Source organism: Collinsella sp. AF36-3AT (assembly GCF_003475205.1).
Lineage (GTDB): Bacteria > Actinomycetota > Coriobacteriia > Coriobacteriales > Coriobacteriaceae > Collinsella > Collinsella aerofaciens_AF.
Genome location: NZ_QROZ01000001.1, coordinates 115208 through 172878, shown reverse-complemented (window position 1 = coordinate 172878; position 57671 = coordinate 115208). Strand labels below are relative to the sequence as shown.

Here is a 57671-nt window from a genome sequence, read left to right as displayed (position 1 = left end):
CCCATGAATCTGCCACGCGCGAAGGAGCTGCTGCGCGAGGTCTTTGACGAGACCTTGGCCGAGCATGCGGGCAAGCGCGGTACCGAGGGCCCGCTCGTGCCGCTCTCCCCGGTGGAGGAGCGCCAGGTGGCCGAGATTTTGCCGCAGCTGGAGGGCGTTCTTGCCTACGAGTCCGAGGCGCTCGCGCCCTTCGCGCCGCGCTACCTGGAGTTTGCGTTCAACGAGCTCCAGGTCGAGTATGCCGGCTGGCCGCTCGGCGGGCGCATCGACCGCGTGGATGTGGATGCCGAGAATCGCGCCGTGGTAATCGACTACAAGCATCGCACGGGCGTTGAGGAGTTTAAACTCGCCGACCCCACGGCGCGCGACGAGGAATCGGGCGAGGCCGCCATCGACGACCCGCGGTGGCTGCCGCCCCATACCCAGACGCTTATCTATGCGCAGGCCATGCGCCTGGCGCTGGATCTGGATGCCCGTGCGGCGCTCTATTTTTCGACCAAGGGCGGCAAACCGGCGCTGCGCGGCGCCGCGAGTGCCGAGCTGCTCGAGGAGGAGCGTGGTGACGGCCGCATCCCGGGGCTTAAGAAGGGCTTTCCCGGCGAGGGTGGCAGCATGGACTTCGACGCCCTGCTCGATCGCGTGGAGGCCGGCATCGCCGAGCGCCTGCACGAACTCGAGGCAGGCGACGTTGCCGCCGTCGACCCGACGTCGGCTCAGGCCGCGCATGCGCGCTGCTCGTATAACCACGAAGGAACGTTTGTAAGGAGGGACGTGTAGACCATGGATCTTTCGACTTTGATGCCGCAACAGCTGCAGATCGTCAAAACGCTCGACCGTCCGCTGTTTGTCTCGGCGGGTGCCGGTTCGGGCAAGACCTTTACCCTCACGCGCCGCATCGTCTACGCGCTCTCGCCCGAATCCGGTCCGTTTGTCGAGCATCTGGACCAGGTGCTCGCCATTACCTTTACCAAAGATGCCGCGGCCGAGATTCGCGACCGCGTGCGTCGCGCGCTTATCGAAGAGGGTATGGACGAGGAGGCCCTGACCGTCGACGACGCTTGGATCTCGACCATTCACGGTATGTGTTCGCGCATCCTGCGCGCGCATGCGTTGGAGCTGGGCATCGATCCCGAGTTCACGGTGCTTACCGATACCGATGAGCTTATGGATCAGGCTGTCGAGCATGTGCTGGGGCGCGCGACGGCGCCCGATGCCGCGCCTGAGCTCGCCGCCTCGCTTAAGGCCCTCTACGCTTGGTATCCCATGGCGGGCGAGGGCGGGCCGTTTGGCGCCGGTACCACCATCAAAGGTCTGGTGCGCGACCTGCTGGAGCTATCGAGCCAGCTGCCGGGCGGCATGGACGATGTGTGCGTGGCGCGCGGCCAGGCCGACACCTCTGCGCTTGCCGACGCCTATCGCGCGGCGTTGGGTGCGAGCAAGGCCGCGACCGAGAAAGCGCAGGTGGCACTCGATGCCATCGACGCGTTTGAGGCGAGCGGCAAAACCATGGAGGATGCAGCGCGACTCATGATGTCGTGCAGCATGCCTCGGGCGAGCAAGGCGTTTCCTAAGGAGCAGGTGGAGCTGCTCAAGGCCGAGGCTGCCGATGCGTTTATCAATATCGTGCTGGCCTGCGGTGGTCCCGCGCTCGATGCGCTGGTGGGCCTGGCCCGTTCCGTGGAGGCTGAGTATCGCGCGCTGAAGGCCGGCCAGTCCGCGCTCGATAACAACGACCTACTGCGTATGGCGTACGAGGCGCTGCGCGACTACCCGGCTATTCGAGCGGCCTATGAGGGTCGCTTTAAGATGGTCATGATCGATGAGTTCCAGGATACCGACCAGATGCAGGTCGATTTGATCCGTTACCTGACGGGCGCGGGGGAGCGCGCACTGTGCACCGTAGGCGATGCGCAGCAGTCGATCTATCGCTTTCGTGGGGCAGAGGTCGAGGTGTTCCGTCGCCAGGAGCGCAAGGTGGGTTCGACGACGGCGCCCGAGACGGTCGCCACGTCCGATGCCCCCGCCGGCGAGCTCGTCAAGCTTGTACGCAACTTCCGCAGCCACGACGAGGTGCTGCGCTATGTGGCGCGCGTCTTTGACGGCGATGACGGCGGCCTGATGCAGGGCTTTTTGGATCTTGAGGCGAGCGACGGCCGCAAGGACACGCTGGTAGCGGACGCCTCGCGTCGTCAGGCGCTCTTTGTTGCCGGCGGCAGTACGCAGGAGCGCACACAGGCCAAGGCCCGCGCGATCGCCGAGCGCTTCCGTGCACTTGCCAATGCCGGTCAGCCCCAGGGCGGCATGGTGCTGCTGCTGGGCCGCATGACAAACGCCGACGTTTATGCCCAGGCTTTCCGCGATCAGGGGCTCGACTGCGTGATCGCGGGTGGATCTGTCTTTGCCCAAGCAGCCGAGGTGCAGACGGTGCGCGCCCTAGTCTGCGCGCTCGCCAACCCGGCCGATACGGCGCAGGGCCTTATGCCGCTGCTCGCCTCGCCGATGTTTGCGCTCGGCGCCCAGGAGTTCCTGGCGCTGGCGACCAAGCTCGATAGCGAGACGGGGGAGACCTCGCGCCGGAATATCGACGCGGGCATCATGAGCGATTTCGACGTGCCGGGTTTGCAAGACTTGCCGCTCGTGACGCGCGCCCGCGAGGTGCTGCGGTATGCGCTTCGTCGCGTGGGCCGCGATTCGTTCGCTGCCATCGCGCGCGACGTGGTCAACGCCTCCGGTTGGTTTGTGCGTCTGGCACAGCGTGGACCCGAGGGCAAGGCCATCGCCGCCAACGTGCTCAAGGCGCTCGACGCCGTGGCCGAGACGGAGGCCGAGTTCGGTAACTCGCCGCGCTCCATTGCGCTGGCCTTTGACCGCTTCCTGGCGGGCAAGGAGGCGCCGGGCGCGCTCAACGAGGAGGGTGACGGCGCGGTACGCATCATGACGGTGCACGCCTCCAAGGGCCTGGAATATCCGGTCGTGGCGGTCGCCGAGTGCTTTGGCGTGCGCAAGTCCTCGGGTGCGGCACAGATGGGTCGCGTCGAGGGCGGAGCGCAGGTCGTGGCACTGCCGGCACGCTTCGATGGCGTTAAGCTCGCCGACGGAACCTTTGTGAAGGGCGACGACGTTAAAAAGCAGTTTGAGCATGCGTTTAAGGGCAAGGGCACGTCGCTGTGGCTGCCGCCGGAGCTCATGGAGGACGTCTGTGCGACGGGTTCTCCCGCCGAGGCATTTGCTCGCCTGCGCAACGATGACCTGCAGCTTTCGCTCGAGGAGCGGGCCCGCTTGCTCTATGTTGCCATGACGCGTGCGCGCGAGCTGGTGATCTTGGCGATGGATGCCGGCGTGAGCCGTGGCAAGCTGTGCGCGCCGACCTTCGACGTCGAGACCGATCTGACCTATGACGTGCTGCGCCGTATTTTGCCGACCGACAGTCTGGACATGCCGCAGCTCGATAGCGACCGTTTGGTGTTCGACAACTCCAAGCCGGGCGACTACGAGCTTATCTCGCTGGCGGACTTTACGTTTGGCGAGCAGGCGTTTGAGGCCAACGCTTCACTGGATGCCGAGGGTAGGCTCGTTCGCGGTGATGCGGAGGCGGAGGGTGCCGATGCTGCCGCCGATCGCCCGGTCGCGCCCGGCCCCGCCGACCCCGAGCCCGATTCGTTTGAGCTCGTGTATCCCCAGACGGTGGGCGTGCGCATGGGCACCTGCTCGTATCCGGCGCGCGATTCGTACAGCTATTCGTCGATTGCCGCGGCGCTGCATGCCGAGGCCGAGGACCGTGTCGCCGAGGCGCGCGTGCCCATGGACGAGGCTGGCGATGATGCGGAGTCGGATGGTTCCGAGATGACGGATGCAGAAGTGGCCGCCGTTGAGCCCGCCGGCAATCCCATGGCGCTGGGCTCGGCGTTCCACGCTGCCTGCCAGTGGCTCATCGAGATGGGTGCCGATGCGCTGCCCGCTGAGCGTGCCGATGCGCTGGCGCGCCTGTGGTGCCTGACGCCGGGGCAGCGCGAACGCTTCGACGTTGCCCTGGACCGTTGGCTCAAGTCGGCTGTTCGTGCCGAGCTGCTTGCCTGGCCGTGTGTCCGTGCCGAGGTGCCGTTCTTTTCGCTGGGCTGTGAGGACAAGGACATTGCCCGCTACGGTGCATATGCCGAGGGCGCCATCGATGCTTTGGCGACGAACCCGGCGGATTCGTCATGCGCGCTGGTCATCGACTACAAGACGGGCGGCACGCCGGACGAGACGCCGGAACAGCTGCAGGAGAAGCACGCCCTGCAGGCGCGCGTCTACGCTGATGTTTTGCACAAGGCGGGCTTTGAGGCCGTGACCGTCAAGTTCGTCCGCGTGGAGCAAGTCGACCTCGCCAACCCGTGCGAGCCTCAGGTGGTCACCTACAGCCTCTAGCCCTCAATAACTTGCGGTGGAATACGGACTGTTTTGGCCAAAAAAGCCGCCAAACAGTCCGCATTTCACCGCAACGCATGGGAGAGCCTGGGGCGGTACAATGGCTCGAACGGTTCAAACGAATAAGGAGCCATCATGCAGCTCGCCAAAACGCTTAAGGTGACGCCGGAGGAGCTTTTTGACGCTCTGGCGGGGTCCATCATGCAGGATATCGAGAACGCCACGGGCAAGCGTCCCAGCCGCAACAAGCTCAACGGCTATAAGTACGAGAAGCGCGCCCAGTCCGCAAAAGGCAAGGCCAAGGGCATGGCGATCAAGGTTAAAATCAAGCACTTTGACTACCCGTGTCTCTATGGGGTCCGTTTTCAGTATGCGGCGGGCATCAATACTATGCGCTATGAGGCTGCACCTGCTGGCGATGGTGCCTGCGAGCTCACCTATACCGAGGATTTTCAGGGTGTGGGTGGCAACACGTCTGGCACGCGCGGCAAGCTCGGCCTCTTCTTCTATGAGCGCAAGCTCAAGAGCCACGCCAACCAGACGATTGATCAAATCGTCAAATACATCGAGGGTGAGCGCCGCGTAAAGGCTAATCCCGCCTTCGCCGTTGATACTGCCGAAAACGCTTCGGATGTATTCCATTGATACCCTGTGCAAAAGCTTTACCGCTCTTCACATCAACTGTGAACACTTCAGGCTTCGAGTCAGTAGCGAGCGGCCCGACAAAAGTAGTTGATGGAAGTGCCAAATGAATAAGAATGCCGCTACGCAACTGCACATCTATTCCGCCTTTTTCGTTCTCGCGGGATTTGTTTTAAATCGGGGAGTGTTTCTACTTTTCCTTGCGGAGAAAGGAATGTCTGTCACGGAAATCGCGCTTTATCAAGCCCTGTTTAACATTGCAACGGTCGTCCTCGAGCTGCCAACAGGGCTGATAGGCGATTTCTTTGGAAAGAAGTTTTCGATTCAAGTGGGCGTGCTGCTGCTTTTCTTCCATACGGCTGGCATGCTGTTGCTCTCAGGTCCCTTTCTTGTCTTGCTTTCCCTTGTTGAGGCACTCGCCTACTCCCTTCAATCGGGATCCGAACAAGCACTTTTATATGAAATTGCCCGGAATGCCGGTCAAGGAGAGCGTTTCCTCACCATCAACGCTCGGCTGCTTGCCGCGCAATCAATCGCTACGGGAATGGCGATTGTGCTCGGATCTTTCATTGCCCAAGTATCTTGGAGCGCCCTCTACGTATGTGTCTCCGTTTTCTATCTCCTGCAGCTTTTCCTTCTGTATCCCATTGAGAGGACGGAAGCGACCCGTTCTGAAAGCTCTGAAAAGGGAAGGTTTGACGCGGCCAAGATGTTCAGACGCGAAACCTGGCGTGTTGGAGAATCCGCTTTTGCGGTATTGCTTCTTCTAATCGGCACAAGCATGCTCGATGGATTCTATGGGAGTTATTACAACTTGAATCAGTTGGTATTCGACGCATTTGATGCTCCCGTCTCCATAATAGGAATCTTTTTCGGTGCATCCTATGCAGTAAATGCGACGGCCTACATTGCAGCAGATTTCTTCTCATTGCGTTTCGGGAAAAGAAATACCATGCTCGGCTCGATGCTAATCGAGGCTGGCCTTTTCATGATTCTTCCGTGGTTCGCTTCAAATCCGCTGTGTTTGTTTGGCCTTAGCATGGTGCTTTGTTTTCTCCCAGAAGTGGTGTACATCACTTCGGAAAACTTAATCCAAGACGCGATAGCGGACGATCTCCGCGCGACGATCCTTTCCGTCGCGTCTCTGGTAAGGGCTCTCTTTTCTGCAGTGTTTTTCTCCATATTTGGACATGTGTTGGGGTTATATCCCATTCAGATAGCGCTCGGTATTATTGGTGCAATCGCGATAGCAATTACCGCCGTTGTTTCATTAAAAATGGTTGGAATACAGGTCTCCAAGAATTGATATATCGATTGACGAGCTATCCGAAGCGTCGAGCCTTCTTGATGGACATGACTATTCGTCACAAATCATTCCGCGCATCGCCGGGGTTCCTGTAATACTCGATATATATGGATGCCCTCATTCCCCTTTTTGAAGGTCCCAAATTGACTACCCGTGTTGGTTTGGCTAGGTTCGGGTGCTATCCGCGCCGTGCGGTAAAATCGTTCAGTCAGAACACGAACCCGCATCGGAGCTCATCACATGGCATTCGTCCATCTGCACAATCACACTGTTTTCTCCATGCTCGACGGCGCAACCCGTATCCAGGATATGGTCAACCGTGCCGTTGAGCTTGGCATGCCCGCCGTGGCCATTACCGACCACGGCTATATGTATGGCGTGCCCGACCTAGCGCTGGCCTGTGACGCCGTCAACCACAACACGCCTGAGTACAAAACCTGGAGTCACGACAAGGCGTTTTTGGAAAAGGATCGCCGCGACGAGCTGGTGGAGCCCGATCCCGAGGCAAACCCGCGCGAGCATGCCCAGTATGTGAAGGACATGGCCATGTGGGACGAGAAGGGCAACATCGACGAGCTCAAGCCGCCTCTGGTCATCAAACCCATCTTTGGCTGCGAGGTCTACTTTACGCCGGACGAGACGCTCGCCCGCGACCATAAGCCCGAGCTTTACCATATGATCCTTTTGGCTAAGGACCAGGAGGGCTACGTCAACCTGATGCAGACGGTCTCCGAGGCCGCCGTGCAGGGCTTTTACTACAAGCCGCGCGTGACGCTCGACAATCTGCGCCGCCACGCCAAGGGCATGATCTGCACGAGCGCCTGCATCGCGGGCATCATTCCCAAATACATCGACCGCGGTGACATGGAGGGCGCCATCAAGTGGGCCGAGACCTTCCGTGATACCTTCGAACCTGGCGACTTTTATATCGAGATCCAGGAACACGGCATCACCACCGACAACGGCCTGACCGATGAGCAGATGGACCGCACGCTCATCGACATCGCCAAGCAGGTAGGCGTCAAGGTCATCGCCACCAACGACTTCCACTACCTGCGCCGCGAGGACGCTCCCGTGCAGGACGTCATCATGTGCATTGGCATGAACGCCAAGGTCGACGATCCCAACCGCATGCGCATGACCGGCTCGGAGTTTTACATGAAGACCGAGGAGGAAATGCGGGCGATGTTTCCGTATTGCCCCGAGGCCTGCGACAACACGCTCGAGATCGCCGACAAGTGCTACGTGGAGCTGGACTGGGACTCCATCATCCTGCCGCGCTTCCCGTTGCTCGATCCCGGCGAGACGCACGAGAGCCAGTTCCGCCGCGAGTGCGAGAAGGGCCTGCGCCAACACTATGGCGACGACTGGGCCACGCGCGAGATCGGTGGCGTCAACATCAAAGAGCGCTTTGAGTACGAATACAAGGTCATCTGCGACAAGGGCTTTGCCGCCTACTTTTTGATCGTCGCTGAGTACGTGCAATGGGCCAAGGACAACGGCATTGGCGTCGGCCCCGGCCGTGGCTCGGCTGCCGGCGCTATCGTCGCCTACGCCATGAACATCACCGCGTTCGATCCGCTCGAGAACGGCCTGATGTTCGAGAGGTTCCTGTCCCCGCAGCGTACCGAGATGCCCGATATCGATATGGACTTCGACGATGAGCGGCGCCTCGAGGTCGTGGAGCACGTTCGCCAGCTCTACGGCCCCGAGAAGGTCACCCACGTCATCACCTACTCGACCATTAAGGCCAAGCAGGCCATCAACGACGCCGCTCGCGTCCTGGACTACCCGGTCTACATGGGCCAGCGTCTGTCCAAGATGGTCTCGAGCGACCCCAAGGTCAAGCTCAAGCAGGTGCTCGAAAAGCAACCCGGCAAAGAGGACCTGTTTAACCCCGATTTTGCCGAGGCATATAAAAAGGACGACGACGCCCGCCGCATCATCGACACGGCGCTCTCAATCGAGGGCCTCACCCGTGGCGAGGGCGTGCACGCGTGCGCCGTTCTGATCTGCCGCGACCCCGTCAACGAGCACGTGCCCACCAAGCTCGACACCAAGGGCGGCGTCGAGATTACCCAGTACGAGGGCCATACCGTTGCCGACATGGGCCTGCTCAAGATGGACTTCTTGGGCCTGCGCACGCTGACTGTTATCTCCAAGGCCAAGGCAAACATCAAAAAGAACTTCGGCATCGACATCAAAGAGGAAGAGATTCCTTTTGACGACCCCGAGATCTTTAAGCTCATGGGTTCCGGCCACACCGCCGGCGTCTTCCAGGTCGAGTCCGCAGGCATGACGGCCACGATCAAGAACATGAAGCCCACCGAGTACAAGCACGTCGTAGCATTGATCGCCCTGTACCGCCCGGGCCCGCTGGGCGCCGGCATGGTTTCGTCCTACATCAACCGTATGAACGGCAAGGAGCCGGCGGTCTCCTACGACGACCGCCTGGACGACATCCTGGGCGAAACCTACGGCACCATGGTCTACCAGGAGCAGGTTATGCTCATCTCCGTCGAGATGTGCGGCTTCTCCAAGGGCGAATCGGACTCGCGTATCCGTAAGCCCGTGGCTAAGAAGAAAATCAAGCTGCTCACGTCGACGGTGCTCCACTGGGAGGATGGCTCCGACGAGACCACCTACGACCACTGGATGAACGGCGCCATCAAGAACAACTATACGCGCGAGGTCGCCCAGAAGATTTGGGACGATGTTCTCGAGTTCGCGTCCTACGCCTTCAACAAGTCGCACTCCGCCGGCTACGCCATCCTGGTTATGCAGACGGCGTGGCTCAAGGCGCACTATCCGCACGAGTACATGGCGGCCGTTCTGACGTCCTATACGGGCAAGACCGACAAGATCGTGCACTACGTCTCGGCATGCCGTCACGACGGCATCCCCGTGCTGTCGCCAGATGTCAACGAGTCCGGTACCGAGTTCACGGCTACCAAGGAGGGCGTGCGCTTTGGTCTGGCCGGCATCCGCGGCGTGGGCACCGGCGTGGCGCAGGCGATTATCGCCGAGCGCGAGGCGGGCGGCCCGTTTAAGACGCTGCACGACTTTGTCGAGCGCGTGGACTCGAGCCAGGCCAACCGCCGCGTGATCGAATCGCTCATCAAGGCAGGCGCCTTCGACTCCACGGCGTATCCGCGTCGCCAGATGATGCACTTTGTGGACAAGAACAACCCCGAGAACATCATCGATGCCGCGGTAAAGCGCCAGAAGGATCGCGCGAGCGGCCAGACGTCGTTCTTCGATATGTTTGGCGACGTTGAGGGCTCGGGCTTTGAGGTGAGCGTGCCCGATCCGGATGGCCAGGAATGGGACCGCCACCTCAAGTTGAGTCAGGAGAAGGAGGTTCTGGGCATCTATGTCTCGGACCACCCGCTGCGCCCGTTTGAGTATGCACTAGCCAAGGCGCGTGACTTCTCGTTCTCGCAGATCGACACCGGCTACGAAGTTCAGAATCCTACGGGCGGCACCATCAACCAGGAAATTCCCGAGGGCAAGGCGCTGTGGTGGGCCGGCATGGTCTCGAGCGTGTCCAAGCGCGTGACCAAAAACGGTGACCCCATGGGCATCGTGCAGCTCGAGGACATGGAAGGCGAGGCCACCGTCGTCGTGTTCCCCAAGACCTACAAGGAGGCCGAGGGGTACCTGTACGGCGAGGTCGATCCCGAGACCGGCGCGCAGCTGTCCGATGCCTTTGTGCGCATTAAGGGCAAGCTCGAGCGCTCGGACCGCGGCGACCAGATCATCGCGCAGGAGATCGTGCCGCTCGAGCTTAACGAGGAGAACAACAAGCCCAAGGTGTTTGAGGTCATGGTGCCCAACAGCCGCTTTAGCCAGGGCAATATGGCGCGTCTTGCCACGGTGCTTACCGCCAACCCGGGCGGCGACCGCGTGGAGATCTTTATCGAGCAGGTGGACGGGCGCGTGCTGCGTGCCGAGGTACCTGCCAAGGTCAACGCGCGTTCGATTCCGCTGCTGGCCGAGGCCAAGGCCATTGTGGGTAACCAGGGCCGCGTGACGGTGATCTAAGCTACCCCGGGTGAGATTGGAGGAAGTGATGGCGCAGGGGACGTTTGTGCAGGCGCTTCGCAAAGAGGCGGCGTTGAGCGGCACCTTTATGAAGGGGCGTTCGCTCATGCTCAACGGCGCCGTGCTGTCGATCGAGGACAGCGGCTCGCGCTTCTCCAAAAACGTGACGGTCGAGGGCTCGGTGCGCGGTTCGCGTGGCGACCTGTACAAGACGCACGTGGCGCTCGACATGGACGAGCACGAGGTGATCGACTACGACTGCGATTGCCCCGCCGCCTATCGTTACCCCGGTATGTGCAAGCACGCTATTGCCACGGCTCTGGCGTATTTGGATGCCAGCGGCGCCGAGCCCGTCGAAGGTTTGCGCACGCCGGTTCGCACGTTTATGGCGCAGTCGAAACAGCCCGCGCGCACCGCACCCAAAGCGCCGGCCGTCAACCCCAACTTTCCCTTTCCGGCGCCCGTCCCCACGAGCCCGAGCCTTGTGGCGGCGCTCTCCGATCTTTCGGACGCGCGCATGGATGAGCTGGCGAGCATGCGCCGCAAGCTTGCCGGTGCCGTTGATCCCGACGCCCCCAAAGCGGCATTGGAGCCCTCGTTGGTGCCGTACTACAATCCGCTGTTCGCTGACCGCTTTAGCTGGGCACTCGAGTTCCGCATTCGCTGTGGATCGGTCTCCTACGTGGTCAAGGACATCGACGGCATGGCCGATGCCTACGTGCGCGGCGGCACGTTCTCCTATGGCAAGAAGCTCACGTTTGTCCATTCACCTGAGGCCTTTGACGAAACATCGGCAAAGCTGCTCAACCTTGTTGTGACGACAGTTGCCTATCTCGATGACATCACAAGCTCGCGTTCGGCGTCGTACGACTTTGCCCGCAGCGGTTTTGTTGCCGAGCGTCAGTTGCCGCTGTCCGAGCATAGCATCGTATATGTGCTGGACCTGCTGCGCGGCCAGACCATCTCCTTTGAGCCCGCCTGGTCGCGGGGGATGACGACGCATCGCACCTACGACGTGGCGGTTGAGCTGTCTCCGCAAAGGGAGGACGAGGCATCCGCTAAGCGCCCACCGCTGCTTGCCGCCAAAATCGCGCCGGCGGCTGGTGGTAGCTATGACCTGCGCCTGCCCGCCGATATGTACTGCTTTGCGTCGGGCGATGCCGCCTACTTGGTTGACACGCGCCGCGCGCGCCGTACCGACGCTGCATTTGCTCAGCATGCCGCACCTTTTTTGTCGCGCTTGCTGCCGTGCCGCACGCCCGCCCATATTGCCGCCGAGCAGGTGGGTGAGTTCTGCCGTATGGCGCTGCCCATTTTGCGCGACTACACCGACCTCACCGCGCCCGCCGCGCTCGATACCGTGGCACCCGAGCCGAGCTTTGCTATGGCGATCGGTGTCGACGATGGGCTCGTGACCTGCAAAATTACGGTTACCTACGGCGATTGGTCGGCGGATCTCTTTAGCCTGGGCGCTCCGGGCAGCCCCTTCGAAGAGCAGCGCCCCGGTGTGCCGCCCCGCGACGAGGTGGCGGAGTTTCGCGTTATGGATACGGCGGCCCTGTACTTCGATTTCTACGAGGGCGGTCTGGCGTTTGAGGAGCGCGATGACGCCCGCTTGTTCTGCCTGCTGACCGAGGGCCTGTCCGCCCTGTCCGAACTGGGTGAGGTCATGCTCAGCGACCGTCTGCGCCAGATCTCGGTCCGCCCCGCGCCCAAGCTCTCGGTTCGTGCGACCGCTAAGAGCAATCTGCTCGATGTCGAGCTGGGCGCGAGCGGGCTTTCGGCCGCGGACCTTGCCGTCTATCTCGATTCGTACAAGCGCCATCAAACGTTCGCGCGCCTTACGTCCGGCGACATCATTCGCCTGGACGAGGGGGCGCGCGCCGCGTTTGGCCTTGCCGAGGACCTGGGTGTCGATGCCGTCGACCTGCTCGACGGCGTGTCGCTTCCCGCGTCGAGCACCCTGTTCGTCGACAGCATGCTCGCACGCACGCCGGCGCTCGAGGCCGATCGCGACGCTGCGTTCCGCCGTACCGTCGAGCGCCTGGACACGCTCGGCAAGATGGACTTTACGGTGCCGGCATCGCTCAAGGCAACGATGCGCGGCTACCAGGTCGACGGATACCAGTGGCTCGGCTCGCTCGAACACCTGGGCCTTGGCGGCATCTTGGCCGACGACATGGGCCTGGGCAAAACGCTCCAGATGATTGCGCATATTCTGGCGCGCGTGGAGGCGGGGGACACCAAGCCCACGCTCGTGGTATGCCCGGCCTCACTCGTGTACAACTGGACTGCCGAGCTGGAGCGCTTTGCCCCGTCGCTCGATGTGTGCGCCATTGTGGGTGCCAAGGCTCAACGCCGCATGCAAATTTCCGGCGTGGCCGAGCATAGCGTGGTCGTGACGTCGTATGACCTTATGCGGCGCGATATCGACGAGTACGTCGAGCAGGATTTTGCCCGCGTGGTGCTCGATGAGGCACAGTACATTAAAAATCCGCTCACGCAGGTGGCGCGCGCCGCCAAGCGCCTGCCTGCCGGCGTGCGCTTTGCCCTGACGGGCACGCCCATCGAAAACCGCCTGTCCGAGCTCTGGAGCATCTTCGACTTTTTGATGCCGGGCCTTTTGGGGACGCGCGAGTCGTTTGCCAAGCGCTTTGAGAGCCCCGTCGAGCATGCCGAGGGCGATAGCGCCGCTCGCCTGCAGGCGCTCGTGTCGCCGTTTGTGCTGCGCCGTGTTAAGGAAGACGTGGTGGCCGACCTGCCCGAGAAGATCGAAGACACTGTCATGGCGCAGCTTACCGGCGAGCAGCGCAAGCTCTACCTGGCCAACCAGGACCGCATCGCCCAGCAGGTGCAGCACCGCGAGGCTGGGGAGTTTAAGAAGGACAAACTCAAGGTGCTCGCCGAGCTCACCAAGCTGCGCCAGATCTGCTGCGACCCGCGTCTACACTACGAGGATTACAAGGCGGGGAGCGCCAAGCTCGATACGTGCATGGAGCTCGTGCGCGGCGCACTCGACGGCGGGCATCGCATCCTGTTGTTCAGCCAGTTTACGGGTATGCTCGATATCATCGGTAAGCGCTTGGCCAAGGAGGACATCGCCTTCCTTAAGCTCACGGGCGCATCGTCTAAAGAGAGCCGCGCCAAGATGGTCGCGCAGTTCCAAGCGGGCGAGGTTCCGGTCTTTTTGATTTCGCTCAAGGCGGGCGGCGTGGGCCTTAACCTGACGGCGGCCGACGTGGTCATCCACTACGACCCGTGGTGGAACGTGGCAGCGCAGGACCAAGCGACCGACCGCGCGCACCGTATTGGCCAGCAACATACCGTGACCGTGTACAAGCTCATCGCCAAGGACACGATCGAGGAGCGCATTATGCAGATGCAGGAGTCCAAGCGCGACCTGGTCAACAGCGTGCTCGGCGGCGACGGCATCTCGTCGGCGCTGTTTACCCGCGAAGATGTTCTGGCGCTGCTGGGCGGCGACGGGCGCTAACCCGCTCGGGTGGGGCCGCCAGGGCGGATAGCGCACGCTGCCCCATCGTCCCCGCCCGTTATGTGTTCATTTGCAATGCCGTGGATGGTTTGTCTGCCTTTGGGCATAAGAACCATCAAGAACATTGGCACGTCAGCAAAGGAGAACATCATGGCGAAATTCTTTAAGGACCCCGACGGTAAGCTCATTGCCGCCCTTGGCAACGACGTTGCAACCCCTGCCGGTTGCACGGAACTGACCGCAAACACTGAGGACGCGGCGCACGAGAAGCACGTGCCTGTTGTCGAGACCGAGCGCGACGGTCACGTGATTCGCGCACGCGTTGGCTCGGTCGAGCACCCCAGCCTGCCCGAGCACTATATTGAGTGGATCGCCCTTGAGGCCGAGGGCCGCTTAGAGGTCCATTACCTTGAGCCCGGCATGAAGCCCGCGACGTTTTTTGCCGGCGGTTCCAAGACCGGTACCGTCTATGCCTACTGCAACCTGCACGGGCTGTGGTCCGCGACGTTCTAGGAGCGCGCCCCCGCTCGGGGTATCATAGCTAGCATATGCACATGCGAGCGCCGACTGCATCATGCGGCCGGCGCTTTTACTACGATTTCGATGGTTTACGACGGAAAGGGCTGAGCCATGAAGCTCGCGCTTGCACAGATCGATATGCGCCTGGGTGATATTGAGGGCATTTGCGGCCGCATCGAGGACCAGGCTCGTCTGGCCCACGAGCGCGGGGCGCGCGTGCTGTGCGTTCCGGCTCCGCTCTTTATGGGCGCCATGCCCGGTGGCCTGGTGGGCGCTGCCGACTTTGAGCACGACATGCTTGCCGGCTTGACTGGTGTCGCCGAGCGCATCCAGGAGCTTGACATGATCTGCATCGTGCCCGCGGCGGTTTCGTTTGAGGGTCAGCCGCTGCTCGACTACATGATGCTCAAGGACGGTCATGTGGTGCCGGCGCGTTCGAGCATTGCCCTGCAGCGTGGCGAGAACAACGACACGCGTTGGGCGCCGCCGGTGTTCGACGTGGACGGCGTGCGCATCGCCGTGATTTTTGACTTGGACCGCGAACTCGAGATGTTGCCGACCGGTGTTGACCTCATTGCGTATTTCCAATTCAATGCGTTTGACATGACCGACCGCGAGACTGCCGCCATTGCCGCCGTTCGCAGCGGCGCCTACCGCAAGATCGCATCCAAGCGCAGCGTGTGGTTTGCCTGTATGGCGCCGGTCGGTGCCTATGACGAGTCGGTGTATACCGGCGGTTCGTTTGTGCTCGACGACTGCGGTCGCGTGGTGGCCCAAGCGCCGTGTTTTGAGGAGAGCCTGCTGGTTCAGGAGATTCAGCGCGGCGTGATGCTCGATGCCCTGGAAGATCACGAACTGACCGAGTTCCGTTCCGAGGAGTGGCTGTGGCAGGCACTGGTGCTCGCCGTGCGCGACAACGCCCGGGCCCACGGTGCGTCGCGCGCCGTGGTGGCACTCGAGGGCGACTTGCCGTCGTCCCTGCTGGCGGCGCTGGCCGTCGACGCTCTGGGCCCGCGTAATGTGATTGGCCTGGTGCTGGGGCGCAACCGTATCTTTACGCCGGCGCAGGAAGAGGCCGAGGCTGCCCGCTGTGCCGCCGTCCGCGCCATCGCCGAGCGTCTGCACATTCGCACCGTCGAGCGCGATGCACCGGATGCGGCGCGTGTGCTCGATCGCGACGTGTCGGCGGGCGATGCAGAGCGCCTGCGCTCGCGCACGCTGGGCCTCATGCTGGAGGACACGGCGCTCGAGCTGGGTGCGATGGCGCTGAGCCCGCTGTCCAAAACCGAGTACGCGCTGGCGGCGCCGGCGCTTTGCGGCGGCTACCAGGGCGATTACGCGCCCTTTGGCGATGTGTACCTGTCGACGCTTGAGTTTGTGGCGCGTGTGCGCAATCGCACGTCTGCCGTGGTACCCCAAGAGCTCGTGACGCTCAACGCGGTGGAAGATTGTATGGAGCGAGTGCTGGCGCAGGCGCTCTCGACGCTCGACGGTCCGGTCGATATGCTCGACCGCGCGGCACAGCTGCTCGGCGGGCTCGAGCCGGGTGAGATCGATGGCGCGCTTGAGGCGCACGTGGACCGCAATCGATCTTTCGACGACATCCCGATGGCCGCTGGCAAGCCTGAGGCCTGCTCGCTGCTGCTGATGCTCGTTCGACAGGGTGAGGCTGCCCGCCGCATGTTGCCGACGGCGCCGATCGTTTCGTCCCGTTCGTTTGCCGAGCGCTCCTGGCCGTACATGCTCGCGTGGTCCGACCTGGGGCTTAACGGCAAGGAGCGTATGACGGTCGATTCGCTGGCGCGCGCCGAGGTGCGCCGTTTTGCTGACGAGGATACGAGCGAGCGCGTGCGAAACGAGATGATGGGCGTGCTGGGCGAGCTACTGGGTATTTCGCCCGAACAAATGGAGGAGTTGCGCTCTGAAGACGGTCAGCGTCGTTTACACGAGGGAATGAAAAAGTTCGAGGGCGAGGTTCAGGACGCCATCGATAAGATGATGGGCGGCCAGGGTGGCCCGCAGGGTGGGCCCCAGGGTGGCCCGATGCCGCATCCGTCGGTTGATCCCCGACAGTTCCCATTCTTCTCGCAGAACTAAACTGGGGATGGGATTCGCTCTCAACCCCGATACTTCAACTAAGCATCTTGACCCCGTTGTGTTATTCTAGAACAGACGTTCGTGAGTAGTGCGCGGGGCCTTGCCTTGCGCTTGGTAAAAGACGAGGGGAGGTTGGCTTGGTTATTTTGGGCATCGACCCCGGTTTGGCTCATACGGGTTGGGGGATTATCGAGGAGCGGCGTGGCGAGGTTCGCTGCCGTGCCTATGGCTGCATCGAGACCAGCGCAGGCAGTCCGCTCGCGGTGCGCCTGTCGCATATCGCCCGCGACCTCAAGGGTGTCGTGGAGCGTTATCGACCCGATACCGCTGCCATCGAGAGCATCTACTTTGGCGCTAATGTCCGCTCGGCAATCCCCACGGCACATGCCCGCGGTGCCGCGCTCGTGGCGCTTTCGGAGTGCGCGCTCGAGATCGGCGAGTACACGCCTATGCAGATCAAGCAGGCTGTGGTGGGTACCGGTGCCGCAGATAAGCGGCAGGTCGCCTACATGGTGCGCACGCTCACGCAGCTCGATCACGACCCGCATCCCGACCATGCCGCCGATGCCCTGGCCTGCGCCATCTGCCACGTTAACCTCAGCCGTACCCGGGCGCTTACCGGCGGCGAGTTCTATCAACAGAGAGGAACCGGATACTGATGATCTCCCAGCTCCACGGAACGCTTGTCGAGGCCACGATGAGCTCTGCTGTCGTCGATGTGTCGGGCGTTGGCTTTGAGCTCGGCATCTCGGGCAGCACTGCGGCCACGTTGCCGACGCCCGGCGGCGAGGTCCGCCTCTACACGCGTATGCAGGTGCGCGAGGACGCCATGACACTTTTCGGTTTTTCCTCTAAGGATGAGCGCACGATGTTCGATCGGCTCGTGTCTGTCTCGGGCGTTGGCCCGCGCTTGGCGCTCGCCGTGCTTTCCACCTATACCGTGGGGCAGCTGTATTCGCTGGTGATGGCCGAGGACGACAAGGGCATGGCCAAGGTACCCGGTGTGGGTAAAAAGACCGCCCAGCGCCTCATCTTGGAGCTCAAGAGCACCTTTGCCAAGGATAAGGGCTTTGTGCCGGTCGACGTGATCCCGGGGCAGGTTGCGATGCCGGTCCCCGCCGCCGCTCCCTCGGCGATCGATGACGCCCGTGCGGCGCTCCTTTCCATGGGCTTTAGCCCGCAGGAGACCGATGTCGCTCTGAGCGGGTATGATGGGCAGGATATGCGTGTCGAGGATCTGCTCGGCGCGGCGCTTAAGCGACTCGGAATGGATGCGTGATGTGGGAAGCCGATGACTCTCAGGACCTGTGGGCGACGCCCGGCAACTCGCCGGCGGCATCCATGGCGCACGGCGAGCGCATGGTGGGCTCGGAGCTGACGGCCGAGGACCTCGATGTCGATCGCACTTTGCGCCCCCAGCGCCTGGACGATTACTGCGGCCAGGAGCATATCAAGCAGAGCCTGCGCGTGTTGATCGAAGCGGCGCAGAGCCGTGGCGAGACGCTCGACCACGTGATCTTCTCGGGCCCTCCGGGTCTGGGCAAGACCACGCTGGCTACGGTTATCGCCAACGAGCTGGGTGCTCAGATCAAGACCACGAGTGGCCCTGCCATCGCGCGCACCGGCGACCTGGCAGCCATCCTTACTAACTTGCAGCCGGGTGATGTGCTGTTTATCGACGAGATCCACCGCCTCAACCGTTCGGTCGAGGAGGTCCTGTACCCCGCGATGGAGGACTTTGCCCTCGATATCGTGATTGGCAAGGGTCCGGCGGCGCGCTCGATTCGCCTGGATATTCCCAAGTTTACGCTGGTGGCGGCAACGACCCGCTCAGGCATGTTGACCGGCCCGTTGCGCGACCGCTTTGGCATTTCATATCGCCTGGATTACTACGCGGTCGAGGAGCTCGCGCAGATTGTGACGCGCTCGGCGACTATTCTGGGCGTGACGATCGACCGTCCCAGTGCACTCGAGATCGGCTCGCGTTCGCGCGGCACGCCACGTCTTGCCAACCGCCTGCTCAAGCGCGTGCGCGATTACGCGCAGGTGCGCGGCAACGGTCCCATCGAGCTCGATATCTGCCGCCAGGCGCTCGAGTTCTTCGAGATCGATGAGCTCGGTCTGGACTGGATGGATATTCGCATTTTGGAGACGCTCGCTAAGACGTTCTCCGGTCGTGCCGTGGGACTTACGACCCTTGCCAGCGCGGTGGGCGAGGACCCGGGCACGCTCGAGGATGTCTATGAGCCGTATCTGCTGCAGTGCGGGTTGATGATTCGTACGCCGCAGGGCCGTCAGGCAACCCTTCGCACCTTTGAGCACCTGGGGATTGAACCTACCATTTAGGGCGCTTTGTTTTGGCGGGTTGTTAAGCTATCGCTGAGCATTGGATAAACATATCGCCATTCATCGGTTACGGGTGTTTTACTATTGCGCGCCCGTGCTATGCTGAATTGGTCTTTTTCTCATTCGGTAACGAAAGGACCGCCCATGCCTACTGACATCGAAATCGCACGTTCTGTCACGCCGCTGCCTATTACCGAGGTGGCCAAGAACGCCGGCGTCGACGTTAAGCACCTTATTCCGTACGGCTTCGACAAGGCTAAGGTCGACTATTCGCTGCTCAACGAGCCGACCGATCACCAGGCCAAGCTCGTCCTCGTGACCGCTATCAACCCAACGCCTGCGGGCGAGGGCAAGACCACCACGACCATCGGTCTGGCCGATGGCCTGCGTCGTCGCGGCGTCAAGAGTGCCGTGGCCCTGCGCGAGCCTTCGCTCGGTCCCGTCTTTGGCGTTAAGGGCGGTGCTGCCGGCGGCGGCTGGGCCCAGGTCATCCCCATGGAGGACATCAACCTGCACTTTACCGGCGACTTCCATGCTATCGGTGCCGCCAACAACCTGCTGGCCGCCATGCTTGATAACCACATCCAGCAGGGCAATCAGCTCGGCATTGACGTTAAGCGCATCACTTGGAAGCGCGTCGTCGATATGAACGACCGCCAGCTGCGTCATGTCATCGACGGCATTGGCGGTAAGGCCCAGGGCGTGCCGCGCGAGGACGGCTTCGATATCACCGTCGCCTCCGAGGTCATGGCAATCCTGTGCCTGTCTACGAGCATTAACGACCTCAAGGAGCGCCTGGGCGAGATCGTCGTCGGCTACAGCTTTGCCGGCGAGCCCGTCCGTGCCTGCGACCTTAAGGCCCAGGGTGCCATGGCCGCGTTGCTTAAGGACGCGCTCAAGCCCAACCTGGTGCAAACGCTCGAGGGCACGCCCGCGTTTGTCCACGGCGGTCCCTTCGCCAACATTGCCCACGGCTGCAACTCTATCATGGCCACGCGTATGGCGATGCGCTTTGGCGATGTCGCCATTACCGAGGCCGGCTTCGGTGCCGATCTGGGTGCCGAGAAGTTCCTCGACATCAAGTGCCGTATGACGGGCGTTCGCCCCAGCGCCGTCGTGGTCGTCGCGACCGCTCGTGCGCTGAAGTACAACGGTGGCGTCGCCAAGGCCGACCTCAACGAGGAGAACCTCGAGGCACTCAAGGCCGGCATGCCCAACCTGCTGCGTCACGTCGACAACATCCAGAACGTTTATGGTCTGCCCTGTGTGGTCGCCATCAACCGCTTCCCGACGGACACCGAGGCTGAGCTTGCGCTCATCGAGTCCGAGTGCCAGAAGCTCGGCGTCAACGTTAAGCTTTCCGAGGTCTGGGCCAAGGGCGGCGAGGGCGCGCTCGAGCTTGCCGATGAGGTCATGCGTCTGATTGAGCAGCCGAGCGAGCTCAAGTTTGCCTATGAGGACGGCGCCGATGTCGCCGACGCTCTTGAGGCCATTGCCACCAAGGTCTACCGCGCCGATGGCGTTGACTTTACGCCGGCCGCCAAGCGCCAGCTCGCCGAGCTGCGCGAGAACGGCTTTGGCAACCTGCCGGTGTGCGTGGCCAAGACGCAGTACAGCTTTAGCGACAACGCCAAGGCCCTGGGCGCTCCCGAGAACTTCCGCATCACGGTGCGTGAGCTCAAGGTTTCCGCCGGTGCCCACTTTGTGGTCGCACTGACCGGCAGTGTTCTGACCATGCCGGGCCTGCCCAAGGTCCCCGCGGCTGAGAACATCGACGTCGACAACGACGGCAACATCACCGGCCTGTTCTAAGCTTGTTGCCCATAGCTGCTTGCCCGCCCCGTCGCGCCTACCAAGGCCCGGCGGGGCTTTTGTTTTCTAGCCGCGCTTGTCTTGTAGATATGGACGGGCTCTGTCCGTCACGGGCTTTTGCGCGGGTAGAATGCATGGATAACTTGATGCTTACGGGCGACGGAAAGGAATCGTTGCATGGATCAGGACAAGACAACCGTGATGGGCGGCTACGGTTCCGCGCAGGCTGGCGATAGCGCCGATGCGACCCGCGTTGTTCCCAACCCCGGTTATACCGACCCCGCCGCGACGCAGCCTTCTGCCGAGCCAACCCGGGTTATGGGCTATGGCGACACAGCGTGGGATTCTTATGCCGTATCTTCGCAAGGCCCCTATGGCAACGCAGCTCCGGACCCGTTTGATTACGCGCCGCAGGATTCTTATGCCGCCTCGACGCCGAATCCCTATGATGACCTGCCGCAAAATCCCATTCCGCAGCCTCAGCAGACGACGTATATGCCTCGCACGGCGCAGTCTCGCTACGAGTCGCGCGAGCCGTATCGCGAGTACCCCAAGTCGATTCCGCAATATGGCGAGGACGAGGAGAAGAAGCCGTCGCGTTCGTCGAGCGTGATCAAGAAGATCCTCATCGTGCTGGCGATCTTCTTTGCGCTGTCGGTTGTGTTTGCCATTGTGTCGGGCATGCTCAACAAGCGAGGGAGTTCAACGGCTGATACCGCTGCCGAGCAAACCGAGTCCGCCTCGTCTAGCACCGTCGATCTGAGCGATATCCCGGGGCAGTACTGGTCCAACGCCAAGAAACTTCTCAAGTCGCGCGGCGCCAATCTTTCGAATGCCGTGGTCCTGACTGATGATGGCTCAACGCCCGTCATCGATGCCAACTGGGTCGTTACTTCTGCTTACTATAACGACAGCGGCAACCTCGAAATTCAACTCACGCACAAGAATAGCTCGGGCAACTCGCCCGACGGCCAAAGCGGTACCGACAGCTCGAGTTCCAATACGCTGGAGGACTTGAGCAACAAGGCACAGGAGTTGGGAGACAAGGCGCAAGAGCTGGGCGATACGGCACAAAACCTGGGCGACACCGCGCAGAACTTGGGCGACATGGCGACGGGTGCCTGGAATGCACTGCAAAACGGCATCTCGGGCGCGCAGGGAAACTAGCTGTTAAGCGGGCTACAGCTGCTCGGCCGGACGGTCGGGCGAGCTAAAGCCCGAGTCAAACGTAACGACGCATGAGGCATTGGGTCGGCGCTCGTGCACGATGCGCGTGACGAGCTCCAGCAGCTCCTCGTCGGATATGTCAAAGCCGTCGGGGCGCACCAGGTCAAACGAAACGAACCCGTCGTGCTCGTGCAGGTCGTGGATGGAGAGCGCGGGGTCGATCTGCATAACGCCGCGCTTGACCCAGCCGCGCAAATCATCGCCGGTTGTCGCGATGGGGTCGCAGTGCAGCGTGATGCCAATGCCCATCTGGCGCTTGATGTCGTGCTCGATGGTGTCCAGGATCTCGTGGTGCTCAAATGCGTCGCCCTCGCCGGGCATCTCCACGTGAGCGCTGGCAAACTGACGACCGGGGCCGTAGTCGTGCACCATCAGGTCGTGTGTGCCCAAGACCTGCGGATAGGACATGATCTTGTCGCGGATTGCCTGGACGAGCTTGGGGTCGGGCGCTTGCCCCAGCAACGGGCTGATGGCGTCGCGCACTAGGCCCATGCCGCTGATGCAGATGAAGATGCCCACACCCAGGCCTGCCCAGCCATCGAGGTCAAAGCCGGTCGTCTGCGAAATAAGCGCCGCCACCAAGACCGAGCCCGAGGTGATGACGTCGTTTTTGGAGTCCTGTGCTGTGGCAATGAGTGTTTCGGAATCGATACGGTTGCCCAGCGCGCGGTTGAATGCGGCCATCCAGAGCTTAACGAGCATGGATGTAGCCAGTGCCGCAAGGGAAACGAGCGTGTAAGCGGTGGGGGAAGGCTTGATGATCTTGGTGACCGACTCGAGGATCAGGTTGATGCCGACGGCGCAAACCAGGACGGCGACAAACAAGCCGGCGAGGTACTCGTAGCGGCCGTGGCCATAGGGGTGGCCTTCGTCTGCCGGGCGGCTGGCGAGGCGGAACCCGAGCAGGCTCACGATGTTGCTCGAGGCATCGGAGAGGTTGTTGAAAGCGTCGGCGATGAGGGAGACGGAGCCAGCGAGCAGGCCCGCGATGCCCTTGGCCAGGCACAAGGTGATGTTGAGGCCAATGCAGATGAGGCTTGCGGCGAAGCCCGCGTTGGTGCGGCGGGAGGTATCGACCGGCTCGCCCTCGCTGCCGGGAACAAGCGTATGTACCAGCCGATTTACAAATAGCATAGCGGTCGTCCTCACAATCATGTTTAAGGGGATAGTGTAGCTCGCGCGGGGGCGCCGTGCACCGATGCTCAGAAAATGCAGCAATAGTCTGCCGGTGCTAACGAGCGAGCCTTCTCGTCTGCCTGGGTGCTCGATTTTGGGCCACATGGGTATGGGCACGTGCTTACCTGCCCGACATACTTAATGTCGACAGCCCCAGTGCAAAGGAGAACGTATTCATGGACGAGATGTTTGCCATTAAATGCCAAAACTGCGGCGGCCCTATGTACTCACACCAGGCTAAACGCAGCTTTGAGTGCGCCTATTGCGGCACGGTCGTTCCGTGGCAGGCCGATGCGGGGGAGCCCAAGAGCGCCCTGGGCATTCGCCATACGCCACTGACGGTTGTCGATGGGCTGCTTAAGCTCACGCATGTGTCGCAGCTCGAGCGCCCGGAGGACCCGGACTGGTATTTCTTCAATTCGCACTGGCGCAATCAGTCGGTCCTGGAACATCTGCTGTGGGAGGATCGCGGCACGGCGCAGGAGTTCCAAGAGGCCACGCATGTGAGCATTCCTTGCCCCTTCTGCGGAGCGTCCTTTGAGGGCGAGTCAACGCAGCGTGTGTTTGAGTGCCCGTCCTGCGGCAACAAGATCGGCATTGCCGACCTGCTCAAGCCCGGTACGTTTAGCAAACGTCTGACCATGGGCGTGGGTGCGGAGTATGTGCCGGAGCAGGGTATTCCCTGCGAAATCTCACCGCAGCAGGCACGTGCCAACGCACTGCAGCTGGTGCGCCAGTACCCGGATGCCTTTGCCGGGCACGAGGTGGAAGACGCAATCCAAAACGACATGATGCTCTTCTATTTCCCCATGGCGCTGGCGGACCTGCGTATGATGGCGAGCTTCCCGGGCAAGGGCCTGAGCAAGGAAACCCTGGTGTACTACGAGGTGCTCGACTGGGCGTATCCGCGGGCAAACTATCTGGATGTTCGCCTTATGGGCATTTTGGAGCCGTGGGACTTTGCCAAGGTTGGGCCGTTTGACCCGGCCATGCAGGAAGGTGACTTTCGCGTTGTCTCCGTCGATGCGTCTACCAAGGACCAAGTGGTCATTGATAAGTTGGCGCTCGACATTGTCGGCAACGATGCCGGGGCAGTGCTTGGGCTCAATAAAAAGAGCATCCGAACCTGGGCGCGCAAGGCCCGCAAGCATAAGGACGGTCTGGTGATGGTGCCGGTCTACTTTGTCGATCGTCCGGCGACGGACAGCCGCGACGGCGAGCAAGTGCGCATCGCTGTGAACGGCCAGACGGGCCGCGCGGCCGCGGTGGTGTTTAGCGACAAGCGCGAGACGCATGTGGTGGCACCGCTCAACCCGAGCCTGCATCTGTCCAGCGAGAGCACCGTGCACGCCACGCCCATCGAGGTCAAATACGTTAAGTCGCCGTTTCTGTACCAGATCGTGCGCCGTGGAGGCGGCGAGCAGCAGCATCAGGTGGCAGCGGTCGCCGAGGGTTCTTACCGAGAAGAAAAGCCCAAACGCAAGGGATTGTTCGCTGCGATTTTTGGTAAGTAGGGGAGTGGTGCCGGGGCGTCGGGCTGCATCGCAAGGTCATGAGACGAACTTAAGACTGCTGGGAACGTGCTACCATTGCCGATAGCCTTAATCTTGTAAGAAGCGGAGGCCAGATTATGGGTTTTGCGGATCAGCAGCTTCAGCTTCAGGTACCGTATTCTCCTGACGACACGTTTAATGCCTTGAAGGCAGCTATGGAAAAGCTGCCTAAAGTAAAAGTTGATAGTGCATCGCCCACAACAAGAACAGTTGCAGCCGAGATTGGTATGAGCCTTTGGTCTTGGGGCGAAAATATCAGTATTTCGGTTGTTCCAGTTGAAGGCGGATCTGGCGTTACTGTCAAGTCGTCATCTAAGGTCAGGGCAAACGTATTAAACGGGGGCAAAAATGCAAAGAATATTGCCAAGATAGTCGATGCCCTATCGAAGGAGCTCGAGCGGTATCCGCAGGTTTCACAGACTATTGAGACGCTGGCGGATAGTGGTTGATGTAGTTGCAAGGCTTGAGAGGCTTGCAGCACTGCGTGAGAGTGGAGTACTTACCGAGGAAGAGTTTGCTGCAGAAAAGGCAAAAATCCTTTCGTAATCAGACACGATGGTTGGATTTGCATTCTATTATTGAACTAGTTTATACCAGGCTGAAAACATCGTGTGTAATAAAGGTGCGTAGTAGCCTCGTCTTGATTGGCGGATGTAAATAAACGGTGGAACGGCTGTAAAAGAGCCTTGCCACTGGGTAAAATCAGGATGTGCCGCGGAACCCGCTCCTCAGTCGGTCAACTTTGGAAGCGCGGGCAACGCAGGTACTATCGTCTAAAGGGCCGGGTGCGACCGGCCCTTTGCATGACTCCCTTCGCTATCCGTTACTGCTTATATTCCCGCCAGATCGAGTAGAGGTTCCGGACGATGCCGGTTACATACATCGAGAGGCGCAGGATTTCAAGAAACAAGTTCATAGGCTTCACCCCAATCGGAGATCGGAGCGTTGCCCGCAGGCGGATTCCGCGGCAGTCGTAATTCTACCTCACAGGCCGCGGCGGGAGACATCCTACCCGCCCCATGGCTTGGAGCAGTGTCGATCTAACGGGCAATCAAGCCTCTAGTTCTCTTTGAATTGAGCAAGCATCTGCCCGAAGAAGCTTAGTTCGGATGGCTCATAAATGATCGAACCGCCGTCCGCGGTCCTGTAGACCCCGCAGGGGAGGTAACGCCCGTCGGGGAGGACATAGAGGCTGGTTTCCTCCTTCAGTCCTACTGGAAATAGCGGAATTCCGTTTTCGTCCACTTGGAACTCGTCTATATTTGCGATCTTCCTCTCCATGATGCCTCCTGCCTTATTTCTTGAATGGCGCCTTAAAACAGGCAGCTCTCAATCAGCTCTTTGCCGCGCAGAGTGTCGATCCACTCCTGTGGGATGGCTTTGAGACCGTATGCCGTGCCGGCGAGGGCGCCGGCGACGGCTGCGGTGGTGTCGGTGTCGTCGCCTAGGTTGACGGCGGCAAGCACGCAATCTTCGTAGCTGTTAGTGTTGACGAAACACCAGGTGGCTGCCTTAAGCGTGTCGCGCACGAAGCCACCCGACCTGATCTCCTGCTCAGGCACGCCTTTCAGATGGAGCGCCCACGAGGGGAGCACGTCGTTCATCACATCCCTCATCAGCTCGACAAATATGATGCATGCGTCGGTCGACGTTCTGTGGGCGTGCGTAATCGCGGAGACCTTGCTGACCTCTTCGTCTGTCGCATCGGTGAACGCCAGGGGAGCGATGCGCATGAGCGATCCGTTGCCGTTGTCGCGCTCGCCGGAGCCTCCTTTGCCGGTGCGCAGGGCGCGGGCGGTCGTACCGCCGTAATCGAAAACGCCGTCGATCGTATACTCGCCACGGGCAATCCAGCTTACGAACTTGTCGCGCATGTCCGCGGTGTCGATGTGCCCGAGCTCCCTAATCGAGTCGCAGGTAGCAAGCGTCATAGATGTGTCGTCGCTCCAGGTGCCGGCGGGTTGCCCATGCGTGCCGTAGCCGATCATGTCCGCGCATTCGAACGTACCGCGGGGCCTGAACTCGTAGGGAACGCCCAGCGCGTCACCGACGGCAAGCCCATAGATGCAGTCGCGCAGTGTTGTTTTCGGTCTGTCTGTCATGGAAAGCTCCTCTTATCCCGGGTGATGTGGAGCGCCGTCGGGGGTATCGGTCGCAACGTGCCGCTACCCTTGCGCTTCGCCATTAGTCGCTTCGTTGATGGCGCGGTACTCGGCACTCAGCTCGCGCGCCAGCTCTTCCTTGCTTGGAAGATACGGCAGGTATTTGGCGGCAAACACTTGGTCGTTGTCTTCGGGCAGCGTGTACTCGACGATCGAATCGCTTTTGTCCGCGCAGAGCACGATGCCTATGGGCGGATTGTCGCCTTCGTTCATGAGCTCGCGCGTGTAGTAGTTCACATACATTTGCATCTGGCCCAGGTCCTGGTGCGTAAGATCGTCCGTCTTAAGGTCGATGAGCACGAAGCAGCGCATCAGATAGTTGTAAAACACAAGGTCAATATAGAAATGGCGCCCATCAAAGGTGATGCGCCTTTGGCGCGCCTCGAAAGCGAAACCACGGCCAAGCTCCAGCAGGAACTTCTGAAGATGCGTGATGAGCGCCTGCTCTAGATCGCTCTCGCGAAACGCAGTATCGTCCGAGAAACCTAAAAACTCCAGTACATATGGGTCGCGGATGATATCCTCGGGGCGATGAGCCGGGGCGCTCTTTTGGATTTCCTGGGTGACGGCCTCCTTGTCCTTGCTGGCAAGCAGGCGCTCGCGGAACATGGTGTTGATCTGGCGCTCGAGCTGACGCGTGCTCCAGCGAGAATCGGCACATTCGTTCATGTACCATGTTCGAGCATCAGGGTCGGTTATACGCGATAACCTGCGGTAATGTGTCCAATTCAATTCGGAACGCAGCGCGTTCCGAATTGGGAACGCAAGATAAAACTGACGCATGTATCTTAAGCTTCTGGCGTTGAAGCCTCTGCCAAAATCCTTAGTCAATCTAACGGCAAGTTCGTCGATCAGTGCATCGCCATACTTGGCGCGCTCCTCTCCGCCCTGTTCATCAACAATACTCTTGCCGATCTCCCAATATGCCTCAACCATCGCAAAGTTAACGGCGGTATAGGCCTTGTCGCGAGCGGCGTTGAGAATCGAGGAAACCTGCTTGTAAAAAACTTCTGGCACGATTGCCGATTCCCCGCGGTTTGCCAGTTCACTCATCAATATCGCCCGACTTTCCTCTTGAGGACGCATCTTTATTGCATTTAGTTTAAAGACTCGTACGGACACGAATCGCTGCGCTGTCTGGCAACTTCGCATGGAGGCCTTGCGGTGACTAAAATTTGGCAATAGAGACAGTTTTCACGAACCCCATGGGAGTGACATGCATGGACAACAACACCTTGCTGTTTCAGGACAAGGGCTCGGGTAGGTTTAAAGACGTCAAGATCTACCCCAACCGTATCGAGGTGCTCAGGAAGGGCACTTTCGGCGGCAAGCACACCGAGATTGTCTATCTTAAGGACATCACGGGCGTCAATAGAATCAAAGGCCGTGATGTTTTTCTGCGTAACAGGCTGTTGACCGCTTGCGTCTTTAGCCTGAGTAGCCGTGCGAAGGCCCAGGAATTTGTGAACGCGCTGAACATGGTGATGTAGCCGATAACGGCGTTCGGTCCAAGGTAAAAATCGGGGCGCAGAACGGTATTCTGCGCCCCGATTGAGTTGATGCGCCCAAAAAACTGGCTTGCCTATTCGTTAACGTCCTCGGTATTGTCGTGGTCACTGGCAAGCATTGCTGCGCCGGCGACCGTCGTCGCTACGGCGGCGGCAGCGAGCCCGGCGGCAACGCCAGAACCGTCGCCCGTGTTGGCGAGCTTTCCGCCCGAGCTCTTGCCCTGGTCTCTCTTGTTGCCCTTGCCGTTCTTGTCGGCGCTGCCTGCGTTGGAACCCGTGCCGCTGCCGTTGCCGCCCGCACTGCCCGAGGCCGCTACGGTAAAGCTTGCGGCTCCGTCGCTGGCGAGCGTGTAGTTCTGCGCCGCATCGCCCAAGAGACCGTTCACGCGCACCCAGTACGTTCCTGCGGCAAATGTTTCGCCCTCGGCCATTGCCGTGCCCGGAGCGCCGTCCGCGTCGTGCACAAACTCGAGCTGGGCCGTGCAGGCATCGGTTTCGAGCTTGCCCTCGAGTGATGCCGCAATCTTGGCGCGCACGTCCTCGCCGGCCTTAAGGCCTTCGAGCCCCTCAAAGTGGGGTGTCAGCGCGCGTGGATCGATATCGATGGGCACGGAGCCCCGCAGCTCCGTAACGGTCTCGTTGCCCAAGGCGTCGACATCCACATATTCGATGGCAAACGCATGGCCCGAAGCCGTCACGTTGAGTACGTTGCTGCTGTCGACAAGGCGGAAATGGCCCTCGCCAACGGTCTTGCCATCCTGGAGCGAGGCATCGCTCAGCGAGTCGCCGTACGTCATGCGCATGCGGCTCGGGAGGTAGTACGAAGCTGTCTGCTTGTGCTGTGTATCGTAATCGTAATTGCGCTGGTAGATGCTCCGGGCCAGCGCCGCATCAACAAAGTCGGATGCGATGATGCCAATGTGCTTGAGGTAATCTGACTTTGTTTCCTCGTTGTCGCTGGGGTTGATGTACGGGCTCTTGTACAGATGCTCGTTGACTACTCGCGCTGCGGTAAATGGGTTGCTTCCTTGCTTGTGATTCGTGCAGCTGGTGTAGTTGATAGACCAGCAGCGCTCCAGGACTTGCTCCTTGGCCCCGTTATCGTCCTCGACATCTACCTCGTTGCGGGTGAGCTTAGCCGTCTCCTGCAGGGCCATATCGACCCAGCTGATCTTGTCGGTTCCGGTGCATTCGTAATGGTCCTGGGCATATACCTTGGTGCAATAGGCTTTTTTGTCGCCTGTTTCCCCTGCGGCTTCAAAGCCTTGCGCGTTTTGGACGAGACACATAGAGGAGCTGCTGGGGTGTGCTGCGATTTTGTTGTCCCATTCGGTTAGGTCGAGGCCCCACGTGTGGCCGCTTACGCTGTCGCCGGCGAGTCCAAATCGGCGCAGCAGGACGATCTTTCCGCGCACCTCGTTCAGTGTGGGAACGCGGCTCGACGTATAGAACAGTTTGGGGTTGTCGTCCAAAACCTTGGCGAAAGCCGTCGTAAGGCTCTCGTCAGTAGCCTCGTTGTTGCCTCGGGATACAAGCATGATGAGCGCTTCTGACGGATTTTCGTTCAAAAACTTTTTGAAGTAGCCAACGACATCGGAGAGATGCATGAAGTGCCCGTCTTATTTGAGCAGGTAGCAACTTCCATGGTCGATGCCGGGGTCGTTGCCTTTTCCGAGTCGGATATCAAAATAGCGAATGCCTTCGAGCAACTGCGTGGGGATGTAGTCCTGCTGGCACTTTGCTTGCGAGGATTGGGGTTCGGTGTCGTTGTCCACGCTGCAAGTTCCCGAATCGTGCGTGCCCGGGATGCTCAGCTCGTCGAGGTACTTGTTGCCTTCGACGTGGCTCATCCAACATGGTCCGTCGACGTAGCTGCTATACGTGGTCCAGTCGATGCTGCTAACTGTGGCATTGGTCTTGTCCATGCTGTAGCCGACAAGCTCGAGCTCCCACGGAATGGAATATTTCTTTTGGCAAATCTTGTTGTTGTCTTGGTCTTTGCCTTTCGATTCTATGGCCAGGTAGTTAATACCGTTTTTCGTGTATATGCGGTCTCGAATAATATAAGTTCCGTCGAACTGGCGGTCGAACGTATAGGCGCGGCTGTCCTTATGGTCGTACTCGCCACTCCATACGTGGATGACCTTTCCATCTTTGTCCGAGTCGCCATCGACCGACCAAATGCTGTAGCCCGTCTTCTTGTGCTCTTCGAAATTGAGCAGGGTGCGGATGGCATACCAGTTTGTGCCGTCCGCATCGGTCCCTACGTGCTCAAGGATGAGCTTGCTGGACGTGCCGTCATTAAACAGGTGGCAGACGTTGCCGATGACGTTGCCGTCTTCGTTGACGCTCGCGGTGCGAAAATAGCCCGCGGGGCGAAGGCGAATGACGAAATTGTCGAGGGTGGCCGCTGACTCGGCCGTGCCGTCCGCAAAGGCTGTCCGCGGGCTAATGCCCAGCGTGGCGGTTTCGGGCAGGCTTGCAAGTGGCGACAACGCCGCGAGTCCAAGGCCCAGCGTAAACGCTCGGCGACTGATGGCATGATGTTCGGTCATAACTCCTCCATTCGCAGGGTGCGGTTATGCACTTATTTTGGTCACTTTACTGCCCGGATGTTTAAAGGTGTCGGCTCAATTGTCTGCGCGGCGCTATAAATCGGCGAGCGGACGTGCTGGGGTGCTTGTTCATGTTGTGCCGTTACCGCGCTGGGGGGGGGCGGTTTTGCCGCCCGGCATCTTCGCGTTCGTCGGCTGCCGGCATAAGAAAGGGAGGGTCGGTTTACCGGCCCTCCCTTAGTACGAAGCGCTGGGGTACCGTCGCTTGTTTGCGCTGCGCTCGTGTTTCCCGCTGCGCTCGCCAGTCGCTTAGCGCTTGATCTCGATATCCTCGAGCTTGACGTCCATGGCCTCGGTCTTGGCCTTGGCGATATCATCGGCAAATTCCAGGGACTTCATCATGGTCTCGACGGCGTCCTTGTGCTCCTCGACGTTGTCGATGCGCACGTAAACGCTGCCGCCTTCAACGTCGGTAAAGCACTCGGTCGTTACGCCGCCCGAGTGCGTAAAGTAAGCACTGCGCCAGGTCTTGCCGTTGTATTTAACGGGGTCGCTCTCGGTCCATCCGGAGTTGGCCTTCCACTTTGCCTCGTAGTCGAACAGTTCGTCGGCGTTCTTATCGGGGTCGAAGATGGGTATGAAGCGGTCGCTCGCATGCTCGCTCTCGGTGAACTTAAACTGGGCCCTGTCGGCGGTGTCGCCGGCAACGTCGGTGATCTCGACGCCCTCGGGAACCTCGACCTTAAACCAAATGAAGTCGGTCCTCATATCCACGGCTGGCTTTTCTGCTCCGCCGCCACCGCCGCTTCCGGTAGCGCCGCCGCTGCCACCGCAGCCCACCAGGGAGACTGCGGCAAAGAGACTCATGCAGAGGGTGAGAATCGCAAAGGCCTTCTTTTTCATGGTCGTGTCCTCCTCGATCTGTAACCGCCCATGGATTACCTGCCTTTACTGTACGCGCGAGCGGCTTGTTCGGGTGGGCCATGTGTCCCATTCTGGGTGCCGGATTTGCGCCGACAAGTGGCAATATGCGCGGGCACAAAAGAGGGGAGGGCCGATGCTGTCGGCCCTCCCCGGGTTGGGCGCCCGTTGTTTTAATGGTGCGCGTGCGCGCGGGCGCGCGTAGGCGCGTGCGGGTGTCCCGTTACTTGAGCTCGATGCTCGAAATCTCGACTTCGCGTGCCTCGTCAACTGCTTTCTTCATGTCGTCGGGGAACTCGATGGAGTTGAGGAGCGTCTCGGCTTCTTTCTTGTGAAGGTCGACGTTCCTAATCATGATATAGACGCTTCCCGTGTCGACGTCGGTAAAGAGGTAGGTATAAGTGCCGCCGTTGTCCTTGCACGTTCCGGTGAGCCATGTTCTGCCGTTGTACTCGACGGGGTCGCCATCCTCCCACTGGAACGTTCCAGTATGCCTTTCGGCCTGCTCTGCAAAGGACTCTTCGGCCGTCATCTTCTCTTGCCAAACGGGGATGAAGCGGTCAACCGTGGTGTTCTCGTTCTCGGGGAAGGTAAGCTGGGCCCTGTCGGCATTCTTGCCGGCGGAGTCGCTTACGCCGACGCCCTCGGGCATCTCGACCTTAAACCAGATAAAGTCGGTCTTCTTGGCGACGGGGGTCTTTTCCTTGCTCTCGCTCTTGGCGGTGCTGCCGCCTCCGCCCGATGCGCTCCCGCCGCAGCCGACAAGGGCAAATGCGGCAAAGAGGGCGATGCAAAGGGAAAGGATTGATAGGGCCTTTTTCTTCATGGTGGCGTCCTCCTTGTCTGCCGATGACATCACGGCGCCGCATGCTGTTGGGGTACTGATTGCGCTGGCGGCGGATGTCTCTGTGTGCTGTGCGGCTTATGCCTCCGTTCATTGCTTGTGGCCGTTGCCCGGCCGTGCCCCAACGGGTTCCTTACTTATAAATATGCCCCAGCTTGTGCTGCCCGGGAGTCTCGAAAGGTGGGCCATGTGTCCCATGTTTGTGTCGCTGCCGCCTATCGTGTGCCATAGAAATCCGCGATGGCCAGGTGCGCTGACGCTCATGTGCTTATGGGCTAGACTTAGCATCATTACGTGATCGATGCGGTCGGTCGGCGGTTGCCACCCGACCGATGTATATGACTTGAAGGTGCATGTGCATGAGCCAAGAGATGATGGACAAGACCTGCCGCGGGTTTGCCGAGGCGCTGGCCGCGCGCGAGCCGGTTCCCGGCGGTGGCAGCGCGAGCGCCTTTGTGGGCGCGCTGGGCGCCTCGCTGTGCGGAATGGTTGCCCGCTACGGTGCGACCAATCCCGCGCTTGCTGATCGTGCGGATGACCTGACGCGTGCGTTTGCCCATGCTGATGAGCTGGCCCAGGAGCTTGTCGAGTTGGTTGCCGAGGACGTTCGTGCCTATGGGCAGGTGTCCGCGGCGTACGGTATTCCGCGTGACGATCCGGCTCGAGCGACCGCGATTCAGGATGCGCTGCATGTGGCCGCTATGCCGCCGTATCGCATTATGGATGCCTGCGGGCGTGCACTGGCGCTGCTCGAGGACATGGCCGACAAGGGTTCGCGTCAGCTGCTGTCCGATGTGGCGTGCGGCGCCGTGTTCTGCCGTGCCGCTATGCAGGGCGCGAGCTTGACGCTCTTTGCGAACACCACGTCTATGAAGGATCGTGCACGCGCCGAGGAGCTCGAGGCAGCGTGCGATGAGCTGCTGGATACGTGGCTGCCGCGCGCCGATGCGCTGGCGCGCCGCGCCGCCGACGCTGCAAGGAAGAGAGGATAGCCATGGCTGAGCTACTGAAGGGTGCTCCCGTTGCTCGCGCGCTGACCGAGGAACTTGCTGTTCGCTGTGCCGCTTTGCGTGAGCGGGGCGTTGTTCCGATGTCGGCTATCGTGCGTGTAGGTGAACGCGAGGACGACCTATCCTACGAGCGCGGTGCCCTCAAGCGCTGCGAGAAGGTTGGCATTGAGGCTCGCCGCATTTTGCTTCCCGCCGATGTTTCGCAGGACGAGCTGTTGACGGCCATCGAGGACATCAATACCGATTCGGCTGTCCATGGCTGTCTGATGTTCCGCCCGCTGCCCGCCGGCCTTGACGAGAACACCGTCGCCACAGCGCTCGATCCCGCCAAGGACGTTGACTCCATGACGCCCGCTTCGCTGCTCACCACGCTTTCGGGGCGCGGCGAGGGTTTTGCTCCTTGCACGGCTGAGGCCGTGTTGGCGCTACTGGATCATTACGGCGTTGAGCTGGATGGGGCCAAGGTCGCGGTCGTTGGTCGGTCGCTGGTGATCGGGCGTCCTGTTGCCGCCATGCTTACGGCGCGCAATGCGACCGTGACGACGTGTCATACGCATACGCGCGACCTTGCTGCCGAGTGCCGTGCGGCTGATATTGTGGTTGCGGCCGTTGGACGCGCGCGCACGATTGGCGCGGATGCGGTTCGCGAGGGCCAGACGATCATCGATGTGGGCATTAACTGGGACGAGGCCGCCGGCAAGCTGGTCGGCGACGTCGATTTTGATGCTGCAGAGCCGATCGTTGGCTCAATTACTCCCGTGCCGGGTGGCGTGGGCGCTGTAACGACGGCGATTCTCGCCAAACACGTGATCGAGGCGGCGGAGCGCGCATCGAAATAGGCGTTTTGGGCTGTTTGAGGGGTTAGACATATACCACGTGGCCAAAAAACGCCAAATATGAGTACTGTTGCCAAGATAGTCACATATGCTTTAGGTCATTTTGGCTCTCAATCGGTATTAATTATCGATAGAGAGCCTATTTTATTGGACTTATGAGGAATTACATTGTCAAGCTTTTGAACAAATGTAGATTATCGACACCTGCATTCGGTTAAATTGCTGCTACTAAATTTGTGACAGTACTCATATTTGGCATTTTTTGACCACAGGGATCTCGAGGGGGCTGCCGGGGCGGCGGTTTCGCCCTTTTTGCGCCGAAGCGATACACTGTTACCGTTTGATTTCTTCGCTCAAGGAGGATGCGCATGCCGTGCACAACGATTTTGGTTGGTAAGAATGCGAGCTACGACGGGTCGACCCTGGTCGCGCGTAACGAGGACTCGTCCAACGGGGTGTTTGAGCCCAAGCGCATGCGCGTGGTGCATCCCGACGAGCAGCCGCGTGTCTACACGAGTGTCCTGAGCCACCTGACCGTTGAGCTGCCCGACAACCCCATGCGCTACACGAGCGTCCCCGACGTTGTCCCGGGCCATGGCATTTGGGCCGAGGCCGGCTTCAACGAGCTCAATGTTGGCATGTCCGCAACCGAAACACTCACCACCAATGAGCGCGTCCGCGGCGCCGATCCGCTCGTGGACTATGTACCCGCCAAGGGCAACGAGGGCGAGGACGGCTATGTTCCGGCCCAGCCCGGCGGACTGGGCGAGGAGGATATGGTGACCCTGGTGCTGCCGTACGCCAAGTCCGCCCGCGACGGCGTGCGTATTTTGGGTGACCTGCTCGAGCGCTACGGCACCTACGAGAACAATGGCATCGCCTTTGGTGACGTTGACGAGATCTGGTGGCTCGAGACCATCGGCGGCCACCACTGGATCGCCAAGCGCGTGCCCGATGACGCCTATGTGACCATGCCCAACCAGCTGGGTATTGACAGCTTTGACCTGGACGACGCCGAGGGCGCTCAGGTCGACCACATGTGCTCTGCCGACCTGCGCTCCTGGATGGCAGAGTGGCATCTGGACCTAACGCTGGGCGTCGAGGGTGACGGTCCCGCCGCGGTCTTTAACCCGCGCGAGGCCTTTGGCTCGCACAGCGACAGCGATCACGTCTACAACACGCCGCGCGCCTGGTATATGCAGCGCTGCCTCAACCCCAGCGATGTGTGGGACGGTCCCGACGCCGACTACACGCCCGAGAGCGACGACATTCCCTGGAGCCGCGTGCCCGAGCGCAAGGTGACCATCGAGGACATCAAGTACGTGCTTTCGAGCCACTACCAGGGCACGGAGTACGACTGCTACGGCAGCAAGGGCACGCCCGCCACGCGCGGCGCCTATCGTCCCATCGGCATCAACCGCAACAGCCAGCTTGCCGTGCTGCAGCTGCGCCCCTATGCGCAGCCGGCGTATCGCGCCGTGCAGTGGATGGCGTTTGGCTCCAACTCGTTTAACGCGCTCGTACCGCTGTACGCCAACGTCGAGACCATGCCCGAGTACTATGCCGACACGCAGGCTCGCGTGACGTCCGAAAACTTCTACTGGGCCAACCGCCTGATCGGCGCGCTGGCTGACGTCCGCTTCCATGAGTGCGGTCGCGCTGTGGAGGATTATCAGGAGAAGGTCGGTGGCATGGGCCACAAGCAGATCCATGACGTCGACGCTGCCGTAGCCGTTCTGCCCGAGGCCGAAGTGCCTGCCGAACTTGCACGCGCCAACGAGGCCTTTGCCGAGCGTGTTCGCGTGGAAACCGATGCCCTACTGGGCAAGGTGCTCTACACCACGAGCTGCGCCATGAAGAACTCTTTCGCGATGAACGACAACGTGAGGTAGGGATTTCCCGTCGATCGAATAGCGCTAAAACGCTTTGTCGCTTTCACTCGATCTTGGGTACAAGAACGCCAATGCAGTTGTTTATGATTGGAGACAACCATGGTTATGAAACTCGATCAGCTTGTTAACGGCGCCATCAACGTTGGCTTTGGCGCTGCCGCCGTTGCTGTCGAAGGCGGCAAGAAGGTCCTCGACGACCTTAACACCAAGGGCGAGCAGGTCCGCAAGGACACCGCCACCCCCGATATCGCCCGCAGCGTGTCCGACATGTTCGAGCAGGCCGGCGGTACCATCTCCGATCTGACCGAGCGCTTGGGCATGCAGGGCGAGACCGCGGCCCAGCGCGTGCTCGACGAGCTCATCCTTGCCCGCGTCCGCGTTATGACCGCCCCCGAGCGCACGGCCTTCCTGGCCCATGTGCGCGACATCGTCGATTCGGTCGAGGACAACGTGACCTCGGTGCCCGTCGAGTCCGTTGAGCCCGACGATGCGAAGGATACCGAAGAGGCCGAGTAGCAGCGCAGATGGCAGATTCCACCACCGATTACAACAATCTAGATCCCTTGGGTGACGAGGCGGCGGTTGTCGATGAGGTCGACGCCGCCGTCTCGGGCGCTCGCAAGAAGCCGCGCGCTGTCGATATGGTGCCAGAGGAGCCCGACGCGATGGCGCCGGACGAGGAATACCAGCTCACGCCGGCGGGTCGTCGCGAACGCATCGGGCAGATTGTTCGCCTGGTCAAAAAGTACCGTGTGTGGGATAACCTCACGCCGGTTCGTTTGCGCCGCCTGCTCGAGGAACTCGGCCCCATGTTCGTCAAGATGGGGCAGATTCTGGCCAACCGGTCCGAGATTCTGCCGCAACGCTTTTGCGACGAGCTGCGTCGTCTGCGCTCCGACGTGGAGCCGGTGCCGTACGAGGTCGTACTCAGTTGTCTGGAAGAAGAATACGGCCTGCGCCTGGGGGAGATGTTCGATGCGATCGACCCCAATCCGCTTGGTAGCGCATCGCTCGCGCAGGTGCACCGCGCTCGTCTGGTGACGGGCGAGGACGTGGCCGTCAAGGTGCAGCGCCCCGGTGCGCAGCAGGTTATGGCACAGGACATCGATATCATCCGCTCGGTGGTGCGTATCGTTTCCAAGTTCGTCAACACCGATCAATTCGTTGACCTGCACGGCGTAGTCGAGGAGTTGTGGACCTCGTTTCGCGAGGAGACCAACTTTTTGGCCGAGGCCAAAAACCTCAACGACTTCTACGAGTTCCATAAGAGCGTTCATGGCGTGACGTGCCCTAAATCCTATCTGGACCTATGCACCGAGCACGTGGTGGTCATGGATTACGTCGACGGCATTTCGATCGCCGATCCTGAACGCTTGGTGGCCGAGGGCTATGACTTGGAAAAGATCGGTGCCGCGATCGTCGAGGACTACTCGACGCAGGTGCTCGACGACGGCTTTTTCCATGCCGACCCGCATGCGGGAAACATCATTCTCAAGGACGGTATCGTTTACTTTATCGACTTGGGCATGGTCGGACGCATGTCGAGTCACGATCGCGGTATCGTAAAGGACATGATTTTCGCCGTGGCCGAGGGTGACGTTCCCAAGCTCAAGGATTCGCTCATGCGCTTCGCCGTGACGCGTGGCGATTCGGCCGAGCTCGATCATTCAGCGTTTTTGTCCGACCTTGACTTTATCGTGGCTGACTTTGCGGGCCTTGACCTGAAGGATCTTGATATCGGCGAGTTTTTGACCTCGCTGTTAAACCTGGCGCGCAAAAACGATGTTGAGCTGCCGAGCGTGGTGACGATGTTCGCGCGCGGCATGGTGACGCTCGAGGGTTTGCTGACCGAGTACATGCCCAACGTCAACATGATCCAGATCATCCAAACGCACATTAAAAACGAGAAAAGCACCTATGCGCGTGTGCGCGATATGGGGCGCGATCTTGCCGCGAGCAGCTATCGCGCGGCGAAGGGCTCACTCGAGGCGGCTGAGTACCTGGGGCTGGCTTCGCGCATGCTTACGCGCGGCCAGCTTAAGGTGAACACGCAGATCATGAGCAGCGATAAGGCACTGCGACAGCTGGGCGGAATTATCGACCGCATGTCGATGGCTATCGTTATCGCCGGCCTGTTTATCGGTTCGTCGGTGGTGTACTACGCACGCATCGAGCCGGTTGTGTTTGGTATCCCGGTCATTGGCTTTATGGGCTACGTGAGCGCGCTGGTGCTGGCGCTTATGCTGGGCCGCAATATCTGGCTCAACAGTCACGGCGGCAAACACTAGAGGCTGCGACCGTCACCGCTTTTTCCTATCGCAAACAATAGCTTTTACCTTGGGCTTCGCCTGTGTGCGGGGCCCTTTTGCGTGATACCATTTTGACGATAATAATCGATGGCCTAGATGGTGGTGCGGAGACGCACGAACGCGCGGTTTTCCTGCGCGTTTGGGAGAATCGGGGTGCAAGTCCCCGGCTGTACCAGTAACCGTAATTCCTCTTGGCTCGGGATGTTCGCGTCGCAGATCGGACGACGCGCCTGAGCCGTTAAGGTTAAGTCGGATCGCCTCCCATCTTGCATGCGGCTGCGGCGTATGCCGCCGGTGTGCATAGGGCTCTGGAGGGAAGGGGGACCCCGATGGGGGAACTCGAGCGTAACATGCGCGATGACGTGGGGCAGCCGCTGGGCAATGCTCCAAGTACAGACAATGGGGGACAAATGGATATGTTTGAGGACGAGCGCGAGCGCGCCTCGCTGCATCGCCGTGGCGCGATTGCACGCGGCGTAGCCAAGCGCGGCCTGGTGGCATTCCTGGCCTTCGCGATGGCCTTTGGCACCACGCCGGCTCAGCTGTGGGCCGAGGGCGCCGAGGGCATTGCCGAGGCCGTGGCTCAGGCTGCGACGCCGGGCGAGGGCACGGGTGCCGCGGACGGTGCTGCCGACGGTGTCGTTTCTGAAACCGGCTCTAACGCGAGCGATGCGTCGGCCAACGATGGCACATCGACGAATGCCGCAGATAGCAACGGCGTAGCGTCGGACGATTCTGCCGCAGTCGCGGCTTCTACTACTTCGCCGGATTCATCCGAACAGAACGTCAAAAGCGTTGCAGCCGCTTCCGATGAGGCTGAATCTCAGCCTACCGAAGCCGCAAGCCAAGAAGTCTCTGCCACGTGCTCCGTCGTCGGCACCGACGCCAAGGGCGCCCAGCAGACCTGGGCCGCCGCGCAGCAGATCGCTCTGAAGGAGGGCTCGACCGCGGCCGACCTCTCCGAGCAGCTCTTCAGGCAGGCCGGCCTCAAGGCCGACTACGACCCCAACGGCTCCTGGGGCTGGGCGCTCAACTCGATCACGTCGCCCTTCGACGCGGGCCGCACGCTCGCCTACGACCCGGCGACCGGCGCGCACTGGCAACTGTTCGTCAACGGCAGCGCCTCCGCGGTCGGCGCCGGCGGCTACACGCTCAAGGACGGCGACTCCGTCGTCTGGTGCTACTCGAAGTACGGTGACCCCGCGCCCGCCAATCAGATTTCCGTTAGCTGCACCGTTGTCGGCCAGGACGCCTCGGGCGCTCAGCAGACATGGGCGCAGCCCACGACAGCTTTGGTGGAAGAGGGCACGACCGCTGCTGATCTTTCCGAGCAGGCCTTTAAAAAGGCCGGCATTGGCGCCAAAACGGGGAAAGGCACGTACGGCTGGTATCTCGAGTCGCTGACTTCACCGTTCAACAAGACCGTGACGCTTTCGAGCGAGAAAGTTAACGAAAACACTTGGAAATTCTGGCAGTTCTTCGTTAACGGTCAGGCGGCCAATGTCGGCGCGGGCAATTACACACTCAAGGCCGGGGACAAGGTTACCTGGGTCTATGGCTTTGATGGAACCATGCCCGGCCAGGTTTCCGTTTCAATGGAGATCATCGGTAAGAAGGATGAGAAGGCGCAGCGCTGGACCGATCCTTCGACGCAGTTGTTTGTCGAGGGCACGACGATCAAGGACGCTTCCGCTGCCTACTTCGATGCCATTGGCATTGAGTCCAAGATGTACGACCAATTTGGTTATTGGGGTGTTCATAGTCTTGTCTCCCCGCTTGATGGCACCGAGCTGTCGGGTGCATGGTCGTTCTTTGTCAACGGCGTTCCCGGGCCTCAGCTCGATAGCGATTACGTGCTCAAGTCGGGCGACAAAATCGTCTGGGCTTACGCCCCTGGCGACACCGTTCCTAATCCCGATGAAGTCGTAGTCGATCCGAGCGCTTCGCGCCCGACCGATTGGAAAGCCGACTGGAGTGGCAATTCCAATGCGGTGGTCAAGAACGTGTCCACGCCTACGGGCGCGCTGGCAAGCTCTTGGACGTTCGATTGGAGGGCCTACTCGGGTGCCACGTATCCCAATGCGAGTGAGCCTATTGTCGTGAACGGCAACGTTTACCTTGCCGTGAACAAGCGTTTGCTTAAGATCGACGCCGAGTCGGGCAAGGTGCTTGCCGAGTCGAACCTTCAGACTGCGATTGGCTACACCACGCGTCCGATTTATACGAAAGGCTTGGTCATCGTCCCGCTCGACGGCGGTGCGGTCCAGGCTCTGACGGCCGATACGCTGACGACGGTTTGGGTCACTGACTCTGTGAGCAAATCTGCCCAGTCAAATTCCCAGCTGACGGTCGATGGCAACTATCTCTACGTTGGCACCGTTGATGTCGACTATGGAACGAGTACGTACAATAACGGTCACCTGACGCGTATTAATATACTGACCGGCGCTGTTTCTTGGCAGCATGTTAATGCTGATGAGGGCTACTACTGGACGAGCGCTACAGTGGGCGACGGCTATATTCTGGTTCCGACGAGCGCGGGTACCGTTGAGATGCTTAGCAAGTCGACGGGTGATGTGCTCGGCAGCGTTTCGGTTGGTGCTATCGTCAACTCCGGCTGTGTACTGTCCAAAGACGGCAAGCATGCCTATGTGATCTCGCGTGACGGCAAGCTCCACGTGCTGGCACTGTCGGACGCAAACGCAAGGGCCTCTTCGCGCATTTCCGAAGAACGCGTCATCGATCTTGGTCTTACGGGTTGTGCCTGCATGCCCACGCAGTATGGCAATAAGCTAATTGTCGGTGGCGAGGTTTCTGGCGGTTCGGCGCTGGCGATTGTCGACCTTGATAATGACTTTGCTACGACGTTGGTTTCGTCTGCTGATGGCTCCGTGCTTCCTGCCGGTGGCATCAAGGGCGCACCGCTCGTGAGTGTCCAGGCGGATGACGCGTACGTTTATTTCACTGTCAACTATGGTGCGACTTCCGACTATGTGAGCTACACCTCGGGCGGTGGCGTGTATCGCTACAAGATGGGTGACGCGCAGGCGACCGGTGCGTTTAGCGCAGCGGGACACAACAATTACTGTGACTCGCCGATTGCCTGCGATGCCAAGGGTAACCTCTACTACATCAACGATTCCGGCACGCTTTTCAAGCTGAGTGGTGGCGTTAAGGTCTCGTTTGAGACTGGCGAGGGTTCTAAGGTCGACTTCCAGACTACGGCCGACGGCAAGCTGGTCAAGCCGGCCGATCCGACGCGCGATGGCTACACTTTCGGCGGTTGGTTCACCGATGAGGCTTGCACGCAGGCGTATGACTTTAGCACGCCGGTGACGGCCGACCTGACGTTGTATGCCAAGTGGACCAAGGATGCCGTCAACCCCGGCGGTAATGGCGGTTCTGGCACTAATGGTGGCAACGGTGGCGCTGGCAACGGTTCCGGTGCTGGCACGGGCACGGGCTCCGGCTCCGGCACGAAGGGCCAGCAGGCTGGCGGCGCTATCGCCCCGGGCCAGAAGCCGGTGACCAAGACGACGGTGTCGACCAAGACCGAGACCAAGGACAACAAGTCCGACAAGAAGGACGAGAAGAAGTCTGACAAGAAGTCTGACAAGAAGGACGGCAAGTCCGACAAGAAGTCCGATTCCAAGTCCGATACGGGCGCTGCTTCCACGACCACTGCTAAGAAGTCCTCTGGTGCTTCCGAGCAGGAGACTGGCACCAATCCGCTCGCCATTGTTGGCGTTGCCGCCGGCGTCATCGGTCTCGCCATCGTCGGCGTGTTCGTGTTCACCAAACGTCGGTAGGTGAGGGCTGTGTCCAATAAATCCAAGGACGCTGACCCCAAGCAACCAAATTCCTCGTTCATTCAGTTCGACGATGCAAAGCAACAGGGCGCCGCTTCGGCGGCGTCCGCCCCTCGACGGAAGGCGCTTCTTGGCGTTCTGACTGCCGCGTGCGTTGCGCTGATTGTCATATCGCTGGGCTTCGTCCATCCTTCCGAGAGCGGCGCTTGGTCCATTGACTGGATCGTTCAGACCGTGACGGGGGAGAGCGTCGTCACCAAGGACACCAAGGTGTCTGGCTCGACTACGACTTCGGGCGAGGCCAGTTCCAAGGACTCCAAGTCATCGAATGACGCAAAAGATGAGTCCAAGGACGATTCCGAGTCTTCAAACAAGGAATCGGATAAAAGCTCGGATAGCAAGAAGTCCGATGGTCAGGACGGCAAGAAGTCTGGAGATAAATCCGCTGCCCAGAATACGGGAGCCGGCGATACTTCCAATGTGTCTGGCGGTGCTTCTTCGGGCGGTGGCCAGTCGTCTGATGGAGCCTCATCCTCTAATGGTGGAAACGCCTCCTCGGGCGGCCAGAGCGGCTCGCAGGAGTCCAGCTACGTAACAGTGACGGTTTCGGTCACATCGAGCGCTGTGGGCAATCCTGTGTCCTCTGGTGGCACCTTTACCTTTAACGAAGGCGCCACCGTCTACGATGCCCTGTGCGCGCTGGGCCTTTCTGTCAACGCACATGGCTCGTCGTACGGCACGTATGTCTCCGCGATTGGTGGTTTGGCCGAGAAACAGTACGGCGGCACGAGTGGCTGGATGTACTCCGTCAACGGCACAACGCCCATGACGGCGTGCAGCAACTACGTTCTCTCCAACGGCGACAACGTGGTCTGGTATTACGTAACGGGCTAGAGACCTCGACATATCGCACCAAGCGGGCGGTTCGGACAAACATCCGGGCCGCCCGTTTTTCATGCGAATGGGACTGGGTCGCCGGGTCTCTCGGCAAACAAAAAAACCGGTTGGAACGGGAATTCCAACCGGTTATACATTCAAGCAAATAGTGAATCGACTACGACCGTGCGCCCTCGAGAAAGAAGCGACGGCTGAAGTAGTTGTACCAGGTGACGAGGAACGTGGCGATGGCCTTCATGGCCTGGTAGCCGATGCTCAAAAACGTGACGCCCACAAACATGTATAGGTCGTTGAGGCCCAGGCCGATCACCGACAGGATGGTGAAGATCGTGAACTCGCGCTTGCGGCTCATGCCCTCGCGGTGGTCGAACACATACTTCATGCTGAGCCAGTAGTTGACCACGACGGACGTGGTAAACGAGACCGTGGTGCTCATCAAAAAGTCGAGATGAAACAGCTCGACAAGCGCAATGAGCATACCCCAGTCGATGCCAAAGGAGATAAGACCCACGACAGCGAACTTGAGGAACTGCTTGGTATGAGGTTGTGCCAGTGCCTTGCGCACGTAATCACATCCAATGCGTTGATGAATCGAGCAGAGGATACTTTAGAGCTTTTGCAAGGGAAACGTAAGGTCTTTGCCAAGAACTATACGAACTCGCCAAATTTTCAAGAGCTAATCCGCAAACGTTGAAAATTTGCCCGTAAACGAGCAAAGCCCACGAACAACACAGCGCTCGACGTGCGTCATCCGTGGGCATCGTAAAGCTGTAAGGTTGCGAGTTACTTGGTCTCGTCGCCTTCCAGGAAGATCTTTCGGGTCACAAAGTTGTAGACCATGACAAGCGCGGTGGCGCAGATCTTGGCGATATTGGCCTCGAGTCCCAGACCGGCGTTGAGTGTCAACACGATAGCGTCGTTGAGTACCAGGCCGATCACGGACAGCACGACAAAGATAATGAACTCGCGGCGGCGGCTCATGCCCTCCTTGTGCGCAAACACGTACTTCATGCTGGCGAGGTAGTTAAAGATGAGTGAGATGATAAAGCCGCTGGTGTTGGCGATTAGGATGTTGAGGCCCAGACCGTAGTGGAGCAGATTCATAATGCCAAAGTCGATGACCGTGGCAATGACACCGACGACGCCAAATTTCATGATCTGCGCAAGGAGCTTTTGCATGGTACCTGCCTTAAGCTGGCGCCGAAGCGCCGCGGGGATGACAAACTCAGCAAGTTTAGCCAATCCCCACGGGTGGTGCTAGGCGCGCTCCTCGATAGCACCGTTTCTATATGCATCGAGCAGCTGGCGCAGGTCCTGGATCTGGCTGCGGATCTTGACACCGGAATCGGTGTCGCTCACCATGCGGCGACGGTCTGCTTGGTCAAAACGATTGGTCTCGCTCTCGATGTCCACGTTGCGTGTGAGTGCCTCGGCAACCGTCGTAAAGGCCCGGTGCGACTTGAGGCGGCAGCCGCGCGAGCTCGAGATGAGCGTATAGCCGGCGATACCCGTCTTGGGATGGTAAGCGCGGCAGAAGCCGCCATCGATGACCAGCAGCTTGCCCTCGGCGCGGATGGGCTGCTCGCCCTTGGTGGTTTTAACGGGCGTGTGGCCGTTGATGATGTGGCCGGTCGGTGAACATGCCATGGGCGCGACACCAAACTCGCGCATGATGTCGTCGCAGACCGAGGGCGACTTGGTAAGCGTAAAGTACGGGTCCATCGGCTCGACCCAGGTGCTCTTATCGGCGATATAGGCGCGCTCAAAGGTGCGCACCAGGCGTCCGCTGGCGGGTGAGTTAAAGCCAATCCACAGGTACCACATCCAGTCGAGAGCGTCGCGGTCGCCCACGCGCCAGGCGCGGCGGGCGATGTGGTCGCAAAAATCGAGATAATCGCGGCCAGCGTGCCAGGTGCCCAGGCATTTCATGCTGCTAAAGGTGCCGTCTTCGTTGAGTGGCACGCAGCCATGGAACAGCAGGTTGCCGTTGGCGACCTTGTACATCGAGCCGTGGGAATAGAGGAAATCGATATGGCGATGCAGGTGATCGGCGGTGATAAACTCGGACACGAGCTTGTCGATGATGTGCTGTTCCTCGGGCGTGAGCGTATAGGGGTCCGTCGGGTCGACGGTGGGGAAGTCGTTGGTCGTGAGCGGCCACACGCTGCCGTCGGCGAGCGTGACCGTGCCGGCGTCGTGGTCGATCTTGTCGAGTAGCAGGCGGTCGGTCATGTCGAACTCGGGGTGGCGCTGGATAATCTGACCCTCGAGCTTAAAGAGCAGCACGTTGATGGCCTTGATCAGCGGGGTGATGGACTCACCGGCGGTGTAGGTGGCATCGGCAAAGGCGACAAGCTCACGCAGCGAGATGCCGTAGTCGTTCTCCAGGATCTCGTAGTTGTCGTAGCGTAGGTTGTTGCGCAGCACCGTGGCGATGCAGGCGGGCTCACCGGCCGCAGCGCCCATCCACAGCAGGTCGTGGTTGCCCCACTGGATGTCGAGTGAATGGTAGGTGAGCAGGCGGTCCATAATCTTGGCCGCGCCGCCACCGCGGTCGAAGATGTCGCCCACCAGGTGCAGGTGGTCGACGGCCAGGCGCTTGATGAGCGAGGCAAGCGACTCGATAAAGTCGTCGGCGCTTGCGGTCTCCAGGATGGACTCCACGATGCGCTCGTGATATCGCACGCGATAGTTGTTCTCGTCCGGGTGCGTGTGCAACAACTCGTCGATGATATAGGCGTAATCGCGCGGGATGGCCTTACGCACCTTGGAGCGCGTATAGCGGCTCGAAAGCGACCGGGCAACCATGATGAGCTGGTCAAGTATCGTCTTGTACCAGGTGGGCGAGTCCTCGCGCTGGCTGCGGACCAGCTCGATCTTCTCGTGCGGGTAGTAGATGAGCGTGCACAGCTCGCCCTTCTCGTCAAAGGTGAGCGTGTCGCCAAAAATCTCGTCGACATGCTCGCGCACGACGCCCGAGCAGTTGTTGAGGATGTGCATAAAGGCTTCGTACTCGCCATGCACGTCGCTCATAAAATGCTCAGTGCCTTTGGGCAGGTTGAGGATGGCCGAGAGATTGATGATCTCGGTAAACGCGGATTGCTCGGTGGGAAATTGTTTCGACAGCAGACGCAGATACTTGAAGTCTTGCGGATTGCGATCGAATGCGACCATGAAACACCTTCCGATGGGGTTGGTAAAACTGATAAACAGCGTCAAACGTTTATCAGTATGCGCCGCTTTTGTTTCGATTGGGGGTGGGAGGTCGAATTGTTGGCCGAACGGTTTGGTAAATCGATTTAGTTGAGGTAGATATGGCGGTTGGGTGGAGACGACAGAAGGTGTTTTCTCAGATATTTATGCGTGGGGTCGGTGGAGACGATGGTGGTAAAGATGTTCGCTATTATTGGTTCGATTTGGTAAATAGTGGACATATGTACCGTATATAGGCTCACTGTGCGATAATTTGCGCAGCAATGAGTAAGGAGCCTCATATGAGTGATTTTGTCCTGACCTGTGAATCCGCCGCCGATCGAACTCGGGAGTTCTTTGAATCGCGCAATATCCCTGTCGTGTGTTTTCATTACGAGATCGACGATGTTGTCTATACGGACGATCTGTATCAGTCGATTACGCCGGACGAGTTTTTTGCCCAGATATCCGCGGGCGCCATGCCCAAGACGTCTCAGGTGAGCGTGGGTGAGTACGAGGAGTTTTGGGAGCCGCTTGTTGCCGAGGGTAAAGACGTGCTGCACCTGACGTTGTCGTCGGGTATTTCGGGTACGTATGGCTCGGCTTGCGTTGCGGCGCAGATGCTCGCCGATCGCTATCCCCAGGGCGGCAAGGTGCGCGTCATCGATTCGCTGGCGGCGTCTTCGGGCTTTGGCCTGCTGGCGGAATGTGCCGCCGACGTGCGCGATAGCGGGGCTTCACTCGACGAGACGGCTGCCTGGATCGAGGAGCACAAGCTCAACCTGCACCACTGGTTCTTCTCGACCGATCTGTCGAGCTACCTGCGCGGCGGTCGCATTTCGGCTGCGAGCGCGATCATCGGCACGGCGCTTAAGATTTGCCCGCTTATGACGGTCGATTGCGAAGGTGGGCTGTCGCCACGTGAGAAGATTCGCACTAAGAAGCGCGCGATTTCCGAGATGGCTAAGACCATGATGGCACACGTGCAGGACGGTGCGGATTATTCGGGTAAGTGCATCATGTCGCACTCGGCGTGCCGCGAGGATGCCGAAGCAGTTGCGGCGCTGATCGAGGAACAGATTCCGCAGCTTAAAGGCAAGATTGAGATCAATAACATCGGTACTCTGATTGGCTCGCATACCGGACCTGGTACGGTGGCGCTCTTCTTTATGGGCGACAAGCGCGTGGATTAGTTTGCCCCATCACATCGCTGCATGATTGCTCAAACGAAAACGGCCCGCCTCACGTTTGTGTGGGGCGGGCCTTGCTGTTGGGGGTTAGCGTTTCTTTCCGCGGAAGAAGAAGCCGTGCAGTGACGGCTTGAGGCCGCGGTTGGCGCGATGCTCCTCGACGCGCTCGTGGATCGAAGCGACGCGCTCGATGACTTCGTCGGGAATCGGCACGTCGGGATTCATGTTCTCGACCTGGCTGACCTCGGCGGCGGAGACCTGGTCGATAATGGGCACATCGTCGTGCGAGATGACAGGTGTGGCGTCTTCCTTCATCTTGCGATAACGCTGCATCATGTCGGTCTGTAGCTGCTGGGCCGAAGGCGGCGTCCAGATGATGGCGTTGGCGCCGGCGGCGATGGTTTCACGGATGCTCTCTGGCGTCTTGCCGCCCGGCGCGATGAGCGGCAGGTTGGGATAGTGCTTGCGCAGCTCGCGTAGGACCTGGGGCGTGTTCTTGCCGGCGGCGATGTTGAGAATCTTGGCTCCAGCGCGCACCTTGGCGTGGGCATCGTCGTCGCAGCGAACGACCGTAGCGATGACGGGGATGTCGGCGATGTTGGTGATGTGCTCGACCATCTCGGCGGTGGCGGGGGAGTTGACCACGCATCCCGCCGCGCCCTGCATCTCGGAGACGGCTGCCATCTGCACGGAGCGCTTACCAGTGGTGGTGCCACCGCCCACACCTACAAAGACCGGGCACTCGGCGACGGTCAGCAGCGCTTGCGTAATGGCGGGCTGCGGCGTGAAAGGGTAGACCGCAAAGACGGCATCGGCGTTGGAGTTGCGGATAACCGCGACATCGGTGGTGTAAATGAGCGACTTGATGCGGCGGCCAAAGAGCGTGAAGCCGCTGGCCTCCTCAATCTCGTCAGGCATGCGAAGGGCCGCCTTGCGCAAACGCCCGTCGATGGGCAGCGGCTCCATGGGGAGCAGTCCGTTGGGGGTCACGGCTACCTGGGGCTCGGTGAACTCGTCTGCGAGCTCGACCTCGGAGAAATCGACCGAGGCGACGATGTCCTCGTGAACCTCGGCGGGCACATCGATGGGGGCTTGGTCGTTTGCCGCGGCAGGCGTGTCGAAGGAGCTGGTGCCGACGAAGGCGTCGACGCGCTCATTTAGATCGTTGAGGGTATCCATGGAAGCTCGATTCTATGCGATGACGGCCGGCGCGATGCAGCCGGAATTGCGAATGCTAAATCGTTTGACGAGTTGATTTTTCCCCGCCACGCAATTCGTTAGACCGAAGGGCCGGCGAACGTGAAGGAGCTGTGGTGGCGGGGATCGAGGTGCTATCTTGAAAGTCCCGTTTAAAAGAGAGGTGACGCGGTATGGAATTGACAGCAATGTTTGGCTCGATTGGCCTGTGTGTGGGCGCAATTGTTGCCGCCGCGGTCATCTACTTTGTGGTCACGGCCATTAAGGGCAAAAGGGCCGAACGCAAGGAGCGCACGATGCTTAAACAGCATCGCGACCAGCAGGGCAAACGCGCACGGAGATAGCTTGTTGAGTTTTGGATCCGTGCGCTAACTGCGTTTTCGGATCAGGGCAATGTAGAAGCCCTCAAAGTCGCGGCTGGGCGGAATGGTGAGCGTGCCGGGCAGGCCGTTGGCGATGGCCGATACCTGACCCGCGGCAATGGCTTCGGTCAGGGCGTTGGACTCGATGCGCGGCTCCTCACCAGCTTCCTGGGCGCGGCGTGCCTCACTTTCGCTCGGCGTGCCATCGAGGGGGATAAGCCCGCAGTCCATGTGCTTGTCGAGGGCCTCTTGCAGGGCGTCCTCGTTTTCCTGCGGCAAGATCGAACAAGTCGAATAGACGAGCGTGCCGCCCGGTTTGAGGGCTCCCATGGCGCGGTCCAGAAGTGCTCGCTGCGAGCGGGCGCACCTGCTCAGCAACTGCTCGGTGAGGCCGCGCAGGCTCTTCTCGTTGCCGCTGACGACTGTGCCCGTGCCGGTGCAGGGAGCGTCGAGCAGGATACGGTCAAAGCGGAAGAACTCGTCGAGCTCGCGTGCGTCGATGCGCATGACGGGCACGTTTTTTGCGCCTTGGCGGTGGAGGTTGGCTTCGAGCTTCTCGGCGCGGGGAATGCTCATCTCGCAGGCGGTGAGGTGTGCCTGGCCCTGGGTGAGGGCGGCGATCTGCGTCGTCTTGCCGCCGGGGGCCGCGCACATGTCCAGGATGTCCTCGCCGGCCTGGGCGCCCAAGACCAACGGCGGCATCATGGACGACAGACTTTGCAAGTAGATCTTGCCGTCGCGGTAGATGTCGAGGTCCCACAGGTCGGAAACCTGGGCCTCGGGCAGGATGGAAGCGTCCGGGTACCATGCGACGGGGCGGTGGGCGATGCCGGCGGCATCGAGCGCCGCGGCGATGTCCTCGGCGGTTGCCTTGAGCGTGTTGGCGCGCAGCGTGACCGGGCGTGTGGCCGCGGCGCCGAAGCCCTCGATCATAAGCTCGGCATCGGCGGGCGCATAGGCGCCGGCGACCGTGTCGACCATAAAGCGCGGCAGGTCGGCGGCGCAGGGAAGGGCGGCAAGCTGGTCGGAAAGCTCGGTGGCGGCAAACTGCCTGAGCTTGAGCTCGGCCTTGACCTGCTTTTTCTGCTTACGACGACGCGGCTTGGACATCCGTCTTTCCTTCCCATTCCATTACATGTCGAGTGTTTAGTACTGGCTCTCGTGCTTGCTAAAGAAGTCGAAGCGCGGGGGCAGCGGCTTCACGCGGTGCTCGCCGGGCTTCTCGCCCAGGATCTCCACGAACTCGTCCGTGGAGGCAAAGATGTTATCCCAGCTAAAGAAAGCGACCGGGTCGACGTCGAAGTACTCGCAGATGAGCTCGCAGCCGGCCGGCACAATACCGTGCATCAGGACGGTCGCCACGCGCAGCTCGGTAAAGGCGTCGACAAGGGCCTGCGTCATCGCGGCGTTTGCTGGCTTGCCTTCGAGCTTGTTGGCGGCCTTGGAAGCGTCGCTCCAGCGCTTGTTGGCGGCGCGCAGGTAGTCGTCGCACACGGCAAGCGCGCGGTGCGTCTCGAACTTGTACATGGCCTGCTCAAAGGCGAGGGCTGCCTGCTGGGCGGCTTCGACCACGGTGTCAGAAGCGGCACCGGCGGGGATGCAGCCGTTGCGGTAGGGGCTCTCGTCGCCTTCCTTGACGGCGACGCCGTAGAAGCAGCTGCGGGCCAGACGGTTGAACACGCCGGTCAGCAGCGCGCTCTCCTTAAGGGCCGGGTCGATAACGCGCTTGTCGTCGCAGGCGCGTACCTCGTTGCCGTCCTTGTCCTTGCCGGTCACACGCGTGTCGTATGCCTTGGGGCTAAAGCTCACCGGCTTTTCGGATAGGCCGAGCGACAGCCAGTGCGCGCGCATCTGCTCGCAGGTGTAGTGGTTGAGCAGGTCGTCTGCCGGCGGGGGAGGCGTCTGCGAGGACGAGCTGGCCTTTTTGCCCATGTAGAGCAGGTGGTAGCAGGCGCTGACGGTGCTCTGCGTGAGGTCCCAGCCCAGGGCCTCCCACATGGCGGTCTGCGCGATGCAGTAGAAATAGATGTTGTCCTGACCGATGAACTGGTAAATCTGAGCGTCGTCAGAGCACCACCAGTCGCGCCAGTCGAGCGAGCTGTGCTGGTAGGTGGGTGCGGGCACCTGCGTGGAGTCGGCGGCGGGCTCGCCCATGAGGGCGGCATCCTGGGCGGCGACGCCCTCGGTCACGCCGGCGGCCTTGGCATCGCGCGCGAGCACGGTACGCGTATAGCTGATGGGCGCCCACAGGCTCTCGGGCCAGCACCAGCAGGTGACGTCGGAGACGCCATCGACCTCGGGCACCGGAACGCCCCAGTCGATGTTGCCGGTGATGCGGAAGGGCACGAGTGCCTTGCCGCTGCGGAAGCGCACGCCACCGTTGGCGAGCACCGCGTGGGCGTCGTCGCGCTCCTTCCAGCTGGGGAAGGTGACGGTAAAGCTGCTCTTGTTGCCCTCGGGCTCCAGCACGGTGTGCTCGGGGAGCTGGTCCTCGACGGCATCGAAGGCCTCGCGGAACTTGTTCTGGATGTAGAGCTGAGCCGGCAGCAGCCACTCCTCCATGGTCTTGGAGACCACGGAGCGAACCTGCGGGTTCTGGGCGAGCTTGGCGGTGTAGGTCTTCATAAAGTCGAGGTAGGCCGGCAGGTCAAAGTAGAGATTGTCGACCGGGCGCAGCTCGGGCACCTCGCCGGTGAGCTGGCTCTTGGGCGCGATGAGCTCCTCGGGCTCAAACTGGTGGCCCAGATCGCACTCGTCGGCATAAGCCTTCTCGGACTTGCAGCCCTGGATGGGGCAGCGGCCGATGACCTGGCGGCCGTTGAGGAACGTGCCGGCCTTGGCATCGTAGAACTGCAGCGTGGAGCGCTTGGAGATGGTGCCCTGCTCGTGCAGGCGCTCGATAATCTCGGCAGTCACCTCGTTGTGGATCTGGGCCGCCGGCTCAAGGCCCGAGCCGCCGTAGATGTCGCAGCTGATGTTGTAGTTGTTGAGGGTCGCGGCCTGGCGGGAGTGATTGGACTCGACATACTCGCCGATGGACTTGTCGTAGCCCTCGTTCTCCTTGAGCTTGCGGTAGCTCTCCATGATGGGCGAACCGTAGCAGTCGGTGCCCGAGGTGAAGATGACGTTTTCGCGGCCCAGGCGGTCGCGCAGGAAGCGGGCGAAGAAGTCGGCCGGGACAAAGACGCCGCCGACGTGGCCAAAGTGCAGACCCTTGTTGCCGTAGGGCTCGCCGGCGGTAACGATGGCGCGGCGCGGCCAGCTGGGACGGTCGTTCATGGAGTATTTGGATGCCATGGGACTCCTTCGCATATAGGTAAGAGCGCGGCCGGGCACGGGGTTCGGCGGCGCGGTGGTCAATTCGTGCATATCGTTCGACATTATCGCACATGCGGGCGGGTGCGTGGCAGGGGCGCTATCCTAAGATGCTATGAATGAGATTTCCAACATACATGCGTTTGAGGACGAGGTTTTTCTGCACGCTTGCTTCGTGTGGGGGATGGCCGTGATCGCGGTGTTTGCCGTGTGCCTGGTGCCGGTGTTTATGCTGTTGGGCGGGCCTGCGGACTTGGACGCGGCTGAGGCGGGCGGCTGGACCACCGTCGTGGGCTGGATGGTCGGTGTGGCTGCGGTTTCTGCAGCGTCGTTTGCCGTGCACGAGCTGGTGCATGCGGTGTTTTTTAAGCTGCTGGCGCCTGCGGGCGCGCATGTGACCTTTGGCGCGAATCGTGAGACGGCGATGATCTATGCCTGCGCCGAGGGCGTCGTGTATTCGCGTCGGCGGTACATGGCGGTTTGCCTGGCGCCGACGGTTGTTTTGACGGTGGCGTTTGCCCTGGGGTTTGCGTTCTCGGGCTATCCGCTGCTGTGCTACCTGGCGGCTGGTCTGCACTTGTCGGGCTGCGTGGGCGATTGGTATTACGTGCGGACCATCCTGCGCGACCGCCGCATTGTCGCCTGCGAGGATACGTCCTTTGGCGTGCGCTTTTTCGGGTGAGGAGATGTTGATGAGGCCGTTGTTGTTGCACGCTTGCTGTGCGCCGTGCTCACTTGAGCCGGTTCGCTTGCTGCGCGAAGAGGGGTTTGAACCCACGATTTGCTGGACCAACCCCAATATTCAGCCGCGCGATGAATGGCAGCGCCGCTTGGACGAGCTACGCCGGTGGTGTGCCGATGGCGACATCGAGCTCATCGAAGCGGGGGAGGACCGCGAGCGCTGGGAGGCCGGCGTGGCCCCGCTGGGCGCCGATCGACCCCGTCGCTGTCGCGCGTGCTATGCCCTGCGCTTGGCCGAGGCGTGCCGCGTGGCCCAGGAGCGCGGGTTTGAGTTTGTGGGCACGACGCTCGCCGTCTCGCCGTATCAGCTGTTCGATACCTGCAATGATGTTTTGGAGCGTCTGGCTGTCGCCCGCGGTCTCACCCCGGTGATTCGCGATTTTCGCCCGTATTATCCCGAGGCCACGCGTCGTTCGCGTGAGCTGGGCATGTATCGGCAGAATTACTGCGGCTGCCGATTCTCGGCCGTCGAGGCGGCCATGGACCGCGCTCGCATCCGCGACGAGCGCAAAGCGTCCAAAAAGTAGTTCTTTTGAGCTGGCAGCCTGCTAGGATGTAGAGCGGACTTTAGCTATATAAGGAGTATCCGACGTGTCTATGCGTACCGATGATTTTGACTACAACCTTCCTGAGGAACTGATTGCCCAGGCTCCTGCCGAGCCGCGCGACTCCTGCCGCCTGCTGGTGGTGGATCGCAAAGGCTCCCAGGCGGGGAAGCCGCTGGAGCACGGCGGTACCGTTGAGCACCGCATCTTCCGCGACATCATCGACTATATCGAGCCGGGCGACGTGCTCGTCATCAACCAGACGCGCGTGATGCCGGCCCGCCTGATTGGCCGCAAGGCGGGCTCGGGTGGCGTGGTCGAGACGCTGCTGCTCAAGCGCCGTGAGGATGTGGATCCGCTTGGCCATGTGTGGGAGTGCCTGGTCAAGCCGGGCAAGCGCCTGAAGCCCGGTGCTCAGATTGAGTATCGCGCGGGCGGCGCCCATGCGCCCGAGGACGCGCCCGTGGTGCTGACGGCCGAGGTCATCGACTTTGTCACCGATAGCCGCGGTGGCCGTCTGGTGCGCTTTGAGCCGGCCGGTTGCAATGCCGCCGGCGACCCGCGCACGCTCGACGAGGCCATCCATGCTGCCGGCCACGTGCCGCTGCCGCCCTACATTACCGATTACGAGGGCGACCCCGAGAAGTACCAGACCGTCTACGCCATGAAGGAGGAGCACTCGGCTGCCGCTCCCACGGCGGGTCTGCACTTTACTCCCGAGCTCATGGCCGCTATCGAGGCCAAGGGCGCGAAGTTTGCCGCCGTCGAGCTCGAGGTTGGTATCGATACCTTCCGTCTGGTGGAGGAGGACGACCCCACGCAGCACGTGATGCACACCGAGCGCTACCACGTGTCGCAGGAGGTGGTCGACGCCGTGCATAAGGCGAAGGCCGAGGGCCATCGTGTGATTGCTGTCGGTACCACGGCGGTGCGCTCGCTCGAGAGCGCGTTTGACGCCGATGCTCCGGTGTCCGATCCGGCTGTGACGGCGCGCTATTTTGGGGGCCGCGAGGACGGGGCCGATACGCTCGGCCGCGGTGACATCGTGGTGCGCGAGAACGCGACGACGCAGCTCTACCTCATGCCCGGCTCGACCTATCACGTGGTCGACGCGCTGATCACGAACTTCCACGTGCCGCGCTCCACGCTCATGATGCTCGTAAGCGCGCTTGCCACCCGCGACCAGATCATGGATGCCTACGCCGCCGCCATCGAGGAGCGCTACCGCTTCTTCAGCTTTGGCGACGCCATGCTCATTTTGTAGGTTACGGCGTTTTCCAAACGCCGTAACCGGCCGACGCTGCGCGGGCCGCATTTGGACAATCTGACGTTCAACTTCAAGGGCGCGACCAGAAGGTCAGCGCCCTTTCGTTTCACGTCACCTTGTCTCAAATGCGACCCGCTCGCTGTCGTTGCCAAAACACCGGCATTTCTTTGGTTGTCAAGAGGATGCCGCTCTAGCGGGTTTTCGCTGTCCGCGCCAAAACATCGGCGTCGCCTTTGTTGGCACTTGGGGACGTTCCTTATGTGCCGGCACCTGGGGACAGTCCTTGTAATCGTTGGGGAGTGGTTACTTGCTCGCGAACAGCCAGATCAAGATGATCACGAGAACTACGGCGATGATGCAGACGATGGCTCCGGTGAATTTGACGCGTGAGTCGCGGGTTCGCTTGCGCACGTCGTCTTCGGCGGCCTCGAGTTGGGCAACTTCGCGCTCGGTCTCGGTATGCTCGGCCTTGTCGCGTGCCAAGGACCCGGCGAGCGATTCGGTGATTTCGGGATGGTCATGCACCTCGGTCGCCTGCTCGATAATCGACTGCGCATGCGCGGCATCTGCCCGGGCGTTTGCGATGGCCTGCTCTTGCTCGCGGCGTGCCTTGTCCTGCGCGGTGATCTTTTCGCGCAGCTCGCGCTGACGCGTCGCGGCGGCAGTTTTTGCGGACTGCAGCTCGTCGCGCGCGGCATCTGCCTCGGCCGTTACGGCCTGGTGCGCGCGTTTAGCGTCGGCGATGGGAGCCTGTGCCTGTTCGACGGCCTGCTCGGCGGCGGCAAGTGAATGCTCAAGATCGGCGGTCACGCGCGGAATGTCTTCCTCGGCCTTGCGGAGGGCGTCGGCAGCGTCGGAGATTTGCATAGACAGCTCGCTGGTGCGCACGGTGTAATTGGCGGGATTTGCCGAAGGGTTGCGCTGCAGCTCGGCATACTCGCGACGCAAGGTCTCGAGCTGTGCGCGCGTAGCATCGGCAGTTTGTCGTGCGGCGGCGACACCGGTATCGCGCTCAGCCTTCACTTTGTCGCGGATGCGCTTGGAATCTTCGAGTCGACGAACCAGGCGGTTGCCGGTCTCGCGTGAACTCGCCTCGCGGGCTTCCGCGGCGTCGAGTGCAGCCTTCAGGCGGAGTTCGGTCGCATCGTCCTCTGCTTTCATTTGCTCGAGCTGGCCCTTGAGCTCCGTCGCTTTGGCGGCATGGGCATCACGGTTAATTTCAGCTGCCGCAGCGGTCTTTTGTGCCGTGGCGATTGCCTGGCGCTGGTCGGCGATGATCTGATCGTAGCGGCCTGCGATGTCCTGGCGCGTCTCGAGCTCCTCTGCCTGGTCGGCGATGCGCTGCTCAAGCTCGGACAGGTGGGCGCGGGCATCGGCGAGTGCCTTCTTTGCGGCGTTCATCTCGCGCATGGCCGACGCGCCCTGGGCGATAAAAGTGCCCACGGCGTTAGCGGTGTTTGAGACGGCGCTCCCCAGGTCGCGGCTCGTGGCGGGGGCATGCGAGGTGGTCGGGTGCGCGGCCTCGGCGGCATTCGTATCGGCAGTCTGCGGCGCGGCGATATTGCCGGTGCCGCCTTCGATCACGGAAAAGCCCGCTGCATGCGGGTCGACGGCGTCCGCGCCAATCGTGGGATGCTCGAGCTGCAGAAACGAGGGCATAGTGCTGCCCTGATCGGCAACGGGGGTCTCGCCGGGTACAAAGGTCGAGGCGGCCTCGGCAGCCTCTTCCTCTTCGGCGTCAACGTCGGCATCGGCGACAGCGTCCTTCATCGCTTTGACGGCATCCATCATGGAGTCCATGACGGCGTCGAGCTCTTCTTCCGAAGACACCTCGATGGGGCCCGCTGCTTGCGGAGCGTTCTCAGCCTTGGGCTCAGTATCGCTCGGGTCCGGCTGCTCTAGCTGCTCTTCTTTGTCTTGCTCTGCGGCGACATTTGCGTCTGCGGCCTCGTCTGCGGCGGCAGGAGCCTCCTCGACAGCGGCATCAATGCCGCCATCGCTTCTGGTGGAAGTATCGCAGTCGTCAATGGTGTCTGCGGAATTATCAATATGCTGTTGAGTCTGGGGGTCCAGCTCGTCTGTCATAGGCATGTGCTCCTCATCGTTGTTCGTCACCCTATGATAAAGTCTCGCGCCGACATCCCGCGCCCCGCAGCAAAGTTTCAAAACGTGTTCGATGACTCGTTGCGTTAACAAAAACTCGGTCGCTCTATCCAATTTTTACTTGACATTCCCTTCGCCGAAAGACGTTGCACCGTTCGCCTGCCATGGGCTTTATTTTTCACTTGAACCCGCTAAAGTTGCATGTCAGCTTTTGGCGCGTGAAGTTGGATGCGCGCAGTCGACGGGCGGGCCCGTCGCGATTTGAAAGGACTTTGTATGGGACTTTTCACTGGTAAGACCGTGATCGTCACCGGCGGCGGCAAGGCCACGCTCAAGGACGGCTCCGCTGGCTCCATCGGTTACGGCATCGATATCGCTTTTGCCAAGGAGGGCG

At 60.7% G+C, this 57671-nt stretch carries 45 protein-coding genes (2 of these 45 running past the window's edge); 30 read left to right on the top strand and 15 right to left on the bottom strand.

Translation table 11 applies throughout. The features are described 5' to 3' along the window. The 13 genes from DW003_RS00700 to DW003_RS00640 form a co-directional block, all read left to right on the top strand. On the top strand, window positions 1-777 hold the 3' portion of the coding sequence (locus tag DW003_RS00700) for a PD-(D/E)XK nuclease family protein (RefSeq protein WP_118387034.1). 2394 nt of this gene lie to the left of the window's left edge; 777 of the gene's 3171 nt are visible here — the last part of the coding sequence; its start codon lies beyond the left edge, outside the window; its stop codon occupies window positions 775-777. Window positions 778-780: 3 nt separating this feature from the next. Next, window positions 781-4407, top strand: a complete 3627-nt coding sequence (locus DW003_RS00695) for a UvrD-helicase domain-containing protein (protein ID WP_117778474.1) — start codon at window positions 781-783, stop codon at window positions 4405-4407. Window positions 4408-4542: 135 nt separating this feature from the next. Then, window positions 4543-5052 (top strand): DUF3284 domain-containing protein, encoded by a 510-nt coding sequence (locus DW003_RS00690; protein ID WP_118387032.1) that lies wholly within the window; start codon window positions 4543-4545, stop codon window positions 5050-5052. 103 nt (window positions 5053-5155) lie between these two features. Further along, window positions 5156-6355, top strand: coding sequence for an MFS transporter (locus DW003_RS00685; protein WP_118387030.1), 1200 nt, complete (start codon window positions 5156-5158; stop codon window positions 6353-6355). Between the two features lie 240 nt (window positions 6356-6595). Then, window positions 6596-10399, top strand: coding sequence for a DNA polymerase III subunit alpha (gene dnaE, locus DW003_RS00680; protein ID WP_118387028.1), 3804 nt, complete (start codon window positions 6596-6598; stop codon window positions 10397-10399). Window positions 10400-10427: 28 nt separating this feature from the next. Next, window positions 10428-13892, top strand: a complete 3465-nt coding sequence (locus DW003_RS00675) for an SNF2-related protein (RefSeq protein ID WP_118387026.1) — start codon at window positions 10428-10430, stop codon at window positions 13890-13892. Between the two features lie 150 nt (window positions 13893-14042). After that, window positions 14043-14405 carry a desulfoferrodoxin family protein gene (locus DW003_RS00670; RefSeq protein WP_089572163.1) on the top strand — a complete coding sequence of 121 codons (363 nt, stop codon included), beginning with the start codon at window positions 14043-14045 and terminating at the stop codon, window positions 14403-14405. 117 nt (window positions 14406-14522) lie between these two features. Next, entirely contained in the window at window positions 14523-16508 is a 1986-nt protein-coding gene (locus tag DW003_RS00665) for a hypothetical protein (RefSeq protein WP_118387024.1), read from the top strand. 137 nt (window positions 16509-16645) lie between these two features. Beyond that, the gene (gene ruvC / locus DW003_RS00660; protein WP_035137351.1) at window positions 16646-17167 is read left to right on the top strand and encodes a crossover junction endodeoxyribonuclease RuvC; all 522 of its coding nucleotides are present in this window, start codon (window positions 16646-16648) and stop codon (window positions 17165-17167) included. Then, on the top strand, window positions 17167-17787 hold the full coding sequence (ruvA, locus tag DW003_RS00655) for a Holliday junction branch migration protein RuvA (protein ID WP_117806235.1): 621 nt from the start codon (window positions 17167-17169) through the stop codon (window positions 17785-17787). Before ruvC ends, ruvA begins: the two co-directional genes overlap by 1 nt. Next, entirely contained in the window at window positions 17787-18854 is a 1068-nt protein-coding gene (gene ruvB / locus DW003_RS00650) for a Holliday junction branch migration DNA helicase RuvB (RefSeq protein WP_118387022.1), read from the top strand. The genes ruvA and ruvB overlap by 1 nt, the downstream gene beginning before the upstream one ends. A gap of 144 nt (window positions 18855-18998) precedes the next feature. Then, a complete protein-coding gene (locus tag DW003_RS00645) occupies window positions 18999-20666 on the top strand; it encodes a formate--tetrahydrofolate ligase (protein ID WP_118387020.1) in 1668 nt (555 codons plus the stop codon). Between the two features lie 177 nt (window positions 20667-20843). Beyond that, window positions 20844-21833: a hypothetical protein gene (locus DW003_RS00640; protein ID WP_118387018.1), complete on the top strand. Its 990-nt coding sequence runs from the start codon at window positions 20844-20846 to the stop codon at window positions 21831-21833. Between the two features lie 12 nt (window positions 21834-21845). Here the strand turns inward: DW003_RS00640 and DW003_RS00635 are convergent, their stop codons facing one another. Then, window positions 21846-23027: a cation diffusion facilitator family transporter gene (locus tag DW003_RS00635; RefSeq protein ID WP_089572153.1), complete on the bottom strand. Its 1182-nt coding sequence runs from the start codon at window positions 23025-23027 to the stop codon at window positions 21846-21848. Window positions 23028-23245: 218 nt separating this feature from the next. On the opposite strand from DW003_RS00635, the gene DW003_RS00630 reads away from it, so the two are divergent. From DW003_RS00630 to DW003_RS10125, 3 genes are all read left to right on the top strand, one after another. Further along, window positions 23246-24583: a hypothetical protein gene (locus tag DW003_RS00630; protein ID WP_118387016.1), complete on the top strand. Its 1338-nt coding sequence runs from the start codon at window positions 23246-23248 to the stop codon at window positions 24581-24583. Between the two features lie 116 nt (window positions 24584-24699). Beyond that, a complete protein-coding gene (locus DW003_RS00625) occupies window positions 24700-25071 on the top strand; it encodes a DUF1499 domain-containing protein (protein WP_055250926.1) in 372 nt (123 codons plus the stop codon). Beyond that, window positions 24998-25168 (top strand): SHOCT domain-containing protein, encoded by a 171-nt coding sequence (locus DW003_RS10125; protein ID WP_117764911.1) that lies wholly within the window; start codon window positions 24998-25000, stop codon window positions 25166-25168. The genes DW003_RS00625 and DW003_RS10125 overlap by 74 nt, the downstream gene beginning before the upstream one ends. Before the next feature lie 513 nt (window positions 25169-25681). On the opposite strand, the gene DW003_RS00615 is transcribed toward DW003_RS10125, so the two are convergent. From DW003_RS00615 to DW003_RS00605, 3 genes are all read right to left on the bottom strand, one after another. Continuing rightward, complete coding sequence (locus tag DW003_RS00615; protein WP_117776781.1) at window positions 25682-25903, bottom strand: hypothetical protein; 222 nt, start codon at window positions 25901-25903, stop codon at window positions 25682-25684. Window positions 25904-25935: 32 nt separating this feature from the next. Next, window positions 25936-26724, bottom strand: coding sequence for an ADP-ribosylglycohydrolase family protein (locus DW003_RS00610; protein WP_118387014.1), 789 nt, complete (start codon window positions 26722-26724; stop codon window positions 25936-25938). A gap of 63 nt (window positions 26725-26787) precedes the next feature. Further along, entirely contained in the window at window positions 26788-27837 is a 1050-nt protein-coding gene (locus DW003_RS00605) for a YhcG family protein (protein ID WP_118387012.1), read from the bottom strand. 167 nt (window positions 27838-28004) lie between these two features. On the opposite strand from DW003_RS00605, the gene DW003_RS00600 reads away from it, so the two are divergent. Next, complete coding sequence (locus tag DW003_RS00600; RefSeq protein WP_117773055.1) at window positions 28005-28274, top strand: hypothetical protein; 270 nt, start codon at window positions 28005-28007, stop codon at window positions 28272-28274. Between the two features lie 92 nt (window positions 28275-28366). On the opposite strand, the gene DW003_RS00595 is transcribed toward DW003_RS00600, so the two are convergent. From DW003_RS00595 to DW003_RS00580, 4 genes are all read right to left on the bottom strand, one after another. Then, window positions 28367-29899 (bottom strand): hypothetical protein, encoded by a 1533-nt coding sequence (locus DW003_RS00595; RefSeq protein WP_118387010.1) that lies wholly within the window; start codon window positions 29897-29899, stop codon window positions 28367-28369. A gap of 12 nt (window positions 29900-29911) precedes the next feature. Further along, window positions 29912-30847 (bottom strand): hypothetical protein, encoded by a 936-nt coding sequence (locus DW003_RS00590; RefSeq protein ID WP_118387008.1) that lies wholly within the window; start codon window positions 30845-30847, stop codon window positions 29912-29914. A gap of 309 nt (window positions 30848-31156) precedes the next feature. Further along, window positions 31157-31750, bottom strand: a complete 594-nt coding sequence (locus DW003_RS00585; protein ID WP_118387006.1) for a hypothetical protein — start codon at window positions 31748-31750, stop codon at window positions 31157-31159. 241 nt (window positions 31751-31991) lie between these two features. Beyond that, window positions 31992-32594 (bottom strand): hypothetical protein, encoded by a 603-nt coding sequence (locus DW003_RS00580; protein ID WP_118387004.1) that lies wholly within the window; start codon window positions 32592-32594, stop codon window positions 31992-31994. Between the two features lie 377 nt (window positions 32595-32971). Between DW003_RS00580 and DW003_RS00575 the strand changes: the two genes are divergently transcribed. The 7 genes from DW003_RS00575 to DW003_RS00545 all read left to right on the top strand — a co-directional run bounded on the left by DW003_RS00575 (window position 32972) and on the right by DW003_RS00545 (window position 43362). Further along, window positions 32972-33604 carry a cyclodeaminase/cyclohydrolase family protein gene (locus DW003_RS00575; RefSeq protein WP_158573165.1) on the top strand — a complete coding sequence of 211 codons (633 nt, stop codon included), beginning with the start codon at window positions 32972-32974 and terminating at the stop codon, window positions 33602-33604. Window positions 33605-33606: 2 nt separating this feature from the next. After that, window positions 33607-34461 carry a bifunctional 5,10-methylenetetrahydrofolate dehydrogenase/5,10-methenyltetrahydrofolate cyclohydrolase gene (locus tag DW003_RS00570; protein ID WP_118387000.1) on the top strand — a complete coding sequence of 285 codons (855 nt, stop codon included), beginning with the start codon at window positions 33607-33609 and terminating at the stop codon, window positions 34459-34461. 365 nt (window positions 34462-34826) lie between these two features. Further along, the gene (locus DW003_RS00565; protein WP_118386998.1) at window positions 34827-36350 is read left to right on the top strand and encodes a C69 family dipeptidase; all 1524 of its coding nucleotides are present in this window, start codon (window positions 34827-34829) and stop codon (window positions 36348-36350) included. Window positions 36351-36449: 99 nt separating this feature from the next. Further along, window positions 36450-36866, top strand: a complete 417-nt coding sequence (locus tag DW003_RS00560; protein ID WP_117583986.1) for a hypothetical protein — start codon at window positions 36450-36452, stop codon at window positions 36864-36866. A gap of 8 nt (window positions 36867-36874) precedes the next feature. Continuing rightward, window positions 36875-38638 carry an AarF/ABC1/UbiB kinase family protein gene (locus tag DW003_RS00555; protein ID WP_117639742.1) on the top strand — a complete coding sequence of 588 codons (1764 nt, stop codon included), beginning with the start codon at window positions 36875-36877 and terminating at the stop codon, window positions 38636-38638. Window positions 38639-39069: 431 nt separating this feature from the next. After that, a complete protein-coding gene (locus DW003_RS00550; RefSeq protein ID WP_158573164.1) occupies window positions 39070-42468 on the top strand; it encodes a DUF4430 domain-containing protein in 3399 nt (1132 codons plus the stop codon). Window positions 42469-42477: 9 nt separating this feature from the next. Continuing rightward, the gene (locus DW003_RS00545; RefSeq protein ID WP_233545412.1) at window positions 42478-43362 is read left to right on the top strand and encodes a DUF4430 domain-containing protein; all 885 of its coding nucleotides are present in this window, start codon (window positions 42478-42480) and stop codon (window positions 43360-43362) included. Window positions 43363-43522: 160 nt separating this feature from the next. Here DW003_RS00545 and DW003_RS00540 read toward each other — a convergent pair whose 3' ends face one another. The 3 genes from DW003_RS00540 to DW003_RS00530 form a co-directional block, all read right to left on the bottom strand. Then, window positions 43523-43930 (bottom strand): GtrA family protein, encoded by a 408-nt coding sequence (locus tag DW003_RS00540; RefSeq protein ID WP_055250894.1) that lies wholly within the window; start codon window positions 43928-43930, stop codon window positions 43523-43525. 218 nt (window positions 43931-44148) lie between these two features. Then, window positions 44149-44544 carry a GtrA family protein gene (locus DW003_RS00535; RefSeq protein WP_117776772.1) on the bottom strand — a complete coding sequence of 132 codons (396 nt, stop codon included), beginning with the start codon at window positions 44542-44544 and terminating at the stop codon, window positions 44149-44151. A gap of 78 nt (window positions 44545-44622) precedes the next feature. Further along, window positions 44623-46539: a fructose-1,6-bisphosphatase gene (locus tag DW003_RS00530; RefSeq protein WP_118386995.1), complete on the bottom strand. Its 1917-nt coding sequence runs from the start codon at window positions 46537-46539 to the stop codon at window positions 44623-44625. A gap of 320 nt (window positions 46540-46859) precedes the next feature. Here DW003_RS00530 and DW003_RS00525 point away from each other — a divergent pair, with 320 nt between their 5' ends. Further along, on the top strand, window positions 46860-47750 hold the full coding sequence (locus tag DW003_RS00525; protein WP_118386993.1) for a DegV family protein: 891 nt from the start codon (window positions 46860-46862) through the stop codon (window positions 47748-47750). Window positions 47751-47834: 84 nt separating this feature from the next. Here DW003_RS00525 and DW003_RS00520 read toward each other — a convergent pair whose 3' ends face one another. Next, window positions 47835-48926 carry a hypothetical protein gene (locus tag DW003_RS00520; RefSeq protein ID WP_099431937.1) on the bottom strand — a complete coding sequence of 364 codons (1092 nt, stop codon included), beginning with the start codon at window positions 48924-48926 and terminating at the stop codon, window positions 47835-47837. A 191-nt stretch (window positions 48927-49117) separates the two neighbouring features. Between DW003_RS00520 and DW003_RS09900 the strand changes: the two genes are divergently transcribed. After that, window positions 49118-49288: a hypothetical protein gene (locus DW003_RS09900; RefSeq protein ID WP_158551274.1), complete on the top strand. Its 171-nt coding sequence runs from the start codon at window positions 49118-49120 to the stop codon at window positions 49286-49288. Between the two features lie 24 nt (window positions 49289-49312). Here the strand turns inward: DW003_RS09900 and DW003_RS00515 are convergent, their stop codons facing one another. Both DW003_RS00515 and DW003_RS00510 read right to left on the bottom strand, forming a co-directional pair. Next, window positions 49313-50416 carry an RsmB/NOP family class I SAM-dependent RNA methyltransferase gene (locus tag DW003_RS00515; protein WP_118386991.1) on the bottom strand — a complete coding sequence of 368 codons (1104 nt, stop codon included), beginning with the start codon at window positions 50414-50416 and terminating at the stop codon, window positions 49313-49315. 36 nt (window positions 50417-50452) lie between these two features. Next, a complete protein-coding gene (locus tag DW003_RS00510) occupies window positions 50453-52603 on the bottom strand; it encodes a methionine--tRNA ligase (RefSeq protein WP_118386989.1) in 2151 nt (716 codons plus the stop codon). A gap of 133 nt (window positions 52604-52736) precedes the next feature. Between DW003_RS00510 and DW003_RS00505 the strand changes: the two genes are divergently transcribed. The 3 genes from DW003_RS00505 to queA all read left to right on the top strand — a co-directional run bounded on the left by DW003_RS00505 (window position 52737) and on the right by queA (window position 55171). Continuing rightward, a complete protein-coding gene (locus tag DW003_RS00505) occupies window positions 52737-53303 on the top strand; it encodes a DUF3267 domain-containing protein (RefSeq protein WP_117758769.1) in 567 nt (188 codons plus the stop codon). A 10-nt stretch (window positions 53304-53313) separates the two neighbouring features. Next, window positions 53314-53889 (top strand): epoxyqueuosine reductase QueH, encoded by a 576-nt coding sequence (locus DW003_RS00500; protein ID WP_117758770.1) that lies wholly within the window; start codon window positions 53314-53316, stop codon window positions 53887-53889. A 70-nt stretch (window positions 53890-53959) separates the two neighbouring features. Then, complete coding sequence (queA, locus tag DW003_RS00495; RefSeq protein WP_118386987.1) at window positions 53960-55171, top strand: tRNA preQ1(34) S-adenosylmethionine ribosyltransferase-isomerase QueA; 1212 nt, start codon at window positions 53960-53962, stop codon at window positions 55169-55171. 306 nt (window positions 55172-55477) lie between these two features. Here queA and DW003_RS00490 read toward each other — a convergent pair whose 3' ends face one another. Continuing rightward, entirely contained in the window at window positions 55478-57259 is a 1782-nt protein-coding gene (locus DW003_RS00490) for a hypothetical protein (RefSeq protein WP_118386985.1), read from the bottom strand. A 294-nt stretch (window positions 57260-57553) separates the two neighbouring features. On the opposite strand from DW003_RS00490, the gene DW003_RS00485 reads away from it, so the two are divergent. Then, on the top strand, window positions 57554-57671 hold the beginning of the coding sequence (locus DW003_RS00485) for an SDR family NAD(P)-dependent oxidoreductase (RefSeq protein ID WP_006235414.1). The gene runs 683 nt beyond the window's last position; only the first 118 of its 801 coding nucleotides appear in the window; its start codon is at window positions 57554-57556; its stop codon lies off the right edge, out of view.

What these genes read in the sequence shown, in the direction of transcription:
- DW003_RS00695 (WP_117778474.1), top strand. Translation starts at nt 781, where the DNA reads ATGGATCTTTCGACTTTGATGCCGCAACAGCTGCAGATCGTCAAAACG.
- DW003_RS00690 (WP_118387032.1), top strand. Translation starts at nt 4,543, where the DNA reads ATGCAGCTCGCCAAAACGCTTAAGGTGACGCCGGAGGAGCTTTTTGAC.
- DW003_RS00685 (WP_118387030.1), top strand. Translation starts at nt 5,156, where the DNA reads ATGAATAAGAATGCCGCTACGCAACTGCACATCTATTCCGCCTTTTTC.
- dnaE (WP_118387028.1), top strand. Translation starts at nt 6,596, where the DNA reads ATGGCATTCGTCCATCTGCACAATCACACTGTTTTCTCCATGCTCGAC.
- DW003_RS00675 (WP_118387026.1), top strand. Translation starts at nt 10,428, where the DNA reads ATGGCGCAGGGGACGTTTGTGCAGGCGCTTCGCAAAGAGGCGGCGTTG.
- DW003_RS00670 (WP_089572163.1), top strand. Translation starts at nt 14,043, where the DNA reads ATGGCGAAATTCTTTAAGGACCCCGACGGTAAGCTCATTGCCGCCCTT.
- DW003_RS00665 (WP_118387024.1), top strand. Translation starts at nt 14,523, where the DNA reads ATGAAGCTCGCGCTTGCACAGATCGATATGCGCCTGGGTGATATTGAG.
- ruvA (WP_117806235.1), top strand. Translation starts at nt 17,167, where the DNA reads ATGATCTCCCAGCTCCACGGAACGCTTGTCGAGGCCACGATGAGCTCT.
- ruvB (WP_118387022.1), top strand. Translation starts at nt 17,787, where the DNA reads ATGTGGGAAGCCGATGACTCTCAGGACCTGTGGGCGACGCCCGGCAAC.
- DW003_RS00645 (WP_118387020.1), top strand. Translation starts at nt 18,999, where the DNA reads ATGCCTACTGACATCGAAATCGCACGTTCTGTCACGCCGCTGCCTATT.
- DW003_RS00640 (WP_118387018.1), top strand. Translation starts at nt 20,844, where the DNA reads ATGGATCAGGACAAGACAACCGTGATGGGCGGCTACGGTTCCGCGCAG.
- DW003_RS00635 (WP_089572153.1), bottom strand. Translation starts at nt 23,027, where the DNA reads ATGCTATTTGTAAATCGGCTGGTACATACGCTTGTTCCCGGCAGCGAG.
- DW003_RS00630 (WP_118387016.1), top strand. Translation starts at nt 23,246, where the DNA reads ATGGACGAGATGTTTGCCATTAAATGCCAAAACTGCGGCGGCCCTATG.
- DW003_RS00625 (WP_055250926.1), top strand. Translation starts at nt 24,700, where the DNA reads ATGGGTTTTGCGGATCAGCAGCTTCAGCTTCAGGTACCGTATTCTCCT.
- DW003_RS10125 (WP_117764911.1), top strand. Translation starts at nt 24,998, where the DNA reads ATGCCCTATCGAAGGAGCTCGAGCGGTATCCGCAGGTTTCACAGACTA.
- DW003_RS00615 (WP_117776781.1), bottom strand. Translation starts at nt 25,903, where the DNA reads ATGGAGAGGAAGATCGCAAATATAGACGAGTTCCAAGTGGACGAAAAC.
- DW003_RS00610 (WP_118387014.1), bottom strand. Translation starts at nt 26,724, where the DNA reads ATGACAGACAGACCGAAAACAACACTGCGCGACTGCATCTATGGGCTT.
- DW003_RS00605 (WP_118387012.1), bottom strand. Translation starts at nt 27,837, where the DNA reads ATGAGTGAACTGGCAAACCGCGGGGAATCGGCAATCGTGCCAGAAGTT.
- DW003_RS00600 (WP_117773055.1), top strand. Translation starts at nt 28,005, where the DNA reads ATGGACAACAACACCTTGCTGTTTCAGGACAAGGGCTCGGGTAGGTTT.
- DW003_RS00595 (WP_118387010.1), bottom strand. Translation starts at nt 29,899, where the DNA reads ATGCATCTCTCCGATGTCGTTGGCTACTTCAAAAAGTTTTTGAACGAA.
- DW003_RS00590 (WP_118387008.1), bottom strand. Translation starts at nt 30,847, where the DNA reads ATGACCGAACATCATGCCATCAGTCGCCGAGCGTTTACGCTGGGCCTT.
- DW003_RS00585 (WP_118387006.1), bottom strand. Translation starts at nt 31,750, where the DNA reads ATGAAAAAGAAGGCCTTTGCGATTCTCACCCTCTGCATGAGTCTCTTT.
- DW003_RS00580 (WP_118387004.1), bottom strand. Translation starts at nt 32,594, where the DNA reads ATGAAGAAAAAGGCCCTATCAATCCTTTCCCTTTGCATCGCCCTCTTT.
- DW003_RS00575 (WP_158573165.1), top strand. Translation starts at nt 32,972, where the DNA reads ATGAGCCAAGAGATGATGGACAAGACCTGCCGCGGGTTTGCCGAGGCG.
- DW003_RS00570 (WP_118387000.1), top strand. Translation starts at nt 33,607, where the DNA reads ATGGCTGAGCTACTGAAGGGTGCTCCCGTTGCTCGCGCGCTGACCGAG.
- DW003_RS00565 (WP_118386998.1), top strand. Translation starts at nt 34,827, where the DNA reads ATGCCGTGCACAACGATTTTGGTTGGTAAGAATGCGAGCTACGACGGG.
- DW003_RS00560 (WP_117583986.1), top strand. Translation starts at nt 36,450, where the DNA reads ATGGTTATGAAACTCGATCAGCTTGTTAACGGCGCCATCAACGTTGGC.
- DW003_RS00555 (WP_117639742.1), top strand. Translation starts at nt 36,875, where the DNA reads ATGGCAGATTCCACCACCGATTACAACAATCTAGATCCCTTGGGTGAC.
- DW003_RS00550 (WP_158573164.1), top strand. Translation starts at nt 39,070, where the DNA reads ATGGATATGTTTGAGGACGAGCGCGAGCGCGCCTCGCTGCATCGCCGT.
- DW003_RS00535 (WP_117776772.1), bottom strand. Translation starts at nt 44,544, where the DNA reads ATGCAAAAGCTCCTTGCGCAGATCATGAAATTTGGCGTCGTCGGTGTC.
- DW003_RS00530 (WP_118386995.1), bottom strand. Translation starts at nt 46,539, where the DNA reads ATGGTCGCATTCGATCGCAATCCGCAAGACTTCAAGTATCTGCGTCTG.
- DW003_RS00525 (WP_118386993.1), top strand. Translation starts at nt 46,860, where the DNA reads ATGAGTGATTTTGTCCTGACCTGTGAATCCGCCGCCGATCGAACTCGG.
- DW003_RS00520 (WP_099431937.1), bottom strand. Translation starts at nt 48,926, where the DNA reads ATGGATACCCTCAACGATCTAAATGAGCGCGTCGACGCCTTCGTCGGC.
- DW003_RS09900 (WP_158551274.1), top strand. Translation starts at nt 49,118, where the DNA reads ATGGAATTGACAGCAATGTTTGGCTCGATTGGCCTGTGTGTGGGCGCA.
- DW003_RS00515 (WP_118386991.1), bottom strand. Translation starts at nt 50,416, where the DNA reads ATGTCCAAGCCGCGTCGTCGTAAGCAGAAAAAGCAGGTCAAGGCCGAG.
- DW003_RS00510 (WP_118386989.1), bottom strand. Translation starts at nt 52,603, where the DNA reads ATGGCATCCAAATACTCCATGAACGACCGTCCCAGCTGGCCGCGCCGC.
- DW003_RS00505 (WP_117758769.1), top strand. Translation starts at nt 52,737, where the DNA reads ATGAATGAGATTTCCAACATACATGCGTTTGAGGACGAGGTTTTTCTG.
- DW003_RS00500 (WP_117758770.1), top strand. Translation starts at nt 53,314, where the DNA reads ATGAGGCCGTTGTTGTTGCACGCTTGCTGTGCGCCGTGCTCACTTGAG.
- queA (WP_118386987.1), top strand. Translation starts at nt 53,960, where the DNA reads ATGCGTACCGATGATTTTGACTACAACCTTCCTGAGGAACTGATTGCC.
- DW003_RS00490 (WP_118386985.1), bottom strand. Translation starts at nt 57,259, where the DNA reads ATGACAGACGAGCTGGACCCCCAGACTCAACAGCATATTGATAATTCC.